This window comes from Kosakonia sp. YIM B13588 (genome assembly GCF_042788165.1).
In the GTDB taxonomy this organism is placed as follows: Bacteria; Pseudomonadota; Gammaproteobacteria; order Enterobacterales; family Enterobacteriaceae; genus Kosakonia; species Kosakonia sacchari.
Map to the genome: position 1 here is coordinate 115,343 of NZ_JBHZPO010000010.1, position 57,671 is coordinate 173,013.

Genomic DNA, 57,671 nt, shown 5'->3' on the forward strand with positions numbered 1-57,671 from the left:
TTCCCACTCACCACTTTTGAGGCTATCAACCGCCGCAAAGATCACATTGGTCATGCCCCTTGAGTTTTTAAACTTCAAAAACTCATCGTGTTGCGGAATGCTTTTATCGGCCTGAATGCTCAGCACACCAAATGCGAAAGCCTTTTTAAAACGTCCTTTCAAAGCACAGACGATCTGACACACGGCAAACCGACCATCGGCAGTTGGGATCAGAAAGATATCACCTTCCTGGTATTTTTGACTCATATGCTACCCCTTATGACAGACAGCGCGTCTTGTAAGATTTCTTTACCCCATGCTGAGCTATCGCCAGCGATTTTATAGGTGGGTGCGTTTTTATTTCCGGGGCGGTAAGACCGGATATCATTCAGTAAATTCGTTAATGGATTCATCGATTTAGCGCCACCATGCATACCAATAAGTTTTTCTTCCAGATATTTAGCTTCAGCTTTGGTTAAGTTGTTGTCAAAAATGATCAGCTGTTCCAGATGCGATTTACCCGGCGTTTTTGCATGGGCGTTTAAACGGGTTGGCGCATCACCGCGCCCAACGTAACGGATTTTGCCATTCTCGTGCAGAATATATAACCCTTGCCCTTTGGCGCGGTTGTATTTCTTCTTCGAGCCACCTGGCGCGCGCGTAGACGGCAGTCCCAGGCAGCGCTGCAAGCCGAGCGGATCGCTCCATGCCAGCGGATTTGGCGCATATTGATACACGCTAACCCCCGCCACCATACCCACGGGATCCTGGCTGATATAAGCCGCAATATTCGGGTCGTAATAGCGGTAGCGGTTGTAGTGCAGCCCGGTTTCCGCGTCGTAATACTGCCCCTGAAAACGCAGCGGGTTGTCAATGCAGCTGGCGTAAACCTCTCCTTTCTCGCCCCAGATGCCGCTTTTCTCCGACCAGACAATCTCCCCTTGTGGCGAGGTCAATCTGACCGGCGCACCGTTGGGATCGCAGTGATAATGCCAGCTCTGCTTTTCTCCCTCTTCTTGCGTCAGTAACGCCAGCGGCCAGAAGCTGTCCGGGTAGTAGACATATTCCCGCATCTCATTAAAGAGTTTGGCCTGCGCTTTTTGCCGTTTTAACCTGCCGCCGGTATCGAAAATACTCAGCGCGGCCAGCGGTTCCTGCAGCCTGGTGACCGTTTCACCCGCCAGCACATCATCCTGCCAGTAGAACCAGCGTGTTTCGCTCGCCGTCTGCTTGAATACCCGTCGGCCCAGGCCGTCATAGCCATAACGCACCAGGCTGTCGCCTTTACGCACGGCGATCAGCTGGCGGTTGTCATCCCAGACAAAATCCTCTTTTTCGCCTTCGCCCTGACTATCCCGGCGCTGGCGTAGCTCACCGGCGCGGTCAAACACATAGCGCACGCCGTGGTGAATGCCTTCGCGAAACCAACCACCCGCGCTGTCATTCACCTCACGCGTTTGCGTCTGCAACTGATTACCGGCGGCATCCTGCACAAATTGACGTAGCGCACCATCGGGTGCCGTGTGCGCCGTCAACCGTCCCACCGGATCGTAACTGTAGCGATCGCTGCCCCACAGGCTATCTTCCCGTAACGTCAGATTCCCGGCGCGATCGTAAGCGAACCCGCAGGCGAACAGCGGTAAATCCTGTTGCAGCACCTGCTGGTTACTGAGTCGCCCCAGTCTGTCGAAACTAAAGGTACGCAGGACATCGGCGGAGAGCTGTTCGCTCACACATCGCCCGGCCTCGTCGTAGGTGAACAGAATGGGTGCATCGTCGTTAAGCTGTATCTGGCTGAGCCGTTCATGCTCATCGAGGTGATAACGCACCTGGTGACCACTGTCGCTTTCGCGTTTGATCAACACACCGCGTTCGTTGTAACCGTAGCGCAGTTGAAAACCATCCTGATCTTCAAGCAAGACACGTCCGGCATCGTCATAGCGCCAGCTCAACCGCCGCCACGGGTTTTCACACAGCACCATCCGTCCGCAGGGATCGTAGTGGTATTTAACCTGTAATGTGTCGCCGCTGCGCCGCTCCGTCAGCCGTCCCCTTTTGTCATAGCCGTAGCGCACTTCGCGACCCAGCGGATCCTCGCGACTTATCAACCGGCTGGCCTTATCCCAGCCGTAACGCGTCACCTGCCCCCAATAATCATGCTCTTCCGTCACCCGTCCGAGCGCATCGCGCGTCAGTTGCCAGCGTTGGCCATTTTGATTGACCACCGTCACCAGACGATCTTCCGCATCATAGAGGAAGCTCAGCGTCGCGCCGTCCGGGGTTTCGCAGGCCGTCAGCATGCCGCTGCCGTTATAGCGAAGCTGCGTAGTTCGCCCCTGCTCATCGGTGTAACTTACCGGGTCATCTTCTCGATCGTAGACAACACGTATTTCCCCGCCAGCCGGATCGGTGGTCGCCACCAGCCGGTCTTTTCTGTCCCAGTGAAAACGGGTTACCCCCCCGCTTTCGTCAATACGTTCCAGCAGCGTTCCACGTACCGAGTGGCGAAGCTGGAGCGCACCCGCGCCAGCCTGTTCAATCCGCTGCGGAAAGCCATAACGATCATACTGGTAGCGCGTGGGCGAAACACCGGGCACATGCGCCGCGCAAAGCTGCCCAAACGCGTCGTACTCATAACTCGTGGCGACACCGGTGGGATCGATTTCGCGGGTAAGATTACCGGCCTCGCTGTATTCCGAGCGCCAGACCGCGCCTTTCTCATCAGTAAGCGCCAGTAATTGCCCTTCATCGTCATAAACCGCCTGAATCACGCAACCATCGGGCATCTGTTCGGCGGTCATGCGCCCTTGTTCGTCATACTCCCAGCGATGGGTCGCGCCATCCGGTTCTGTCACTTCAACCGTGCGGCCAAAATCGTCATAGCGGAACACGGTGTTACCGCCCAACGGATCGATTTCCGAGACGGGCAGGCCATTTTCGTCAAAGGAGATACGCGAAACAGCTCCCTGCGAGTCGGTGACTTCCACTTCGTTGAGCAGCGCGTGATACGCAAAGTGGTAATCCCAAACCCCGCCGTCGCCCCAGGCGTGGATAACCTGCCAGGCCTCGTTGTACTGGTAGTGAAACCCTTGTCCGTTGCGATCAACATGGCTGACCATACGGCGCTGTTGATACGCAAAACGACGCGGATGCGATAGCGCATCGATCTCCGCACTCAACTGGCCGTGGGTGTCATATTCGTAGCGGGTAAGCGGCGTGACCTCGCCGTCCAGCGCATTATGCAGACGCAGAGTATGCAGACGGTTTCGCTCCTGCGTGACGAGGATGTCGCGCCCGGTCATCCCGGCATGGGTGAACTCGCGAATTTTCCGTAACTCGCCCTCTTCCCGCTCAAATCGCCAACCGTTGCCGCTACGATCGACAATATCGCGAACCGGCAGCGCGCCTTGCTTACCGCTAAAGTGAAAGAGCGGGCCACTTTCCTGATCCACTACCCACAACACCTCGCCATCACGGATTTCTCGCCACAGACGGCTGCCCTCAGGCAAACCGTTAATGGCATGTTCGCGCCCGTCGTTCTGCGGTAGCGCGGCAAACAGCGTCATCCCTTCCGGCTGCGCCAGCATCGCGACGCCCTCTTCCGCCAGCACATCGAGGCGAATATCTGCCGGGGTTGACCAGCCAAAGCCGCACAGTCCTTCGACCTCAATATCCGCCGAAGAATAGCTCCGCGACCACGCCAGCGGCAGACGGCCCGCTAACAGGAAATCCTGTTGTTCCAGGCTGACGCTGCCGTCGCGAATGTCTACCGGTTCAGCGCGCAGCACCCGGCACTTGAGAAAGCCGGAGTCCATATTACGAAACAGCTTCTGGCGCAGCTTGCGAAAGCGGCGCATAAACAGCCGCCACTTTGGCGTTTTCTTCAGTTTTTTGAAGCCCTTGCCCAGCCCGCTTAACCCGGCGCGCATCAGCAGCGCCATCAGGTTGATGGTCGGCGGGCCGCCAACCACCACGTTATTGGGAATGGCGAGGTTAAAGGTTAGGGGGAGCGTGAGAGAGAGCGGTTTTGGCTTGGTGGCGCGCTTGAGGCGAAACGGCGGCACGAGGCCAATAATGTTGCAGCTCAACACCGGCATGCCAATGCGCGAGAACGGCTCGCCATCCACCGAGACGGTTTTGCTGCCCATAAACAGCTCGTCTTCAATCTGTGGACCGCCCGGCGCGCGCAGCGGCGGCACCCACACGCCACCGACCGGAATATGCACCGCGATGCCGCCCGTTCCTGCACTTGCGCGCTTGATGCTGTTGACATGCACCGTGGTGCCAATCAGCGGCAGGTAATCGAAGACGTCAAAAACAATGCCGATATGCGGCGTTGGCAACGGCCACGGGTAGGTATGAATATCCAGCCCGAGCTGCGGATCGAAGTGCGCGCCGGAGTGCATAAGTCTGGCCTCAGAACATGGCGCGCAGTAACGCGCGCAAGAACGTTCGAACCTCTGTCGCCAGCTCGCTATCAGAAAGACTTAAAAACAGCAGTGTGAGCAGCGTGACGACAACAATAATAATGATGCGATTTTTCATAGCGGGTTGCTTCCTGCAGTGTCAGATAACGATGCGTCATGGTTGCCCCAGGCGGGCAGGTTTTGCCACTCGCCAGGGGGCGCATCAAAGGGGTGAGCGATCTCCGGCAGGCCATTCCAGTGCGGGTGCAATTTTTCCCGCGCCAGCCGGATAACACGGCGAAAACTGTCATCACCGCGACGAATCAGATTTTCCCGCTCCTCGCGGATCACGGTAAACATGGCCTCAAGTTGTAACTGCAAGCGGCTTTCAGCCTGCTTAACCTGCGCAACAGTCGGTTCAGCGGGCAGACCCGCTTCCGCCTGCTGGATCAGCCGCTGTTTTTCACGTTGCCAGCGGGCGGCGCAGGCTTCGAGTGCCTCGGTGCGACGCTTATCGTGCATACGGAGTAAATCCTGAAACACCAGCGGCAGCGTGGTCTGGCTGCGTTCGGGCAGCGGCACGCTTTCCGCCGCCTGCACGGCACGCGCGTACTCCTCCATCGCTGTCGGTCGGTGCCCGGCGAGCCACAGGCAAAAACCGGACATGCGCCAGCCTTCCATCTCAAATACCGGATGGGGAATGGCCTGCGCTTCCAGCGCCGCCTGGCGATACCCTTTCGCCGCTTGCAGATGGTCTTTCTTCGCGAACCACGCGCCCGCTTCACCGAAGGTGCTTTGCGTGCGTAACTGCCCTTTCAGCGCGGGATCAGGGATATCACCAGAGAGGTTTTGCGCCTGCCGGTAGTGAGTGACGGCCTGCGCATGGTCGCCGCCTTTTAGCCAGCCACCGGCTATCAGGTTGTGCATCATCGCTTGTTGATCCGCCCAGCCGCGCCGCTGCGCAATGCCCAGCGCCAGTTCGCCGCGCGCGGCGACTTGTGCGCCACTGCCTTTTTCCAGCAGCAGCATCGCGTCAGCAAGGTAGCGGCGAAACAGCAGCCGGTCGGCATCGCTGTCCGTCTGCTGCTGCGCGGTTTGGTGCATCACCCGCATGCCATCCACTTCGTCAACAATGAGCTGCACCTCGCGCGGATGCGCCTCATATAACGGCTGCCAGATCGGTTGTTCCAGCGTATCAATCAGCAGCAAACGCGGGGCTTCCGCGCCCTGCTCCAGCCAGCCTTGTAACCAGCGCGTCAGCGCGCTTTCATCGCTGACGCCGGAGGGTTTAAGCACCAGCACCAGGTAACGGAGATCCTCGGCGAAAGCCTGCGCGAAACTCTGCAATAACCTGTTCAGTTGCGCCGGGGAGTAACAGGGCAGCCAGGGTTCCGCATTCCATGCTGCGGCATTTTCGGTGGCTTCGTACTGTTCAACAAACTCGCGTCCCAGCGCGTCGCTGTAGCCATAACCGGTTTCGAAAGGAGTATTCAGCCCAAGAAACAGATCCGGCAATGTGCGGCCTTCCGCGTGCTGTTGCAGGGCGATAAAGGCATCCAGCAGCGATTCGCCGCCCGCCGGCACGCGCCAGATAAACAGGCGGGTGCGTGCCGCGTTCTCGCTGGCATCCAGCCAGCTTAGCTCCAGCTCGCTCATCACTTTTTCTGTGGGATTCTTTGCCGCGCTCATTCCGTGTCCTTATCAGGCGTTAAGCTCGATTTTCTTGCCATTGACCATCACGCCTGCCGCGTTAATGGTAATGGTCGAGCCGCCCGCCGTGATCTCCACGCTGCCGTTGCCAATCAGAATGCCGCTTTCGCCGACGTTGATCTGGAAAGTATCCGTTGCGCTGTCCGCCACGCTGCCCTGGGTAAAACGGGTGTCGCCGCCGGTAATGCTCAGCGTGCGTCCGGCACCAATATTCACCTCTTGCTTTTGCACCACCGTGCGCACTTCACTGCTGCTGACGGTGACATTGCGGTTTCCGGTCACTTCCAGCGTCTGGTCGCCGGTGACCTGCACAGTGCGGTTTTGCTGCACGCTCACTTTTTCGTTGCCCTGCACGGTGCGGGTTCTGTCCTGCACCACGGTCAGCGTCTGGTTGCCTTGCACGGTGCCGGTGTTGTTGCTTTTCACCATGGTAGTGTGGTTGCCGGTAATGGTCTCATCACGGTTTTGATCGACACTGAGAGTTTCATTGCCTTTCACGCTTTCCGTGCGGTTCTGCTGCACGGTGGTGGTTTCGTTACCGTTGATGGTTTTGCTGCGATCCTGGCCGATGGTGACGGTTTCATTGCCGTCCACCGTGCGGGTGCGGTTCTGTTTGATATGGCTGGTTTCGTCTTTGCCCACGGTTTTGGTGCGGTTGCTGCCAACATCATGGGTTTCGTCGTTTTCAACTTCGGTATCCATGTTGCGCTCGGCGTGCAGCCAAAGTTGTTCTTCCCCGGCTTTATCTTCAAAGCGCAGGGCGTTGGCGTTATCCGGCGAGCCATCTTTCGAACGGCTCATAAAGCCCATCTGCGTGGCCGCCGCCGGCAGTGCCCACGGCGGCATGCTGGCTTCGTTATAAACGCGGCCAATGATTATCGGCCTGTCCGGTTCACCGTTAATAAAATCGACCACCACTTCGTCGCCCACGCGCGGGATCTGCACACCGCCATAGCCCTGGCCAGCCCACGCGCTGGAGACACGCACCCAGCAAGAGCTGTTCTCATCGCCCTGGCTTTGTCGATCCCAGTGGAACTTCACCTTCACGCGGCCATATTTATCCGTCCAGATCGACTCACCTTGCGGCCCGACCACGCGCGCCGTTTGTGGGCCATACGTGCGCGGCCAGTCGGTGACCGATGCCGGGCTAAAAGGCGTTGACGCCGGAATAACGGTAAAGCCGATATTGTGCTGTGAGCTGAATGGCCCACCGGAGGCGTACTGATTCTCTTCAAACGCATACTGAGCGCCAATCACCAGCCACTGGGCGTTATCGGCAAAGTTGGGTGCATTGGTAAGCCGAAAAAGATAGCCGGGCGCGATACCGGTCGCGGTGCCGGAACCTTGCATTTGCTGCTGCTCCGCTTGCCATGCCTGCTGGCGAATACGTGCGTATGATTCACCATCGCCATGCTCAACAAAGCGGCCTGGCCAGTCATAGACATCAATTTTCCCCGGGCTTGGCGAAACGGGATTTTGCAGGGTTTGCAGCATCCAGGCATGCGGCTTACGGAAATCGTAGTCATCGGTGCTGTACAGACCCGGCGTAACGACATGGCGCGCCAGTAACTGGCTGATGCCCTCTTCGTTGACCGCGCCGCCACCGGCTTGTGCGTGCCAGGGGATAGTGTCGTAACCGGGAAAAGCTTCGGCCTGCGAGTAGTCGTCCATCAGCACCAGCGTGTGGCCCTCTTTGCTGTGGCGAAACAGGTAGCTGATGCCTTCAAGCTCCAGCAAACGGCTGATGAAGTGGAAGCTGCTTTCACCATACTGCACGCAGTAATCCCACTGGCGATAACTGCGCGTCAGTTTGTCTTCAACCCTGACGTTGTATTCGGAAAACAGCGTCTTAGCGATATCCGGCACGCGCTGCTGCTGGAAAATGCGGAAGTTGCGATCGCGCATCATCGGCCAGAAATCAGGTTCAAGTGTTGCCTGATACGCCGCATAATGCGTGCCGTCCAGTTCTTCGGTACGCACCGAAACGGCGGTCACTTTCCCGGAAAGATAGCGTTCGCTGCCCGGCATCTGGCACGGGATCACCACTGTCATCTCCTGCCCGAGCAGTTTTTGCCGATCAAGGGTGAAGTCTTTGCTCAGCAGGTCAACCTGAAAACGAAAAGGGGTGGAAAGGTGTTCTTCCCCTTTCAATTTCCAGAACAGGAGTGAATCACTGCCAACGGATGACAGGACGGTTATCCGGTTAACCATACGTATTCCTTGGTAGCGGCGGCGGATATTTCGGGAGAAAACGATTTGCGGGAAATCATTCAAAAGAAACTTATACGCGCGCGTATTATTTACTAAAGACCAATGATTACTGTTAATATTATCTGCAGTTCATAAAAACGACAATTAAATACATCTCAGAATCATCTTATTTTATTATTAAAATAATAACTTATTTAAAATCAATTGAGTGAACATCACCATAATAAAAGAGTGGGTTTCAGGTTATTCGATTCAGCTAACAATTAATAATAACGCATCATATATTCTTTTATTTCTTACGATATCCCCTAAACGAAACTGACGTATTGTAAATTTAAAATAGATATCAGTTTACCTGCCTTTTTATCGCCGATGCATACTATGAGGCCCACGATGACTAATTTGCCGGAATTCCCTCAATTCGGTGAATTAATCTTTGGTGGAAAAGAAATGCTATTTACGCCAGGAGCCCATATTGAAGGCCTGGATATTCACCGTGTTGTTCCCAAAGGCAACCCGCAACTGAAAGCACAATGGATAAAACCGAGGTTGCGCTCAAGGCCGACGGAATGAATCAACGCATATTGCACGAATGCTTCGGCGCGGATGTGTCAATGTAACCCGCAGCCGTGGAATAAAAAAACCCCGCCTGGCGGGGTTTTTAAATTTGCGGCGTAACGCAAATCAGAACGGAATGTCGTCGTCAAAATCCATCGGCGGTTCGTTAGACGGTGCCGGTGCGGACTGCTGCTGTGGGCGAGACTGCGCGCCACCGCTAAACTGATTGCCACCCTGCGGCTGCTGAGGCTGACCCCAACCGCCCTGCTGCTGGCCGCCACCTGCCGGTGCGCCGCCACCCTGACGGCCGCCCAGCATCTGCATGGTGCCGCCAACGTTAACCACTACTTCAGTGGTGTATTTTTCCTGACCGGATTGATCGGTCCATTTGCGGGTGCGCAACTGGCCTTCGATATAAACCTGAGAGCCCTTACGCAGGTACTCGCCGGCCACTTCCGCCAGCTTGCCAAACAGCACAACGCGGTGCCATTCGGTCTGCTCTTTGGTTTCGCCGGTCTGCTTGTCACGCCAGGATTCGGAAGTAGCCAGCGTAATGTTGGCAACTGCGCCACCACTCGGCATATAGCGTACTTCCGGGTCCTGGCCCAGATTACCGACGAGAATCACCTTGTTTACGCCTCTGCTGGCCATATTGTGTCTCCTGAAAACGTTGCTTGATTCTTAGTAGTGTAAACGCGCGATTGTAGCATTACAAAGCCACACTTAGATAGCTGCGAGGAGGATTCCAGATTATCGCCGCGCACCATAGTTTGACATACCCGAAGCGAAGATGCATGCGAATACTGTATATTCATTCAGGTTAAATTGTGTCATAATTAGCCGTTTCTGACCGCTGGTTGTCCTTCAAACACACCAGGCAAAAAAGTGTTCCTCCGGGTAAAAGGTGAATGGATTGGATAAGATAGAAGTACGGGGCGCCCGCACCCATAATCTCAAAAACATCAACCTCGTCATCCCTCGCGACAAACTGATTGTCGTTACCGGGCTGTCGGGTTCTGGTAAGTCCTCCCTGGCTTTCGACACACTCTATGCCGAAGGGCAGCGTCGTTACGTTGAATCGCTCTCAGCGTATGCGCGTCAGTTTCTGTCGCTGATGGAAAAACCGGACGTTGACCACATTGAAGGTTTATCGCCCGCCATTTCTATTGAACAAAAATCGACATCCCACAACCCGCGTTCCACCGTCGGCACGATCACGGAAATTCACGATTACCTGCGTCTGCTGTTCGCTCGCGTTGGCGAGCCGCGTTGCCCGGATCACGACGTTCCGCTGGCGGCGCAAACCGTGAGCCAGATGGTGGATAACGTGTTGTCGCAGCCAGAAGGCAAGCGCCTGATGCTGCTGGCGCCGGTTATCAAAGAGCGTAAAGGCGAGCACACCAAAACGCTGGAAAACCTTGCAAGCCAGGGTTACATCCGTGCGCGTATCGACGGCGAAGTGTGCGATCTCTCCGATCCACCAAGCCTCGAGCTACAAAAGAAACACACCATTGAAGTGGTGATTGACCGTTTTAAAGTGCGTGAAGACCTCGCCCAGCGCCTGGCGGAATCGTTTGAAACCGCACTGGAGCTTTCCGGCGGCACGGCCGTGGTGGCCGATATGGACGAGCCGACCGCTGAAGAGTTGCTGTTTTCCGCTAACTTCGCCTGTCCGATTTGTGGCTACAGCATGCGCGAGCTGGAACCGCGTCTGTTCTCGTTCAACAACCCGGCGGGCGCATGCCCGACCTGCGACGGTCTGGGCGTACAGCAATATTTCGATCCGGATCGCGTGATCCAGAACCCGGAGCTGTCGCTGGCCGGCGGCGCCATCCGCGGCTGGGATCGCCGCAACTTCTACTATTTCCAGATGCTGAAATCGCTGGCGGAACACTACAAATTCGACGTGGAAGCGCCGTGGGAAAGCCTGAGCGCCAACGTGCAGAAAGTGGTGCTGTTTGGTTCCGGTAAAGAGTCGATTGAGTTCAAATACATGAACGATCGTGGCGACACTTCCGTGCGTCGTCACCCGTTTGAAGGCGTGCTGCATAACATGGAGCGTCGTTACAAAGAGACGGAATCCAGCGCGGTACGTGAAGAGCTGGCGAAGTTTATCAGCAATCGCCCGTGCGCCTCCTGTGAAGGGACGCGTCTGCGTCGCGAAGCGCGCCACGTCTTTGTTGAAAACACCCCGCTGCCGACCATTTCCGATATGAGCATCGGCCATGCGATGGACTTCTTCAACAACCTGAAACTTTCCGGCCAGCGGGCAAAAATCGCCGAAAAAGTGCTGAAAGAGATTGGCGATCGCCTGAAGTTCCTGGTCAACGTCGGCCTGAACTACCTGACGCTTTCACGCTCGGCGGAAACGCTCTCAGGCGGTGAAGCGCAGCGCATTCGTCTGGCAAGCCAGATTGGCGCGGGTTTGGTAGGCGTCATGTATGTGCTGGATGAGCCGTCAATTGGCCTGCACCAGCGCGATAACGAACGTCTGCTCGGCACGCTTATTCATCTGCGTAACCTCGGTAACACGGTGATTGTCGTCGAACACGACGAAGACGCCATTCGCGCCGCCGACCATGTGATCGACATTGGCCCTGGCGCGGGCGTACACGGCGGCCAGGTGGTAGCCGAAGGGACGCTGGATGCCATCATGGCGGTGCCGGAATCCCTGACCGGGCAGTACATGAGCGGCAAACGTAAAATTGAGCTACCGAAACAGCGCGTGAAAGCCGATCCGGAAAAAGTGCTGAAGCTGACCGGTGCGCGCGGTAACAACCTGAAAGATGTGACGCTGACGCTGCCGGTAGGCCTGTTCACCTGTATCACCGGCGTTTCCGGCTCCGGTAAATCGACGCTCATCAACGATACGCTGTTCCCGATCGCCCAGCGTCAGTTGAACGGTGCGACCATCGCCGAACCTGCGCCGTATCGCGATGTGCAGGGACTGGAGCATTTCGACAAAGTCATTGATATTGACCAGAGCCCGATTGGGCGTACGCCGCGCTCCAACCCGGCAACCTATACCGGTGTCTTTACGCCGGTGCGCGAGCTGTTTGCTGGTGTGCCGGAGTCCCGCTCGCGCGGTTACACGCCGGGGCGCTTCAGCTTTAACGTGCGCGGCGGTCGCTGCGAAGCGTGCCAGGGTGATGGCGTAATCAAAGTTGAGATGCACTTTCTGCCGGATATTTACGTGCCGTGCGACCAGTGCAAAGGCAAGCGCTACAACCGCGAAACGCTGGAGATCAAATACAAAGGCAAAACCATCCATGAAGTGCTGGATATGACTATTGAAGAAGCACGTGAATTCTTCGATGCGGTTCCGGCGCTGGCGCGTAAGCTGCAAACGCTGATGGATGTTGGTCTGACCTATATTCGTCTTGGACAGTCGGCGACGACGCTTTCCGGCGGTGAAGCCCAGCGCGTGAAGCTGGCGCGCGAACTGTCGAAACGCGGCACCGGGCAGACGCTCTACATCCTCGACGAACCGACCACCGGCCTGCACTTTGCTGATATCCAGCAGTTGCTGGACGTGCTGCATCAGTTACGGGATCAGGGCAACACCATTGTGGTGATTGAGCACAACCTGGACGTGATTAAAACGGCGGACTGGATTGTCGACCTCGGTCCGGAAGGCGGCAGCGGCGGCGGCGAGATTCTGGTCTCCGGCACGCCGGAAACGGTCGCCGAATGCGAAGCCTCTCACACGGCGCGTTTCCTCAAACCGATGCTGAAATAATTACACGGAGAGTTGCTGCCGGACCTGTTCCGGCACCAACTCAATCGCCTGCTGATACGACGCATCCACCAGGTAGTAAATCTGCGAATCCGGTAACGAACCATCAAGGTAAACGGTGCTCCAGTGCGCTTTATTCAAATGGCGGCTGGGGCGCACATCTTCATGCCGCTGGCGCAGCAAATCTGCCAGTTCCGGGCTCGTTTTCAGCGACGCCGCTGGCCGGCCTTCCACCTCTTTCACCATCACAAACAGCACATCCGCAACTTTGATTTGTGTTGCTTTCCAGTCGCTGTGCACGCTCTGTTCAGCGCCAGGCTTCGCCATGCAATATTGCAGTAACTCGGAAATTGTCACTTTTGCTTCTCCTTGTCATGTCGTGGTGGGGTATCGCGATCGGCATAAATACGTCATTTAAGCGTAGTGTATGGATAAAAAAATCGTGGGCCGTTACAAAACCTGACGATCAACACAGCCTAAACAGAATCGAGAACGCCGGAACCTTTTGTGATTTTGAGTGACAAATAGTTACAAGTAGAAAGTAATAGTTATTTTTTCATTTTTTTCAATAAGATAAGAAAGGCACATTATTGTGCTGTTGATTGCGGATAAAAGAGAAAACTCCCGGAGATGCCTGATGAGCATATTACATGGCGAGAAGAAAACCGTCCTTGTCGCTGAAGATGATAGTGATATTGCCGGTGTTATGATTGCTTACCTTGAGCGCGACAAGTTCGCGGTGCTTCATGCCCCTGATGGTGAAAAAGCGGTCATGATGGCCGAAAAATATCAGCCTGATTTTATTATTCTGGATATCAAAATGCCGAAAAAGGACGGCTGGCAAGTATTGATGGAGCTGCGCCAGACCACCGATATCCCCATTATGATGCTGACTGCGATAGACACCGATACGGATAAGATCCAGGCATTAAAAACGGGCGCTGATGATTTTCTGGTGAAACCGTTCAACCCGGAGGAATTAGTCGCCAGGGTGCATGTTATTTTAAAAAGAAGCCAGCAATATCATGCACGAGAAAATTTGAAAATTTATAAAACCAGAAACATTGAAATTAATAAAATAACGCATCAGGTTTATGTTGGTCCGAAGAAAACGGATTTATCTACAGACTTAACCTCAACAGAATTTAAGATCTTGATGCATTTAATTCGCTATCCGCAGCGCGTCTTTACGCGCGAAGAAATCATGAATGCTTGCATGCCAGAGGGTAATGCCTGCGATCGCACCGTGGATAGCCATGTCAGCAAATTAAGAAAGAAGATCCAGCAGGCGGGCATTGTCAATGTGCCCGAGTGCGTACGCGGCTTTGGCTATCGGCTGGGAGATTAAGGTAGCCAAAAACTCCCGGCGGGGGATATACCGCCGGGAGCCTCCGTTAGAACAGCGTCCTGCCCAACGGCAGAATGTCGCACCACTGTTTTTTATAGCTCCAGTAATCTTTATAGACCCCGAGAGAGAACTTAAATTTTTTATCTTTCGCGGTACATAATTCTTTCGCTTTACAGATATTCACCCACAACAAAATACTGCCCAAATTAAATTCAGGATAATTTTGCGAATAGCCACCATTAATATCATCAAAATAAAAATAACCATCACATTCGGCCATAAAAATGATATCAAATGCGCAAGGTTGACCATGAATAAACAATACCGCGCCAAAGAGTAAATGCCGCAATGCAGCAAATGTTCTGATTAAGTCATCACGCGCAAAACAGTAAATTTTACCCTGCCAGCGCTGTTTGAACACGTCGATATAAATATCGGCCAGTTCGCTATCTGAAAAGTCATCAACCCACCGAACTTCACCGCCACAGGCAAGAAACTTTTTCATTTCGCCGTTGCGTTTTTTCTGTGACGCTTTCGAGAGGCTCTCTTTGACGTAGCAGAGCTTGTTTTTTAAATAACGGCTGAATAAAACATTGAGAAAATCTGTGCGATGGCGCGGCGACAGCCGCTTGGTAACCGCAGGTAAATACCCTACCTTTTTCGTTTGCAGCGGCAGCATGATGTCATCAAAAACAAAGGGATAACGCCGGTCCTGTAGCGATAGCGAACCCTTCACCGCGTAACACGCGCCAACGTATACCTGCTTGCGACGAATGACGTAAAAATCCAGCTTCGCCCCCGTTTCAGCACTTAAAAATTGCAGCACATCCGGATGTGTACAGACAGAACCGCCAAATTGTTGCCAGACCATTTTATAGGTGGCGAAATCGCACGGTTCCCAACCGTACAGCCACGCGAAAACATTCCGTAAAACCATAACTACCCCGTGTTATCAGACGCACCCACACGTCTTTATGCAGGCTTATAACCGGGGTATATGGAGGTTTGATGGAGCGACTACTCTCCTTGCAGCGTGGCGATGATTTTGCGCGAGGCGCCGTGAATGCGGTGCTCGCCAAGCCAAATTCCCTGCCATGTGCCCATCACCACGCGCCCGTTTTGCACAGGTAACAGCAGCGAAACGCCTAACAGCGAGGATTTAATGTGCGACGGCATATCATCCGGCCCTTCGTAATCATGCTCATACGGCGCGTTGTCCGGCACGGCTTTAAGAAAATGCTGCTCCATATCGTGGCGCACGGTGGGATCGCAATTTTCGTTCAGGGTGAGCGAAGCAGAGGTATGTTGCAGCAACAAGTGCAGCAAACCAACGTTAATGCGGGAGATATCGCGAAGTTGCCCAAGCACTTCGTCCGTCACCAGATGAAACCCGCGCGACTTCGCGCCAAGCGTAAGGGTTTGTTGATACCACATGCCTATCTCCTGTCAGCAAGATGAACTCTTGTCAGTGTGGCAGCATGTTGCCAGAACAGGAAAGCCAGGGCTAATACTCGGAGTTCACAATCACTTCCTCGCCCAGCGCACCTGCCTGCGGTAAAGGGCGATAGGTCGAGTTTGAAGCGCGTAGCACGCGAATTGGCCGGGCTTCGCTTTCTCGTGCCGCGGTGATATCGCTGTCTGAATCGCCATAGAAAATGCGGATTTTATTGGCTTTCAGCCACTGGGTTTTGCTGTTCTGGCCGGGCTTATCGCCGGCGAAAATCACCGGGTTCATATTGGCCGCAGGAATAAGAAAATCGTCCTGTAGCGTTTTACTCACCGTTTCCGTTTTTGTCGGGCTACGGCCGGTGATGAAAAAGATGCTGTCACCGCGCTTTACATGCATCGCGATCAGATGGCGGGCCACTTCTTTCGGAATACTGAACTCGTCCCAGCCGTTGTTCATCTTTTCCCAAAACGCCGGGTTTTGGAGATAGGCTTCGCTCTCCGGTGACCAGGTTTTTTTACCGCGCCAGAAACCGGGACTGGAAAACAGCACCGTGTCGTCAATATCAAACCCGACGGCCATTGGCGGGCGTTCGATAAGAGAATTTTCAATTTGCGCCACAGAAACCCAGTGAACAGGTGCCTGTTCGGCGAGCCTGGCAACATTGGTGCCTTCAGATACCGGCGTGGGTGCCGATGCGTAAACCGCGCTGCCAAACGTCATCCACAGGCAGACCGCGCCGAGCGCGCGTATGAACTTTCGCATATTTATCCCTAAATTATCAGTTCGTTATATTTTATAAATGGTGCGAATGGTCAAAATGTTACCAGACCATACCCTGTGAAGCCGATGAAAAAAAGGATTTTTTGCAGATTATTCAGAGAATAAGCGAATGTTGAGGCATAAATAATCCCCTGCCAGACCGCAGGGGATGAAGAAAAGTAAGTGGGTGCTTACATTACTGCGGCGAATGCTTGCGCCACGCGGTGGACATTGCGGCTGTTAAGACCGGCAACGCACATCCGCCCGCTGGCGATGAGATAAACGCCAAACTCTTCACGCAGACGATCAACCTGCGCTGCGCTCAGGCCGGTATAACTGAACATGCCGCGCTGTTTAAGCAGGTAATCGAAATTCCCGCCCGGTACTGCCTCTTTCAGCACGGTGACCAGCTCCTGGCGCATCGCCAGAATACGCGTACGCATGGCTTCCACTTCCGCCAGCCAGGAGGCTTTCAGGCCGGCGTCGCCAAGCACTGTCGCGACCAGCTGTGCGCCAAAATTCGGCGGGCTGGAGTAGTTACGGCGCACGGTGGCTTTGAGCTGCCCCAGCACGCGGCTGGCGGCGTCCGCATCGTCACACACCACGGAGAGCCCGCCAACGCGCTCGCCATAGAGTGAGAAAATTTTCGAAAATGAGTTGCTGACCAGCGCAGGCAGCCCGGCGCGGGCAACAGCGCGGATGGCATAAGCATCATCTTCCATTCCGGCACCAAAGCCCTGATAGGCGATGTCGAGGAACGGGATCAGATTGCGCGCTTTCAACACCTCAACCACCTGGTCCCATTGCGCGTGAGTGAGATCCGCACCGGTTGGGTTATGGCAGCAGGGGTGCAGCAGCACAATGCTCTGTGCGGCCAGGGTGTTCAGTTTTTCCAGAAATGCTTCAAAACGCACACCGTTAGTAGCACTGTCGTACCAGGGGTAAGTACTCACTACAAACCCGGCACCTTCAAATATCGCAACATGGTTTTCCCAGGTCGGGTCACTGACCCACACGCCGGAATCTGGAAAGTAACGTTTCAGAAAATCTGCGCCGACTTTCAGCGCACCGGAGCCGCCTAATGTCTGGATGGTAGCAACACGTTTTTGCGCCAGTACCGGATGTTCTGCACCGAACAGTAGCGGAGCGATCGCGTCGCGATAGCTGTTTAGCCCTTCCATCGGCAGATAGACCGACGCACCGTGCGGCTGTGCGTTCAGGCGCGCTTCGGCCTCGGCAACCGCCTGCAAACGCGGGATGATTCCGTCTTCGTTGTAATACAGCCCGATGCTGAGATTAACCTTGTCGCTGCGGGGATCTTCTTTAAAGCGCTCCATTAACGACAGAATCGGGTCGCCGGCGTAGGCGTCAACTTTCTGAAACACGCGTGTACTCTCCAGGTTTACAGTAGGCAAGAACCACCACAATAAACCGGAAGCAGAGGAAGATCGAGAGCAGTAACAGCGGTGTTAAAAAATAAGCGCTTTAGCCGCGTAGCACGGCGAGAATTTGCGCCACGCGCTCGCTTACCGAACCGCGTACACGCAGAAAGGGAATACCGCGTTGCGTCAGCTGTTCGTTGTACCAGGCCTGCTGGCGCTGGCGGAAGGTTTCATCCTGGCGGGTGCCGTCCTGCACAAACGGGAAATCGTCGTCGCACAGCACCACGAGGTGGTAGTGCCGCTGCGCCAGTGCATAGAGCGCATCCGGCGCGTGGCCAAACATCGCCAGCGTATAAAACAGCGTTGTTAGCGGCGAGGTGTCGCACACCAGCCACTGCCGGGCGTCGGCAGCATCTTCGCGTTGCACCTGCGTTTGTGCAATCGGCAGCATATCGTCATAAACCAGTTCACCGCCCTTTTCGTCCCAGCGCTCGCGGCCATATTCCGCCACATACGCCGTCTCAAGCTCCTGCGTCAGCGCGATGCTCAGGGTGCTTTTGCCGGTCGATTCACCGCCCAGCAGACAAATGCGCTGCACGAAATCCCGGTAAACAACGGGCGCTAACATCTGCCGCCAGCTATGAACATCATTGCGGATCAGCGTGCCGGAAGGCGCTTGCTCCCCCTGCTCACGCTGCAAACGCACATGCGCGACAGGGCGTGCAAAACGTTCACTGAGTACGCGGGCAAAGCCGTCGCCGTAATCCTCGGCGGTAAACACCGCCTGCGGCTGGCAGTGCAGAATCCGCAAACAGATATCGGCCATATAGTGACGGTGCAGATCGCCGTCGGCATCGTTATGCGGTGGTGCGTTCAAACCATAATCAGCGAGACGCTGGGGGGTGAGAACCAGAATGTCGCATTGTGGGAAACGCGCACGCAGCCAGCGTTCGCGTTTTTCAGGCTCGCAGCCGGGTAATTCCGGCAGGGAATAACTGACGATCCAGACACGCTCGCACTGTTCCAGCGCGGCATTGATCAATCGCTCGTGGCCGCAGTGTAACGGCGCGAATTTACCGACGACTAACCCGCTGGCAAAATGCTTCATCGCGTGGCCATCGCTTTGCGCCACTGATACAGGCCGTGCCAGGCGTTACACCAGAAGACAAGGTACAACCCGGCGGTGAGCCAGAGATCGCGCGCGGCATACAGCGGCACAGCAATGGTGTTGACCAGCAGCCAGAAATACCAGCTTTCGAGCCTGCGCCCCATCAGCATAAATTGCGCGAGCACGCTGAATACCATGATGGCGGAATCCAGCCACGGCGACCACGCGTTGGTAAAGCGGTGCAACAACCAGGCGTAACACCCGGCGACAACCAGCGCGCCCGCTAACATCAGCAACAAATGGTTAAGCGGCGTTTTGCGCACCGCCAACTCGCTGCCGTGGTTGCCTTTCAGCCAGTTGATCCACCCGGCAATACTGCTGGCAATAAAGAACAGTTGCAGCGTGACATCGGCGTAGAGCTGTACGGAGTAGAACACCCAACCATACAGCACACAGCCGATAATCCCCGTCCACCAGGTGTGCATATTATTGCGCGCGGCAAGCCATACAGAGAGGGCGTAAGCCAGGCAGGCGGCGATTTCCATTGGCGACAAGGCGCAATCCTTTTAGTCGATGTATTTTAAAGTCGCCCGCGAAGTCAGGCGCGTGATAAGTTCGTAAGCACTCACTTTTGTTGCTTCAGCAATGCGTTCAACGGGCAAACCTTCTCCCCACAGCACCACTTCATCACCGGCTTTGTCTTGCGCATCCGGGCCGAGATCAACGCAAATCATATCCATTGCCACACGCCCGACAATCGGCACTTCGCGACCGTTGATCAGCACTGGCGTACCCGAAGGTGCAGCGCGCGGATAGCCATCGCCGTAACCCATTGCGACCACGCCTAAACGCGTGTTACGCGTACTTTCCCAGGTGCCGCCATAGCCCACCGCATCGCCCGCATTATGTTCGCGCACCGCAATCAGTTGCGAAGTCAGCGTCATGGCAGGCTGAAAACCAAAATCGGCACCCCACGGTTTACTCTCGAGTGGCGAAACGCCGTACAGAATAATGCCTGGGCGAACCCAGTCGAAGTGCGATTGCGGCCACAGCAGCGTACCGCCGGAAGCGGCTATGGAACGCAGACCAGGTTTGCCATCAGTAAAGGTGGTGAAGATATCAAGCTGGCGCTCTGTTGCGCCGCATTCCGGCTCGTCGGCGCGGGCAAAATGGCTGGCAACGTTAACTGGCTGGCGCACATTTTTGCACTGTGACAAGCGCGTATAAAACGCCTCAGCTTCATGCGGATGTACGCCAAGGCGATGCATGCCGGTATCGAGCTTCATCCACACGGTAACCGGCGCTTTCAGCGTCGCGGTTTCCAGCGCTTCCAGCTGTTCAAGGCTGTGAATCACCGTATGAAGCTGATGTTCAGCCACCAATGGCAGGTCGCTGGCGGCGAAGAAACCTTCCAGCAGCAAAATCGGTTGTGTGATGCCGCCCGCGCGTAATTGCAGGGCTTCTTCAAGACGGGAGACACCGAAAGCATCGGCATCGGGGAGCGTTCGCGCGGTCTCGAGAAGACCGTGTCCATAGGCGTTCGCTTTCACGACTGCAACCACGCGGCTGGCGGGAGCCAGTTCACGCAGGCGTTGCAGATTGTGTCGCAGAGCGCGGCGGTTAACTACTACGGTTGCCGCTTGCATTTACCTTACCCTATCAAGCAATCGTCAATATCATTCGTGTGCAGGAGACGACAAGTCCGTCGATCCCGACGGTTTGGTAAACCAGACGACCAGGATCAGCGGAGGCAGTCAACGCCCCTGTAATGCGAAGGATGAAGAGGATTTATTCGTCGTCGTATTGTGGCCCAGCATAATTGTCAAAGCGCGACCACTGCCCGTTAAATGTCAGACGCACGGTACCGATCGGCCCGTTACGCTGCTTACCAATAATGATTTCTGCAATGCCTTTTAAGTCACTGTTTTCGTGATAAACCTCGTCACGATAAATAAACATGATCAAGTCGGCGTCCTGCTCGATGGAGCCGGACTCACGCAAGTCGGAGTTTACCGGGCGTTTATCGGCGCGCTGCTCCAGTGAGCGGTTAAGCTGCGACAGCGCTACCACCGGCACTTGCAACTCTTTCGCCAGCGCTTTTAGCGAGCGGGAGATTTCGGCGATTTCCAGCGTACGGTTATCCGACAACGACGGCACACGCATCAGTTGCAGGTAGTCGATCATAATAAGCCCAATGCCGCCATGCTCGCGGGCGATACGCCGCGCACGGGATCGGACTTCCGTCGGCGTCAGGCCGGAAGAGTCATCAATATAGATATTGCGTTTTTCCAGCAGGATGCCCATGGTGCCGGAGATGCGCGCCCAGTCTTCATCGTCCAGTTGGCCGGTACGAATGCGCGTTTGATCGACACGCGAAAGGGAGGCCAGCGAACGCATCATGATCTGTTCGGAGGGCATCTCAAGACTGAAGATTAATACCGGTTTATCCTGCAACATCGCCGCGTTTTCAACGAGGTTCATCGCAAATGTCGTTTTACCCATCGACGGACGCGCAGCAACAATGATCAAATCCGACGGCTGTAAGCCCGCCGTTTTCTTATTAAGATCGTCATAGCCCGTATTCACACCGGTGACACCGTCGTGCGGCTGCTGGAAAAGCTGTTCGATACGCGAAACGGTCGCTTCAAGCACATCGGCGATGTTTTTCGGGCCTTCGTCTTTATTTGCGCGGCTTTCAGCAATTTTGAAAACGCGCGATTCGGCAAGATCGAGCAGATCTTCACTGCTGCGCCCCTGCGGATCAAAACCGGCGTTGGCGATTTCATTCGCCACCGAAATCATTTCGCGCACTACTGCACGTTCACGAACGATATCGGCATAAGCACTGATGTTTGCCGCACTTGGCGTATTTTTGGAAAGCTCCGCCAGGTAAGCAAAGCCGCCAACTATGTCCAGTTGCCCCTGAAGCTCCAGCGATTCTGCAAGCGTTATCAGATCGATGGGTTTGCCCATCTCCTGCAAGCGGTGCATCTCGGTAAAAATATGGCGGTGTGGGCGTGTATAAAAATCATCCGCCACGACGCGTTCGGCAACATCATCCCAACGCTCGTTATCCAGCATTAAACCGCCCAACACCGACTGCTCCGCTTCAATAGAATGCGGAGGCACTTTCATCCCCTCGAGCTGTACGTCGCGGGTTTCAGTCTGTTTGTTGAAGGGTTTATTTCCTGCCATAGTGAATGGAGCTATCCGGGTTATGAATGGGTTGAGAGATTATCACATCAGGAGGAAGCATGGCGACGAGAATAGAATTTCAAAAGCATGGTGGGCCTGAGGTGCTTAAAGCGGTTGAGTTCACCCCCGCAGCGCCAGCGGAAAACGAAGTGCAGGTAGAAAATAAAGCCATCGGCATCAACTATATCGATACCTATATCCGTAGCGGGTTATATCCACCGCCAGCGTTACCCAGTGGACTGGGCACCGAAGCGGCAGGCGTGGTAAGCAAAGTGGGCAGCGGCGTCACGCAGGTGAAAGTGGGCGATCGCGTGGTGTATGCGCAATCGGGGCTGGGCGCGTACAGCTCGGTGCATAACGTTTTGGCGGATAAAGTCGCGGTGCTGCCGAACGCTATCTCCTTTGAACAAGCGGCGGCGTCATTCCTGAAGGGGCTGACGGTGTTTTATCTGCTGCGCAAAACCTACGAAATCAAGCCCGATGAAATGTTCCTGTTCCACGCTGCCGCCGGTGGCGTCGGGCTGATTGCCTGCCAGTGGGCAAAAGCACTCGGCGCGAAACTGATTGGCACCGTGGGTTCCGCACAAAAAGCGCAACGCGCATTACAGGCGGGCGCCTGGCAGGTGATCAACTACAGCGAAGAGAATGTGGTGGAACGTGTCAAAGAACTTACCGGCGGTAAAAAGGTGGCGGTGGTGTACGACTCGGTGGGGAAAGACACCTGGGAAACGTCGCTTGATTGTCTGCGACGTCGCGGATTGATGGTGAGCTTTGGCAACTCCTCCGGCCCGGTTACCGGCGTGAATCTGGGTATTCTTAATCAGAAAGGCTCGCTCTACGCCACGCGCCCTTCCCTCAAGGGCTATGTCACTAACCGGGAAGAGTTGCAGGAAGCCAGTAATGAGCTGTTTTCGCTGATTGCCAGTGGGGTTATCAAAGTGGATGTGGCCGACAGCCAGAAGTTCGCGCTGCAAGATGCACAGCGGGCGCATGAAGTGCTGGAGAGCCGGGCGACGCAGGGCTCCAGTCTGTTGATCCCTTAAGCTAATCGCCTGAAAGAATTAGGGCTTCCCGTGGGAAGCCCTTTCTTTTTTAGTTCGGCTGCATTGTAGGGTACAGCGCGATGAATTCGTTAACGTCGCGATAGTGACAGATTTAATAAGTAAATCCTATTCGGTTCTAAGCAATGTACCGGGAAAAGTCTTCGGTATGTGACGAACCACGCAATACTTTAGTAACGCCAACGGTTATTGCGTTGATAACGTGGGACCTTCGGTTCTTTCACGGCACGGATAATCCAGACAACGGCGACGGCCAGCAGCAGCCATGGCAATAGCTTGATCATCAACGCGAAAAGCCCGCCGAGAAACATAATAGCCGTTGCCACCAGCAGCGCTGCGATGATGCCCAACAGCGAAACGCCGGTCACCAGCAACATGATAAAAAAGCCCACGATAAACAGTAATTCCAGCATGATGGATCTCCCAAAGAGGTAACTCCCGCTGTTATTACAAGAAACATGCCAGAAAAAAATTATTTTATTTATCAATAAAAAAGCTCCGCAGCAGAAAGCGGAGCTTAGTGAATTTGACTACCTTTTGGTGAAATTTTAACGCTTTGACGCCACCAGGTTGAGCGCGTGTTCCACCACCGCGATATCCGCACCGGCTTTATGCGCATTTTCACTCAGATAACGACGCCACTGGCGCGCGCCGGGAACGCCCTGAAACAGCCCCAGCATATGGCGCGTGATATGCCCGAGATACGCGCCCTGGCTCAGTTCGCGCTCAATGTAGGGGTACATGGCGCGCACCACGGCGACCGGATCGGCATCCGCCACGTCTGCACCAAAGATCTCGCGGTCAACTGACGCCAGCATGCCAGGGTTCTGATACGCTTCGCGACCGACCATCACGCCATCCATATGTTCCAGATGCGCTTTGGCTTCTTCCAGCGATTTGATACCGCCGTTAATCGCCATTGTCAGGTGCGGAAAATCACGCTTCAACTGATAAACGCGAGGGTAATCCAGCGGCGGGATTTCCCGGTTCTCTTTCGGGCTTAACCCTGAAAGCCACGCTTTGCGCGCATGGATGATAAAGCTTTCACACTCGCCTTTTCCGGCCACGGTGCCAATAAAGTCGCAGAGAAATTCGTAGCTGTCCTGATCGTCAATGCCAATACGCGTTTTGACAGTGACCGGAATTGACACCACATCACGCATCGCTTTGATGCAATCCGCCACCAGTTGCGCTTCGCCCATCAGGCATGCGCCGAAACGGCCATTCTGCACGCGATCGGACGGACACCCGACGTTGAGGTTAATTTCATCATATCCGCGCGCTTCGGCCAGCTTCGCACAATGGGCAAGCTGCGCCGGATCGCTACCGCCAAGCTGCAACGCCACCGGATGTTCTTCTTCGCTATACGCCAGGTAATCGCCCTTGCCATGAATGATGGCACCGGTGGTGACCATTTCGGTGTAGAGCAACGTCTGGCGCGACAGCAGGCGCAAGAAGTAGCGGCAATGTCTGTCCGTCCAGTCGAGCATCGGCGCAATGGAGAAACGATGGGCAGGAAAAGTAGCGGACTGATTGTGTGGCAGCATGGCGAATATTTAAACATCGAATGAAAAAGGGGCGCTACTATAGCACAGGCAAAACCGGAGGCGCAGCGCCTCCGGCTAAACCTTAGAATGTGACGCTCAGCTGCGCGCCTGCACCCCAGGTTTCATCTTCGCCAACCAGCCCCATCAAATCGACATGGACACGGTTAAACGGTGCAAAACCGACACCGCCAGTGAAGACGTTTTTATCATCGCCTTTCACATCCGCACGGTAACCGGCACGCACCGCCAGCCAGCTAAGCGGGCGAACTTCCGCACCAACGCCCACGTACTGGGAGTTTTTCTCGCTCTTAAAGCCTTTGGTCTCGGTTAAATCCCCGTCGGCGCTTAATGTCACCAGATCGTTGTGCCAGGCCGCGCCAGCCGTCACCACCGGGCTAATCTGATAGGTGTCTTTGTAATTGGTGACATCACCGGTTCTGCCATTGCGAATACGAATGTCCTGAGTATCGATATCGCGAGAGATCAGGTTGGTGCCGGTTAAGCCAACAGTAATGTTTTCACCAAAGTCTGCGGCGGCACCGACATCGATGTTAAAGCCAGTGTCATCGGTACGATAACGGCTGTCTTTCAGGTCGCTGCTCTTATAGTCATAAATAGACGCGGTGTAGTTGTAGACCCACGTTTTTTGCAGCTTCGGCGTCACGCCAAGGGACAACGGCACGCCAGCGACTTCAAACTGGCGCGCCATGGCGATACCAAAATCGGAGACAATTGCCGCACGGCCCGCTGCGGTAGAGTTAAGGTTTTTGGTGATCTCTTCGCTACCGTTTGGCGAAACCACCGCGCCTAACGCTTCGCCTACTGCAAAACCGGTGTTGTTCTGAATATTGCGCAGGTAATCAATATCCTGTTGATCGATATTCGAGCTAACGCGAGCGTGCGCATACGCTTTGGTGACAAAAGCCAGCGAGAGCACATCATTTGGAATGCTGACCGCAATGCCTGCGGCAGCTTTGGCCTGCGCGGTTTTGCCTTTCAGGAACACCAGTTCGTCAGCCAGATCTTTCGCCGCGCTCTGGAACTGATTGACCGTGCCAATCGGGTTGGCAATGATCTGCGCAGCGGTCAGGTTATCGACCACATCCTTGTAACCATCAATTTTGTCATTGATGTTATCGATTTCATCGCGAAGGTTATCTTTGTCGGTAATTTGCGCCTGAACACTCGGCAGGATAATCGTGACGTCATCTTCCGGCTTGGCTTTCGCCAGCAACGCCGGGTTGATGAGTGCTCCACTACCATAATTTGCCGATGCAACCCCCGTTCCTCCCATTGCATCGTTACGTGCTTCTGCCCAGGTATTGGCTGCTCCTGCTTGATTTGCCGCAAAGAAGGAGACAGCGATAGCGACCACTGAAAGTTTACGTTTTTTATTCACAATATGTGTCTCGTAGCCAGATGAGTTTTTTTAAGCCTGTTTATTTTAAAAGAAACAGGAATTCACTATTGCTGCGAACAACGACCAAAAAAGAAGCTAAATCAAGTGAACGTACAGGATATGTATGAACGTTATAATTATTGAGGAAACTCTCAATATTTATAGAAGAGGAAATTCGTTTCGGGAAGGAAAGTGAGAAAAGGAGTTTACGGGCGGCGATCTCGGTGTTTTGGGCAGGACATGGTAGAGTGTGCGTTTCTATTTCCCCGACCAGAGAGCGCAAATGGATAAGACCACTTCGCAAGAGATGTTAGTGCAGGCTGAAAAGCTGTGCGCGCAGCGCAACGTGCGCCTGACTCCCCAGCGCCTTGAAGTGTTGCGATTACTGAGCCTGCAACAAGGGGCAATTAGCGCCTATGATTTGCTTGATCTGCTGCGCGTAAGCGAACCGCAAGCAAAACCGCCAACAGTATATCGCGCGCTTGATTTTCTGCTGGAGCAAGGGTTTGTCCACAAAGTTGAGTCCACGAACAGCTATGTGCTGTGCCACCTTTTTGATCAGCCGACGCATACTTCTGCGATGTTCATTTGCGACCGCTGTGGTTCGGTGAAAGAAGAACAGGCCGAAGGCGTGGAAGATATTATGCATGCGCTGGCAGCGAAAATGGGTTTTGCCCTGCGCCATAATGTCATTGAAGCACATGGTCTGTGTGCGGCTTGTGTGGAAGTGGAAGCCTGCCGCCATCACGATCACTGCCAGCATGACCATAGCGTCCCGCTAAAGAAAAAACCGCGATAATAGTCTCTCGTCTTTTATCGGCTATGTATTACCTACGCCACAACCTGCCAGGTTTCGCTTTTTAACGGCGGCGAGCAAGTGCATACTGCGGCAGCCCTAAGTCAGGCAAACTGTTGGTAAAACGAGATAGATAGAGGGATGCAATAAGAACGCAAAATCTGGAAGCTTGTAAGCCAAATCAATGCGCTTCGAGTTCATAGATGTGGAATCTGGAGGGGTGGTACATCCTTGTACCTTCGGGCAGGGTAGCCTTTCAGAGGGTTAACACATTTGAGGGGATGTGTTGGCTACCAACGGTAATCATTACGCGTTTCCCAGTCCGTCACTTCTTTTTCCGCCTGATCTTTCGCGTAACCGTAACGTTCCTGGATTTTACCCACCAACTGATCACGTTTACCTTCAATGATCGTCATATCGTCATCGGTGAGCTTGCCCCATTTCTCTTTCACAGTACCTTTAAACTGTTTCCAGTTACCGCCGACTTCGTCTTTATTCATCATGGACTCCTTATCGTTCGGTTTAAAATGACGTTCTCGCCGTGCTGAACGTACTGATTATTGTAGTCAGGGATTCGGCGTTATGAATTTTATTCGGAATCTTTAACCATTTAGTAAGATAAAAGCAGAGAAAACGAGACGAGAAAAATCGTACACAACGACGAGGAATAAAGCGGGATCAACAATCTGTAGCAGCAAACCAACTGTTGTTGCGCCAGTGACGACGCCATATCAGCGCCAGCGTCAGCCCACGCAGAGCAAGGAACACAGCGAGCGACAACCACAAACCGTGATTGCCCAAAACAGGCACGGTGAGTAGCGTAGCGGCAAACCCCGCCGCCGCCACCGCCATGCTGTTACGCATTTCGGCCGCGCGCGTGGCACCCACAAACATTCCGTCCAGCAGATAACACCACACTCCCACTAACGGTAAGATGACCTGCCAAATCAGATAATGCCCGGCAAGCTGTTGCAGGGCGGGTAGCGACGTTAACAACGCGATAATTTGCTGACCCGCCAGTGCATACACAACGGCAAAGAACAGCGCCACCAGCCCGGCCTGCCGGCAAGCAGCCCGCCAAATATGCATCAATTGACTGCCGTCTCTGGCGCCGTAAGCCTGCCCGGAGTGCGCCTCAACCGCGTAGGCGAAACCATCGAGCGCATAGGCGGTGAATGTCAAAAACATCATCAGCACCGCGTTTGCCGCCACCGTCTCATCTCCGAGTCGGGCACCAAACACCGTTATCGAACCAAAGCAGAGTTGCAGCAGCAACGAACGCAACATGATATCGCGGTTCAACGCCAGCAAACGCCGCACGCCGCCGCGCCATGCATTTTTCAATGTCAGTAATGGAATGCCGCGCATCACCAGTACGTGTCGCACCATCCATAAACCAATGGCGAAAGTGGCATATTCCGCGATGACTGTGGCAAGCGCCGCACCTTGCACATTCATATGCAGCCCCATGACCAACCACAGATCGAGCACGATATTGAGCAGATTCCCCACCACCAGCAATATCACCGGTGCACGCGCATACTGCACGCCGAGTAACCAACCGAGCAACACCAGATTGCCCAGCGAAGCAGGTGCGCTCAACCAGCGGATATCCAGGAACCGTCGCGCCTGTTCCAGCACCGCCTCGCTACCGCCGGTGATATGCAGCGCCAGATCGATAAGTGGCGGCCGCAGCAGGGCAATCAACACACCGGCTCCAAGCGCCAGCAGCAAAGGCTGGACTAACGCACGCGCCAGCGCGGGCGCATTCTTCGCGCCGAACGCCTGAGCTGTTAGCCCGGTGGTGCTCATGCGCAAAAAAAGCAGCAGCATAAAGAGGAAACTGGTCGCCGTTGTGCCAATCGCTACGCCGCCCAGGTAAACCGGGCTGTCCAGATGCCCCACTACCGCCGTATCCACCAGCCCCAGCAACGGGACGGTGATATTCGAGAAGATCATCGGCAGCGCAAGCCGCCAGAGCACTTTGTCGGATGCGGTTAGCAGTGGCATGGTATGAATGTGAACGTTAGTGAGGGGAAAGTAGAGATCGCTGCGGAACCTGACTCAGCCCCGCAGCAGAGCGAATGTGCGTTACAGCCACGCGCCATTACGAATGACACCGACCGCTAACCCTTCGATGGTGAAGTTTTGATCGCGCAGATCGACGACGATCGGCGAAAACTCGCTGTTTTCCGGCAACAGCTCGACGGTATTACCTTGTTTTTTCAGACGTTTGACCGTCACTTCGTCTTCAATACGCGCAACAACAACCTGGCCGTTACGCACATCCTGCGTTTTGTGCACCGCCAGCAGATCGCCATCCATAATGCCAATGTCACGCATCGACATGCCGCTAACGCGCAGCAGGAAATCTGCATGAGGTTTAAAGAGGCTCGGATCGACCTGGTAATGGCCTTCGATATGCTGCTGCGCCAGCAGCGGCTCACCCGCAGCGACGCGACCAATCAGCGGCAAGCCGATATCGTCCTCTTCTTCTTCAAGCAGCAGGCGAAGACCGCGTGATGCGCCAGATACGATTTCGATAACCCCTTTGCGCGCCAGCGCCTTGAGGTGTTCTTCCGCCGCATTTGGGGAACGGAACCCCAATTGCTGTGCGATTTCCGCACGCGTTGGTGGCATACCGGTTTGAGTGATGCGATCGCGAATAAGATCGAACACCTCTTGCTGCCTGGCCGTTAATGCTTTCATCCCGCCCCCTGGGTGTATATACAGTTATGCTGTGAGTATATACAGCTAAAGGCGATTTTGGAACCAAATTTAAGCAAAAAACCAGGGCGTTATCGAATTCTGGAAGCGTTATCGAAAATGTGACCAGAGTAATGCGATCCAGGTAAACATCGCCAGCAGGATGGACATCAGCACCGCCGCCGACCCCATATCCTTCGCCCGCCCGGAAAGTTCATGGAATTCTGCACCAATACGGTCTACTACGGCTTCGATGGCGCTGTTCAGAATTTCGACAATCATTACCAGCGTCACAGAACCAATCAGCATTACGCGCGTCATGGTGTCAATATCGAGCCAGCAAGCGATTATAATTGCCAGGATAACCGCAACGGATTCCTGACGAAATGCCGCTTCATTAATCCAGGCGGCGCGAACGCCTTTCCAGGAATATCCAGCGGCTTTAATGATCCGGGTGAAACCGGTGGTATTATTAGCCATTTAAAAGAACCTTTTTATTAAATTGGCGTCAATGTCTCAGCAAGCGCGCAGCGGTACAACAGAAATTATGTGCGCTTTCTGATATTCTTGCGGCGCAATGGCACTATTAACCAGAGGCTTTACATCCTTTATGTCCGGCTGGCCACGAATTTACTACAAATTACTGAATTTACCATTAAGCGTGCTGGTAAAAAGTAAATCGATCCCCGCAGAACCTGCACAGGAACTGGGTCTCGATACATCACGCCCCATCATGTACGTGCTGCCTTATAACTCAAAGGCAGACTTACTGACTTTACGCGCACAGTGTCTGGCGCATGAGCTGCCTGATCCCCTTGAACCGCTGGAAATCGACGGCGCGTTGCTGCCGCGTTTCGTGTTTATCCACGGCGGCCCGCGCGTGTTCACCTATTACGCGCCGAAAGAAGAGTCGATCAAGCTGTTCCACGACTACCTGGATTTACACCGCAGCCATCCCGATTTGGATGTGCAAATGGTGCCAGTATCGGTGATGTTTGGCCGTTCTCCCGGGCGAGAAAAAGGCGAAATTAACCCGCCGCTGCGCATGCTGAACGGCATCCAGAAATTCTTTGCGGTTTCCTGGCTTGGCCGCGACAGCTTTGTGCGCTTCTCACCGCCGGTTTCGCTGCGCCGTATGGCGACCGAGCACGGCACCGATAAAATTATCGCGCAAAAACTGGCTCGGGTGGCGCGTATGCACTTTGCCCGCCAGCGTCTGGCCGCTGTAGGCCCGCGCCTGCCGGCACGTCAGGATTTGTTTAACAAATTGCTCTCTTCTAAAGCGATTGCCCGCGCCGTTGAAGATGAAGCGCGCAGCAAAAAAATTTCGCATGATAAGGCGCAGCAAAACGCCATCGCGCTGATGGAAGAGATTGCCGCGAACTTCTCCTACGAGATGATCCGCCTGACCGACCGCATTCTTGGTTTTACCTGGAACCGTCTCTATCAGGGCATCAACGTGCATAATGCCGAGCGCGTACGTCAGTTGGCGCACGACGGCCACGAAATTGTCTATGTGCCCTGCCATCGCAGCCATATGGACTACCTGTTGCTCTCCTATGTGCTCTATCACCAGGGGCTGGTGCCGCCGCATATCGCCGCCGGTATCAACTTGAATTTCTGGCCTGCCGGGCCGATTTTCCGCCGCCTGGGCGCTTTCTTTATTCGCCGGACATTTAAAGGCAACAAGCTTTATTCCACCGTGTTCCGTGAATATTTGGGTGAGCTGTTTAGCCGTGGTTATTCGGTGGAGTACTTCGTTGAGGGTGGACGTTCGCGCACCGGGCGTTTGCTGGATCCGAAAACCGGTACGCTGTCGATGACTATCCAGGCGATGCTGCGCGGCGGTACTCGTCCCATCACGCTGGTACCGATTTACATCGGTTATGAACACGTGATGGAAGTGGGTACTTATGCCAAAGAGCTGCGTGGCGCGACGAAAGAGAAAGAGAGCTTGTTGCAGATGGTGCGTGGCTTAAGCAAGCTGCGTAACCTCGGTCAGGGTTATGTGAACTTCGGCGAACCGATCCCGCTGATGAACTACCTGAATCACCATGTTCCGGAGTGGCGCGAAGCTATCGATCCGATTGAATCCATCCGCCCGGCCTGGTTAACACCAACGGTGAACACCATTGCCGCTGACCTGATGGTGCGCATCAACAACGCCGGTGCGGCTAACGCCATGAACCTGTGTTGTACCGCGCTGCTGGCCTCGCGTCAGCGTTCATTAACCCGCGAGCAACTGACCGAGCAGTTAAGCTGTTATCTCGAGCTGATGCGCAACGTGCCTTATTCCCCGGATTCGACCACGCCGTCGGCCAGCGCCAGCGAGCTTATCGATCACGCGCTGCAGATGAACAAGTTCGAAGTCGAGAAAGACACCATCGGCGATATCATCATTCTGCCGCGTGAGCAGGCAGTATTGATGACGTATTACCGCAACAACATTGCGCATATGCTGATGCTGCCGTCGCTGCTGGCGGCGATTGTCACCCAGCACCGCGCGATCTCCCGTAGCGAGATCCTGCGCCACGTCGAGTTACTCTACCCGATGCTGAAAGCCGAGCTGTTCCTGCGCTGGGAAAAATCGGAGCTGGCACAAGTGCTGGAGAACCTGACGCAAGAACTGCTGCGCCAGGGCTTGTTGACGGTAAAAGACGATCGTCTGAGCATCAATCCGGCGCACTCCCGCACCTTGCAACTGCTGGCGGCAGGTGCACGCGAAACCTTACAGCGTTACGCCATTACTTTCTGGCTGCTGAGCGCCAATCCGGCGATGAACCGCAGCACGCTGGAAAAAGAGAGCCGCACGCTGGCGCAGCGCCTGTCGGTGCTGCACGGCATCAACGCGCCGGAGTTCTTTGATAAAGCGGTATTCAGTACGCTGGTGCTGACGCTGCGCGATGAAGGTTATATCAGCGATACCGGCGATGCGGATCCGGCACGTACCTTAAACGTGTACCAGATGCTGGCGGACTTGATAACGTCGGATGTGCGTCTGACGATTGAGAGCGCGACGCAAGCGGAAGCGTGACAGGAAATTTTCCCCTCTCTTCACGGAGAGGGGAAAACTCAAGGCAAATGCAGATAACTCAACGCTAGCCCTAAAAACAGCACCAGCCCCACATAGTTATTGTTCATAAACGCTTTAAAACAGGCATCCCGGTCGCGACCGGCAATCAATTTTTGCTGGTAAACAAACAGCACACCGGCAATCAGCACCGTCCCGTAGTACGTCCAGCCCAACCCATTCAGCCAGCCAATAGACGCCATCAGCACCAGCACAGCCATCTGCAAGATCCCGATAATCAGCTTGTCGAAACGACCGAACAGAATTGCCGTCGACTTGATGCCAATCTTCACATCATCGTCACGGTCAACCATCGCATACTGCGTGTCATACGCGACCGCCCACAGGATATTGGCGAGAAACATAATCCAGCAGCTCAGCGGCACAGATTCACTCACGGCGGCAAACGCCATTGGAATCGACCAGCCGAACGCTGCGCCGAGCACCACCTGCGGCAGGTGCGTATAGCGCTTCATAAACGGGTAAACCCACGCCAGCGCCAGCGCCGCGACGGAGAGCAAAATGGTCATCACATTCAGCGTCAGCACCAGCGCGAAGGCCAGCAGCACCAGCACCACAAACAGCACCCGCGCTTCATTTTCCGTTACCGCGCCGCTTGGCAACGGGCGATTCGCCGTGCGTTTAACATGACCATCAAATTTACGATCCGCATAGTCATTGACGACACAACCGGCGGCGCGCATCAGCCAGACGCCCGCGACAAAAACCAGCAAAATCCACAGCGGTGGCACGCCCGGCGTCGCCACCCACAGCGCCCACAGCGTTGGCCACAGCAGCAGCAAAGCGCCAATTGGTTTGTCCGTACGCATAAGCCTGTGAAAGGCCAACAGCTTAGTCTGCGTGAGACTCCACTCCATTTTCTTTTTCCTCTTAGTACAGCGGCGATGCAGGCAAAAACAGTTCGGTCAGCATCAGCGGTTTTCCGCCCAGGCGCAGACGGGAACGGCGTCCCCAGAGCTGCTCATGACGACCAATTTCAATAAAGTCACGCGTAAGCGTAGATGAGGTAAAGAGATATCGCCCAAGCGGCGTTTTACCCAGGGTTTGCAGCGCCAGTTCCGGGCCGCTCAGCGTAGATTCGGGCACCACGGTGCGTCCGGCGAGCCAGGGTTCCCCGTCGGCGCAGAGAATAATTTCCCGCAACCAGTAACGATCCTCCTTCGGCAGACTGTCGCGCTCTTCGGCGATCTCATCCACCGTCACAAAGCCTTCCCGAATCAGCGTAACGCTGACCGTCTTGCCTTGTTGCTCAAAACGTTTGGTCATTGAATCTTCCAGCAACAGCCACTCGAGCAGTTGCGGTTCAAGCGCGGGAATTGCGTCTACGTAGCGCAGCGCACGCAGTTGCGTAAGCGCAGGGTGTGACATGCCTTACTCTCCGGTACATAACGTAGCGTTATTGTATCGCAGAACCGGCGCACGGGGCGGGGAAACTTCATTCAGTTTTCATCAGCGCAACAGATGCGCAACAGCGCACATCTGCGCCGGAAAAAAAGGTGCGTCAGGCGACGCACCAGTTGCTGCAAATATCAGCATTGTGGGGAGAGATTACCCCTTGCCTTTTACACTGCTGATAAAAGTGGCACGGGCGGATTTCGACCCGAGGCGTTCTGCTTCATTCAATAATTTCAGCGCCTTATCAATATCACCTTTAGCAGCGGCTTGTTTGATGGCCTGGTTAAAGTAGCTCTCTGTATCGTTGAGCATCGGCTCGCTCTTCGCCACTGGCGCAGGCGCCGCAGCGGTCGCGGCAGCCGGAGCCGGTTGCGTGTTGTAAGCCGGTGCGGCGGTGTTGCCCACGGTAACGGAAGCCGGGCCAGAAGAGCCAAACAGCGGGCCGACTAAAATACTGGAAGAGGAGGAAGTGCTGGCTTTCAGCGCCAGTGAACCGGCCACGCCATGGCGGGCAATCGGATCGGGAATATCCGGTACGGCGTTGCCGTTACCTTTGGCATAAGCTTTAGCCGGATCCACCATCTGCGTGGTTTTTTGCAGATCTTTTTGCGTGGTAAATACCAGCAAATAAAGTTTCTGCTGACCCAACGCCGGGGTCAGTTTCATCGTGCCTTCTAAACGGTTATCCGACATCACGCCCGGCTCCTGGTACGCAAAGAAGCTGGACGGGAAAAATGCTGCAGGTGTGAAGTTCTGATCAAGTACCAGCACGTTGGGCGCATAAACGCTCTCGTTGTTCACTTTGCTGGTCAATGTAATGTTCAATTCGCCGATATTCGCCGGAACGCTATACGCCATCACCGGGCCCGTAATATCACCGGCATTCAGCGTCTGCCCGGCAGCAGAGACGTCGCTGGTCAGCGTTTGCGAAGGTGAAACCGGTGTCCAGTGCAGTTGTTGAAGCGTTGAAGCAGGAATAGACGGTGCTGCAGAGACATCCTGCGGCACGATATTAATTGCCGCCAGGCTCATAGTGGGAGCCGCAGCCAGCAGCCCTGCGGATAAGCAGAGTGCGACGAGACTTTTTTTCATTTTCATTATGATCACCTTGATTGCGCGGTGAGCGTTGGCCAGGCAATAGCGCGCGTCACCTAAGATTGAGGGGCTTGCGCCCCTCATTTGGTCATTACAGCGGGTGTTTAAGCATTACCACCAGATTTCCATCTGGGCGCCGAAGGTCCACTCGTCGTCGTTACCACGACTATTGGTGCCAAAGCCAAACGGTGTAGTCGCGCCATTGCTCGCAGCCAGGGAAGAGGTGTTGCCATCGGCGTCCGTTTTAACGTAACCCCATTTCTCATCCCACTTGGCGTAGGTAGCGAAAACGCGGATTGCCGGACGAGACCAGATGCTGTCGCCCGCCTGCCACTGTTGCGCCAGGGTGATTTTGTACTGACTGTTGCGATCGCCCGTTTGCTGGGATTTGACGTTGTCGTAGCCTACTTCCATCAACGTGCTCATGATCGGCGTCCATTTGTACATCGGACGTACGCCCACGGTGTACCAGGTGTTGCCGCGTTTGTTATCGCGATCGGTATCCTGGTACATACCGACATACATCAGGTCCCACTTCTCAGCGAGGTTGATAGCACCGTGATCCAGTACGCGGATCAGGTGACCGTCGTTATCCACAGCGCCGCCGCGAGCCTGGCCTTTACCCTGCGAGATCATCGCGTCGGTGGCGTACTGCACCACGAACTTGTTGTAACCCTTCATCATGCTCTGGGTATGTTCAGCGGTGAACATCCAGCCATCTTTCGATGCGCCCGGCTCCAGGTAATAGTCGTCAGGAATGTTGGTGTGACCGTAGTCAACGCCCAGTTCCAGCACACCGTTCGGGTTGGTAGCCAACTGTGCTAAACGCACATCGAAGACATCATTCGGCACGGCATGGTTGTAAGTGCGCAGACCGGTGGTCGAGTCGCGATCGCCAAAGGCAGAAGAACCACCCAGCTCAGAAGAACGGGTTGCGGCCAGAGAGAGTTTACCGATGCCAACGTCAATATTTTCAATACCTGCACCCGGGCCGGAAATATCCCAGTAGTAGAAGTCGATCATATGTACGTCATGGCGCTGATAGAAACGCTTACCGGCCCAGATGTTGGCGCCTGGCAGGGAGTCGATCAGGTTTTTACCCACTACGTTAAATTCGCGAACCGCTGGTACGTTGTCGTTTTCCCAGTCGTTCAGCTGTGCGGTTTTATAGGCGATGTTAGAGTCAAAATAGAAGCTTTTATCCGCATCTTTCCAGACCTCCTGGCCTAATTTAATTTCCGCATAGGTTTCGCACTCGTTACCAAGACGGTATTTGGCATCCGCACCGGTGGCCTGGAAGCATTGCTGCTCGCCGCCGCTGCCGGTCCAGCCAATCCCCGAACGGGCGTAACCTTTGAAATCAACAGCACCCGCCTGTGCAGACAGTACGCCTGCCGCGATGGCGAGAGCCAGTGGAAGTTTGCGCAGAGTAATCATCGTTCTATCTCCTGAGCTTGCTTTGCTTTTCTTTTTTTTACACATCCCCCTTCGCGCTATCTCTTTATTGGCTGCCGTCATGAATCCCGGTCAGGTACTTTTGTACGCTGCCGGAGAGTCATTACGTTGCCGCCTCGACATAATGCGAATGGCTTTGTGTAAACGCTTTGTGGGGTACGCTTAAACGCCCGGCTCTTTATGTAACCGGCGGCAGGCGGTGCCATCTTCACGGAACAGATGGCAACGCTCCGGCGGTAAGCCGATGGCGAATGTGGCACCCTCTTCTACCAGCACCACGTCAGTCTGGCGGTAGACCAGGTTCTGGCGTATTGCAGGGATCTGGATATGAATTTGTGTTTCGTGACCAAGCTGTTCGACGACCTGAACTTCGCCCTCCAGCGTGACATCGGCGATGTCGCTGGGCAGCAGATGCTCCGGGCGGATGCCCAAAGACATATTCGCGCCGACTTGTACATTGGCACTGTCCACCGGCAGCCACACGCGCTGGCGGTTAGGTAGCTCAACCTGCACCTGTTCAATGGCGGTGGCGGTCACTTTTACCGGCAGGAAGTTCATCTTCGGCGAGCCGATAAAACCGGCGACAAAACGGTCTGCCGGGTAGTGATACAGCTCCAGCGGTTTGCCCACCTGCGCCACGCGCCCGGCATCAAGCACCACGATTTTGTCGGCCAGCGTCATCGCTTCCACCTGATCGTGAGTGACGTAAATCATCGTGCGACCAAGGCGTTTGTGCAGACGGGAGATCTCAATACGCATTTGCACACGCAGGGCGGCATCAAGGTTGGAGAGAGGTTCATCAAGCAAGAAAACGCGGGGTTCAGCCACCAGGGTACGACCAATTGCCACGCGCTGGCGCTGACCGCCAGAGAGCGCTTTCGGTTTGCGATCCAGTAAATGCGCCAGTTGCAGCACTTCCGCGACTTGCGTGACGCGCGATTTGATCATCTCTTTTTTCGCGCCCGCTAACTTCAGGCCGAAAGACATATTTTCCGCAACCGACAAATGCGGATAGAGCGCGTAGGACTGAAACACCATGCCAACGCCGCGTTCTGCGGGAGGAACCTCATTCATGCGGGTATCGCCAATCAGCAAATCCCCGCTGGTGATGGTTTCCAGCCCGGCAATCATGCGCAGCAGCGTCGATTTACCACAGCCTGACGGGCCGACAAACACCACGAATTCTCCTTCGTGGATGTCGAGACTGATGTCTTTCGACACCACCACATCGCCCCAGGCTTTCGTTACATTACGCAGCTGTACGCTCGCCATGCCCTTCTCCCTTCGTTACAACCTGTCACCAACAGAAACATTCAACGTGGGCTGACTATGGAGCATCGATTCAGCGGGCGAATCCTCCACCCCCCTGGTTTTTTGTGGGGGAGGAGGCGGGAGGATGAGAACAACGGCTCTGCCCCCTGGATGGGCGGGCGGCGGGCATTTTCGTGATGGACTCTGCAAAAATCGGCGCTTTTTTATGTGCGCTCACACACATAATGCAAATCTCTGTAACAGAGATCACACAAATCACCGCAGGGGCGTAGGGTCAAGGAGGATGAGAAGCGCTTGTCAAAAAAGGAGACTAATCCCGTCGAACTACCTTGAGCGTATCCACGAGCACATCACCTAAAGGACGGGATATATGAAAATCAAAACAGGCGCACGCATCCTCGCTTTGTCCGCAGTGGCGACGATGATGTTTTCCGCCTCTGCCCTCGCCAAAATCGAAGAAGGTAAGCTGGTCATTTGGATCAACGGCGACAAAGGCTATAACGGCCTTGCCGAAGTGGGTAAGAAATTTGAGAAAGACACCGGCATTAAAGTTACCGTAGAACACCCGGATAAACTGGAAGAGAAATTCCCGCAGGTTGCGGCAACCGGCGACGGCCCGGACATTATTTTCTGGGCGCACGACCGCTTTGGCGGCTATGCGCAATCCGGTCTTCTGGCGGAAGTCACCCCGGATAAAGCCTTCCAGGACAAGCTGTTCCCCTTCACCTGGGACGCGGTGCGTTACAACGGCAAGCTGATTGCCTACCCGATTGCCGTCGAATCTTTATCACTGATTTACAACAAAGACCTCGTGCCGAACCCGCCGAAAACCTGGGAAGAGATCCCGGCGCTGGATAAACAGCTGAAAGCGAAAGGTAAGAGCGCGTTGATGTTCAACCTGCAAGAACCGTACTTCACCTGGCCACTGATTGCCGCCGACGGCGGTTACGCCTTCAAGTTTGAAAACGGCAAATATGACGTGAAAGATGTCGGCGTTGATAACGCAGGCGCGAAAGCCGGTCTCGGTTTCCTTGTGAAGCTGATTAAAGACAAACACATGAATGCCGACACGGATTACTCAATTGCGGAAGCGGCGTTCAACAAAGGTGAAACCGCGATGACCATCAATGGTCCGTGGGCGTGGGCCAACATTGATAAGAGCAAAATCAACTACGGCGTCGCGCTGCTGCCAACCTTTAAAGGTAAGCCTTCTAAACCGTTCGTTGGCGTGCTGAGCGCAGGCATCAACGCTGCCAGCCCGAACAAAGAGCTGGCGAAAGAGTTCCTCGAAAACTACCTGCTGACCGATCAAGGTCTGGCAGACGTTAACAAGGACAAACCGCTGGGTGCGGTCGCGCTGAAATCCTATCAGGATCAGTTAGCGAAAGACCCGCGCATCGCCGCGACCATGGATAACGCGAAAACCGGTGAAATTATGCCGAACATCCCGCAAATGGCTGCCTTCTGGTACGCCACACGCACCGCGGTTATCAACGCTGTTAGCGATCGCCAGACCGTCGACGCCGCGCTGAAAGACGCCCAGGGTCGTATTACCAAGTAAAAATGTGAATGCCTTATCCCCGGATGGGGATAAGGCGAATTGGACATGTTGTATACGCGGCATCTTTCACGCACCTCACGGCGGCAACGGTGTGTACCCCGGAGCGCTTACAAAAGTAAGCGACCAGCGTGCGCAACCGCAGCCAACAAAGCGGCAGCGTGAAGGGTGTCGAGTAGAGAGGAAATCCCCATGGATGTAAGAAGAAAACGCCACTGGTGGCAAAGCCCGCAACTCGCATGGGCGGCCATCACCGTTGTTGGCCTGTTGGTGGCTTACCTTGTCGTTATGATGTATGCCCAGGGGGAATACCTTTTCGCCATTACTACGCTCGTCCTCAGCTCGGCGGGCCTCTATATTTTCGCCAATCGCAAGGCATACGCCTGGCGCTATGTTTACCCCGGCGTGGCCGGTATGGGGCTGTTTGTCCTGTTCCCGCTGATTTGTACCATCGCCATCGCATTTACCAACTACAGCAGCACCAACCAGCTCACACAGGAGCGCGCGCAGCAGGTGCTGCTCGATCGTTCCTACCAGGCAGGCAAAGCGTATAACTTTGGGCTTTACCCGGAAGGTGACGCGTGGCGACTGGCGCTGACCGACGGCGACGGCGGCAAAAATTACGTTTCCGATGCGTTCAAACCCGGCGGTGAGCAACAACTGACATTAAAAGAGGCTGACGCCCTGCCCGCTGGCGAGCGCGCCAATCTGCGCATCATCACGCAAAACCGCCAGGCGCTGAACCAACTGACCGCCCTCCTGCCGGATGGCAGCAAAGTGGCAATGAGTTCGCTGCGTCAGTTCTCCGGTACGCGCCCGCTGTATCAGCTTGAACAGGACGGCACGCTGCTCAACAACCAGAGCGGCGTGAAATACCGCCCGAACAATGATATCGGCTACTTCCAGGCGATTAACGCCGATGGCAGTTGGGGTAACGAAAAGCTCAGCCCCGGCTATACCGTGACTATCGGCTGGGGTAACTTCACTCGCGTCTTTACTGATGAAGGCATTCAAAAACCGTTCATTGAGATCTTTATCTGGACGGTGGTGTTCTCGGTGCTGACCGTGGTTCTGACCGTTGCCGTAGGCATGGTGCTGGCCTGCGTCGTACAGTGGGAATCCCTCAAAGGCAAAGCGATTTATCGCGTGCTGTTAATTCTGCCGTATGCCGTACCGTCGTTTATCTCCATTTTGATCTTCAAAGGGCTGTTTAATCAGAGCTTTGGCGAGATCAACATGATGCTGAGCGCACTGTTTGGCATTAAACCGGCGTGGTTTAGCGATCCCGCAACCGCTCGCTCGATGATCGTGATCGTCAACACCTGGCTCGGTTATCCGTACATGATGATCCTGTGCATGGGGCTGTTGAAAGCGATCCCCGACGATCTGTATGAAGCATCGGCCATGGACGGTGCCGGGCCGCTGCAAAACTTTTTCCGCATCACCTTCCCGCTGCTGATCAAGCCGCTGACGCCGCTGATGATTGCCAGCTTCGCCTTTAACTTTAACAACTTCGTGCTGATCCAACTGCTGACCAACGGCGGCCCGGATCGCATCGGCACCACCACGCCGGCCGGTTATACCGACTTGCTGGTGAGCTACACCTATCGCATCGCCTTCGAAGGCGGCGGTGGTCAGGACTTTGGGCTCGCTGCCGCTATCGCCACGCTGATTTTCCTGCTGGTAGGTGCGTTGGCTATCGTCAACCTGAAAGCTACGCGCATGAAATTCGATTAAGGAGGACGAAAATTATGGCTATGGTGCAGGCGAAATCGCAAAAGCTGCGGCTGTTTATCACCCATTTGTTACTGCTGGTGTTTATTGCCGCGATTATGTTCCCGCTGCTGATGGTGGTCGCCATTTCGCTGCGTGAAGGTAACTTCGCCACCGGCAGTTTGATTCCGGAAAATATTTCGTGGGAACACTGGCGCCTCGCGCTGGGCTTTAGCGTCGAACACGCCGATGGCCGCGTCACGCCGCCGCCGTTCCCGGTGCTGCTGTGGCTGTGGAACTCGGTGAAAATCGCCGTGATCACCGCAGTCGGCATTGTGGCGCTCTCCACCACTTCTGCGTACGCCTTTGCCCGCATGCGCTTTCGCGGCAAAGCGACATTGCTGAAAGGGATGCTGATTTTCCAGATGTTCCCGGCGGTGCTGTCGCTGGTGGCGCTGTACGCATTGTTTGACCGGCTCGGCCAGTACGTGCCGTTTATCGGCCTGAATACGCACGGCGGGGTGATCTTCGCTTATATGGGCGGGATCGCGCTGCATGTGTGGACGATCAAAGGTTATTTCGAAACGATCGACGGTTCGCTGGAAGAGGCCGCCTCGCTGGATGGCGCAACACCATGGCAGGCGTTCCGTTTAGTGCTGCTGCCGCTTTCGGTGCCGATTCTGGCGGTGGTGTTTATTCTGTCGTTTATCGCCGCCATTACCGAAGTACCGGTTGCCTCGCTGCTGCTACGCGATGTCAACAGTTACACGCTGGCGGTCGGGATGCAGCAATATCTCAACCCGCAAAACTACCTGTGGGGCGATTTTGCCGCCGCGGCGGTGCTGTCCGCGATCCCCATTACGGTTGTCTTCCTGCTTGCGCAGCGTTGGCTGGTTAACGGCCTGACCGCAGGCGGTGTGAAAGGTTAAATTTCATTGTTGTTATTACGCCCTACATATTTCGGATGAGAGCACGGCGGCAACTATATGAATCCCCGGAAGCTGACTGAAGTCAGTGACCGGGGTGAGTAAAGGAAGCCAACGCAGCGATCACCTGAAAGATGACCGGCGTTGCCACTGCACCCTCAACTTGTATCACCCAACTTGTGAAGTCATTGGCGATCCTCGGATCGCCCTTTTTTTATGCCCATTTGAACACCACCTCTTGTGGAGGCATTCAGCAACAGGCTTTGGCTTTTACCTTGTTCAGAACGGGCAGAGATTTTTATTAAAGCTTTTAGTACGCCCCATCCGGGGCGCAAACAATGCCACCTGTTATGCAGTTTTTTATTCGCGCCTCAGCCGTTGCGAGTTACACAACCACAGTGTGATCACCAGCAACAGGATCGCCGCCGAGTAGATCAGAACATCCATTGGTGACTGGTGATCGACAATGATCAACCGCACAATCGCGGTAATGCCGATGTAGATAAAGTAGCGCAGCGGGAAGTGAAACCCGGACTGAAAGTACTTCACAATCAGGGCGATAAATTCGAAATAGAGAAAGTAAACCACCAGCCCTTCCACCAGCTCATATTTGCTGGTTTGCACCGGCGCGAACAGCACATCCGCCAGATGCAGTGTCTCTTTGCCCAGAAAGACAATCAAAATCAGACCGAGGCTCAACAGACCAAGATTCAGCACGGTCTGCAATATGGTCGAAATAAACTCAACCCGAGGACGAGTTAGCGATGTCATAGCGGCACCTCATTGCTGGTGAACAACACTTTGTATATCCCAAAAATGTGATCTGGATCTACATTATTTGCTTATATTTTGTGACACCGCGTGATGACATGTTGCACAGACATGTCCACGCAGGAGACGAAAAAGAGCATGCTTATCGTACGTAAGGCTGAAATCGCGGACGCCGCGTTATTGAGTGAAATGGGCTACGCCAGTTATCGCCATCATTTTGCCCCTCTGTGGCGCGAACCGGCCGAACTGGAGGCATTTCTCCGCCAGGAGTATTCCCCGGCAGTAATCGAACAGAGCCTGCAAAGCGAAGCGGGCGGCTGGTTTATCGCGCAGAATGCCGCGCCTGTCGGTTTCGCCAAAGTCTCCTGGCACAGCGCGGCCGACGAACATGGCCCGGCGGGTACGCTGCTGCATAAACTCTATCTGCTACCGGGCGAAACGGGGAAAGGCTACGGCGAGCGACTGCTGGCAGAAATAGAACGCCTGGCGCAACAGCGCGGAGAGAGGTTTATCTGGCTGGAAGTGCTGGACGCCAACCCGAACGCGCAGCGTTTTTATCTTCGCCAGGGGTTCACGCATCTCAAAGACACAACATTCAGTACCGCGTCGCAGCAAAGTACGCTGCATATTCTGGGCAAATCGCTTTAAGGAGGGATGATGACAAGCGCTTCTTTGCGCCAAACCGCCGTACGCAATGTGACCTACGGCGACAACGTGGTGATTTATGAACCCGCCAATTTATACGACTGCACGCTGGCGGACGATGTATTTGTCGGCCCGTTTGTCGAAATCCAGGGGCACACCCAGGTCGGGAAAGGTTCGAAAATCCAGTCGCACAGCTTTATTTGCGAATATGTCACCATTGGTGAGCGCTGCTTTATCGGTCACGGCGTGATGTTTGCCAACGATATGTTTCGCGATGGCAAACCGGACCCGGACAGCAACCACTGGGGGCGCATCGTGATTGGTAATGACGTGTCGATTGGTAGCGGCGCAACGATTCTGGCAGTGACTATTGCCGATGGCTGCGTGATAGGCGCGGGCAGCGTGGTGACCAAATCGATCAGCGAGAAAGGGGTGTATGCGGGAAATCCTGCGCGGCTGTTGCGCCGGTTATAAATGCAACTCTCCCTCCCCGGATGGGGAGAGAAATGTGCCGGGCGATGAAGAAAGACAGACCTTGCGGCTACTCTCTCCCCACACGGGGAGAGAAACAGGGTTGAAGATGGAGAAAGACAGACCTTGCGGCCACTCTCTCCCCACACGGGGAGAGAGATAGGGTTGAAGATGGAGAAAGACGGGCCTTACGGCCATTCTCTCCCCAGACGGGGAGAGAAAAGGTTTACTGGAAGTTGACCGTCTTATCGTTGGTCATGTTGTAAAGCTCGAACTTACGGCCCAGCATCTGACCACCGTCACGCGTCAGCGGCGTCCAGCCAACGCCAGCGCGGCTGCGGGTCGGACCGGTGCTGAACAGATCCAGCGGAACCGAAATGTAGACCCCTTTGGTGAAGTCCCCTTCCCCGTACTGCGCGGCTGAAACGTTGGTTTTGGTGGCATACGCGCCCACCACAATCCCGCTGTCGAAGTGCTTCGACACATCCAGCGTGACGCCTTTATCGCCCGCCAGATATTGACCAACACTCGCTTTCACCAGCACATTTTCGGCGAACCACGGCGTCCAGTAAGCGGTGAAGTGGCCGGTTTTCACGCTGTAATCGGTGAATTTCATCATGTCCTGCGCACTGCGCCAGTCACGCTGTTTCACATAGTTGCCATCAATGCCAAACGCCCAGTGGCTATCAACCGGACGCCACAACAGCTCGGCACCGGCACCGCCGTACATGGTTTCCAGATACCCGGCATACACCTGGCCATAGAAGTTATTGCCCAGATACTGGAAGTAGTTCGCCTGCATGTTGTTGACGTAAATATCGTTCTGCACATATTCACGCACGCGGGTACGCACACGCGGCAGGGCGGTGTCTTTCGGCGGGTTGGTGTAGTTAAACTTGTCGTAGTTATTGGTCAGATTGCCAAACAGGCTACCGGTGGTCAGCAGGTGATCCGTTAGCCACCAGTCGGCAGTCGCCATCACGCCAAGCTGGTACATGTAGAAAGCTTCCGGCCCGCCGAATGACTGGTTAAGCACCGGATCGATGTGGAAATCGAACGAGGATTTATCGATATACCAACCCTGTTCCGGTTTGTCCGGCACGATAGGCGTTTCGCGTTTTTGCACCAGTTCCGTATCCTGCCCCAGCGGTTCGCCTTCAAGATGGCGCTTCAGGCTGGCAACATCCGTCTCGGTGGTGACGACCGGCATGTTGAGACGGTTTTCCGTCACGCGGATAGTGCGAATGCCGTCCGGCAAGTCATTCATCACAATGCGATTCGCGCGCTCAACCCCTTCCTGGGTATTACGGTATTTCACCTGCTCGCCGGTGACATACAGCGTGTCACCTTTCACCTGAATTTGCGGATCGGTAAGCCCGGCGTTGTATTTCAGTAAGGTCAGCTGATTCGCCACCACCGAATGCTGGAGGATCGCATCTTGCGGCTGTGGCTGATATTTTGGCCGCGCGTTGTCGTTATACGACGGGCGCAGATCGTTGAAGTTGTTACGCAGGGTAAAGCCGAACATCCAGGTATTCCCGCGCTCATAGCTCAGGTTGATGTCCGCCCAGTCGGTGACGCGGTAAATCGCGCCAACGTTGACCTTGCTGCGCTGCGGCAGCTTACCGGCGAAGTCCTGCTGGTAGTTGTTCCCTTCATACTCAAGTTTCAGGCGCAGCGGGTTCCACGGCGTCTGGTATTCCACCCCGCCAAACAACGCGGTCGGGCCACGGAACATCTGGCTGGTATCCGTAGAGCCTGCGGCTTTGTAACTGGTATCGCGCGTACAATATTTCTCGTCATAGGAGCAGAGCGGGTTTTTGATATTGCCGCTGGTGCCAAGGTAGCCCCAACCGATACCCAGCGAGAAATCGAACGGCCCCCAGGCTTTGCTCGCCACCAGATATTCGCCGTCAAACAGCCCGGTGCCGCCAATATCGCGCGCACCCACGGAAACTTCCGGCAGCCAGTAGCCTTCTTGCCACAGGCGCAGTTTTAAATCGAAGGCTTTATCTTTGTAGGACTGATTGCCAGAGAAGGCTTCTACCGAACTGTACTTCCGCGTCCGCACATCGGTGTAGCGCAGCGTTGTTTCCAGCCACGGGAAGAGCTGCACCGAACCGGAGTAGTAGCGGTACTGATTGTTATCGCGGTAGTTAAAGCTCAGTTCACCCTCGCGCGACATCCGCGCAGTGGGCGTTTGCAGCAGGCCGACGCCGCCGAAATCCGACTGCGATGGGCCAATCGGTTCCGGGTATGATTCTGCGTGACAGGCGGCGCTAATTCCCAGCGCCAACAGGCTAATGACAAACGATTTTTTCATTATTATTCCGGTATCCGATGCGTCAGGGACTGAAGAATGTCGGCATTCAGCTCGTCATACTCGTTGCTCCACAAACCCGGTGCGAAACCGACAAAAATCACGCTGCCGGGCATCGGCTCCACGTGGCGTCGGTTCCAGTAGCCAACCGGTACCTTTTGCGTTTTGCCGTTGGGGTAAATCACCCAGGCATAGCTGCGTTCCGCGCCGCTCAGCAGGCTCATCTCATCCAGGTAGCTCACCACATCGCGTCCCGGCGTGAACACTTTTTTGCCCGGGCTGCTGATAAGCCCAATCACGGTGATGGTGGTCGGCTGCGAGCCAACCCATAAAGTGTATTGCCCTTCTAAAGGCCGGTTGGCGAGGCGGTGGGTACGCAAGTAATCCGGGTCCAGCTCAACGATTTGTCGGCCGGTGACCTTCATCGCCTGCAACTGCTGACGCAGCGCGTTGATCGCCGCAGCGCTATTCCCACTCTCATCGGCGGCAAGCGCGGCAAGCCGCGCAAGAAGTGCCTGATGGCGTGCCTGCTCGGCAACCGTCGCCTGACGTTCGCTGACCACAGCACCAGGCCACCAGCTATTCGCCAGACGGGGCTGCCCGACCAAATCCACCAGGTGTGCGGCATTGGTTAAGGTTTTCGGTTTGCTATCGCCCTCGGTGTAGACATCAACCGTGCCGACGGCGAACGCCAGCGGGGAAGCGAGGCTGGCTAACAGCGGAAGAAGAGCGCGTTTTTTCATTATTTCGCCGCCTTAATCAGGGTGGTTTTCACCGGGAACCAGTCCGCGCCAAGATACTGCTCGGATTGCCGGATAACCCCTTGTTCATCCACCCAATAGCGGTTGCGCCAGCGTTTCTGATCGGTAGTGACCTCTTCATCGAGAATACGTACTGCGGTGACGTCGCTCGCCAGTTTCACCGTGTCGGTGCCATTCCAGCGGAAGACAGAACGGGCAGTGGCGTAGCGCACCTGTTTGTGTTCCGTCCAGCCCATTAAGCGTGTCCAGCTCGCGCCATCGACAATCTGGTTCGGTTTCGCCAGCGGATCTGCCGCCAGGTTATTAACATCCAGCAGGTTGTCGCCAGGCAGATGCGTTTTCACGATGCGATAGTTTTGCGTGACGATCGTGGACTGATCCTGCGTCACCCATTTTTGCTGCCCGTTTTCGGCGAAAGCGAGCACCACAAACAGTTGTGGGCCGTTGTTGAGCTGCATGTACTGGCTGGCATACGGCATATTGAGGATTTCTTCATCCGTGAGCTGCACGCCCGGCGTGCCAAATACGCTGTTCCAGAGTGAATTCCCGAGGCCTTTGATGGGGCCTGAACATGCCTGAAGGAGCAGGCAAATCAAGATGATACCAGGTCGCTTCACGACTCTTCTCCGAAAGGGGCGAAATAACCACACCGAAGTGTGGTTATAGTTAATGTACCCGCTATTACTGGGTACTTGTGGTCGTGGTGGTCGTGGTTCCCGTGTTGGAGCCATCACCGCCACCGGTTGCCGCCAGCGCGACACCCACCGCGGACCCTACGGTGCTAACGCTCGTTGCTGCGGAGCTACCCGCAGAAACAGAGGTCGCTGCCGACCCTGCCGCTTCACCAATTTGCACCGGTGCAGCAAAAGCAGAAGTCGCCGCAAGCGCGGATATGGCAAAAATGCCATACAGGACTTTTTTCATATCAATTTCCCTTCATTGAATGAATGGAGATTTACCTGAAAGAATTCAGGCGATATCGAGTATACACAACTAAAGCAGAGGGTTTACGCATCGGGAAATAGCGGGGAACGTTTTCGGAAAATTGGTATCAGGCATTTAAAAAGAGAAGGCAAAACTAAAAAATTAGATATATTTCAAACAATTAAATAATGACAAAATATTGACACAATAAGGCTAGTCCTAAAATTTATAGCAACCACTTATCCGCCTGTCGCGTTTTTCAGATAAACCTGATGATAGATATAGAAACAGCGAACCAGGAATAATCCCCGTAATTTAGCTTTAAAATATCGATATCGGAATTGCTTATATATATCGGGCGAACCCCTCGCGCAATATATGCATACTGGAATAAATATAATCGGTAAAAAAAAGCGCCGCCGAAGCGACGCTTATGTGGCTTAACCGCGCCAGGATTTGTAGCGGTTGATCAGACCATTGGTTGAGCTGTCGTGGCTGGAGATGGATTTGTCATCGCCCAGTTCCGGCAGAATGCGGTTCGCCAGCTGTTTACCCAGCTCCACGCCCCACTGATCGAAAGTGAAGATGTTAAGGATTGCGCCCTGAGTGAAGATTTTGTGCTCGTACAGCGCAATCAGCGCGCCCAGGCTAAACGGGGTGATTTCGCGCAGCAGAATAGAGTTAGTCGGGCGGTTGCCTTCAAACACTTTGAACGGCACAACGTGATTAAGCGTTGCCGGGTCTTTACCCTGATCGCGATATTCCTGCTCGACCACGTCGCGGGATTTACCGAACGCCAGTGCTTCAGTTTGGGCAAAGAAGTTCGACAGCAGTTTCTGGTGATGATCGGAAAGCGCGTTATGGGTGATAGCCGGCGCGATGAAATCACACGGAACCATTTTGGTACCCTGGTGAATCAGCTGATAGAACGCGTGCTGACCGTTGGTGCCCGGCTCACCCCAGATGATCGGGCCAGTCTGGTAATCCACCGCGTTGCCGTTACGGTCAACATATTTACCGTTGGACTCCATGTTGCCCTGCTGGAAGTAAGCGGCAAAACGGTGCATGTACTGGTCATACGGCAGAATCGCTTCGGTTTCAGCGCCGAAGAAGTTGTTGTACCAGATACCGATCAGCGCCAGCAGCACCGGCAGGTTTTTATCAAGCTCGGTAGTGGAGAAGTGCTTGTCCATCGCGTGCGCGCCGGAGAGCAGCTCAACAAAGTTGTCGTAACCCACGGAGAGGATGATAGACAGGCCAATCGCCGACCACAGAGAGTAGCGGCCGCCAACCCAATCCCAGAACTCAAACATGTTAGCGGTGTCGATGCCGAACTCGCCCACCGCTTTCGCATTGGTAGAGAGCGCTGCGAAGTGTTTCGCCACGTGTTTGTTGTCACCCGCAGTTTTCAGGAACCAGTCGCGCGCACTGTGGGCGTTGGTCATGGTTTCCTGGGTGGTGAAGGTTTTAGACGCTACGAGGAACAGCGTGGTTTCCGGGTTCACTTTTTTCAGTACTTCGGCGATGTGCGTACCATCGACGTTAGAGACGAAATGCATGTTCAGATGGTTTTTGTACGGACGCAGCGCTTCGGTCACCATAAACGGGCCGAGGTCGGAACCGCCGATACCGATGTTCACCACGTCGGTAATCGGTTTTCCGGTGTACCCTTTCCAGCTACCTGAGATGATCGCTTCAGAGAAGGCTTTCATCTTCTCCAGCACCGCGTTGACTTCCGGCATCACATCTTTGCCATCCACCACAATCGGCGTATTGCTACGGTTACGCAGCGCGACATGCAGCACGGCGCGATCTTCGGTACGGTTGATTTTTTCGCCAGAGAACATGGATTTGATCGCACCTGCCAGATCGGTCTCTTTGGCCAGCGCCAGCAGTTTGTCCAGCGTCTCTTGCGTGATGCGGTTTTTGGAGAAATCCACCAGCATCAGGTCGTCGAAGGTTGCGGAGAATTTGCTAAAGCGGTCGCCCTCTTTCGCGAACAGATCCGCGATAGTGACGTCCTTCATGTCAGCGTAGTGTTTCTGTAATGCCTGCCAGGCAGATGTCTGCGTTGGATTGATGTTTTTCATAGCAATACTCTTCTGATTTGAGAATTGTGACTGCCGTCGATTGTAGCGCCTGCCGGCGAAAATTGTGATGGTTTTTGTGCCGGCTCACCGTACACGCGGGCGAATAACGACCAAAAATCGCCGAATTTGAGCACAACATAAGTCATTTTACTGACGACCAATGCAGCATGAAAAATCCGCATAATCCCGGCGTTGACAGCATGCCCGCTAACCCTTTATTTATAAACGCACTACCCGCGCATGCGCGGGTTTGTATTACCAGAGCTTTTCGCGTTGCAGCAAGGCGGCAACTGAGCGCATCCCCGGGAACTTACACAAGTCAGTGACCGGGGTAAGTGAAGGCAGTCAGCACCGCTGCGGCGTGAAGGCGAAGGTAATCCTTACCAAAGCATTTCGCGTTGCAGCAAGGCGGCAACTGAGCGCATCCCCGGGAGCTTACACAAGTAAGTGACCGGGGTAAGTGAAGGCAGCCAGCACCGCTGCGGCGTGAAGGCGAAGGTAATCCTTACCAAAGCATTTCGCGTTGCAGCAAGGCGGCAACTGAGCGCATCCCCGGGAGCTTACACAAGTAAGTGACCGGGGTAAGTGAAGGCAGCCANGTAATCCTTACCAAAGCATTTCGCGTTGCAGCAAGGCGGCAACTGAGCGCATCCCCGGGAGCTTACACAAGTAAGTGACCGGGGTAAGTGAAGGCAGCCAACGCCGTTGCGGCGTGAAAGGCGAAGGTAAACATTGCCAGAAGAGGCGCGTTACCCAGGCACACGGTGTTCGAAGCGCCAGGCTGATGAAAACACCTGAGGGGGAGTAACGCCGAGATAACAAAACGCCTGGCAGCGTGCGTTATCGGCTACAGGGGCTGAATCCCCTGGGTTGTCACCAGAAGCGTTCGCAGTCGAACGTTTCATGTCCGCAGACGTTACGCAAAGCGGGCAGACAAGGTGGAGCACTTCTGGGGAAATCGTAGCTGTTTATCGCTCTGCGCCCACCCCGTTTTTCGCTCTTTCCTTGTGCCATGGCTGAATAGAGAATCCCCTGACACGAGGTTGTTATGACTAGTTTCGTTGTCGCCAAATTTGGCGGCACCAGCGTTGCCGATTTTGATGCCATGAACCGCAGTGCGGACGTGGTGCTTTCCGATACCAGCGTCCGTCTGGTGGTGCTTTCCGCTTCCGCAGGGGTAACCAATTTGCTGGTTGCGCTGGCCGAAGGGCTGGAAGCCAGCGAGCGTTTCGTCAAGCTCGACGCTATCCGCAAAATTCAGTTCGATATTCTGGAACGCCTGGCGAACCCGGCGGTGATCCGCGAAGAAATTGAACGCCTGCTGGAAAATATCACCACGCTTGCCGAAGCCGCATCGCTGGCGACATCCACCGCGCTGACTGACGAACTGGTCAGCCACGGCGAGCTGATGTCGACGCTGCTGTTTGTGGAAGTGCTGCGCGAACGCAGCGTACAGGCGCAGTGGTTTGATGTGCGCAAAGTGATGCGCACCAGCGACCGTTTTGGCCGCGCTGAGCCGGATGTCGCCGCACTGGCGGAACTTGCCGGACAGCAACTCGCGCCGCGCCTGAATGAAGGGTTAGTGATAACCCAGGGTTTTATCGGTAGCGAAGCCAAAGGCCGCACCACCACGCTTGGCCGCGGCGGCAGCGATTATACCGCCGCGCTACTGGGCGAAGCGCTGCATGCCTCACGCGTGGATATCTGGACCGATGTCCCGGGCATTTACACCACCGACCCGCGCGTGGTGCCCGCCGCGAAACGCATTGATGAGATAGCCTTTGAAGAAGCGGCAGAGATGGCGACATTCGGCGCGAAAGTGCTGCACCCCGCCACGCTGTTGCCCGCAGTACGCAGCGACATTCCGGTTTTTGTCGGCTCCAGCAAAGATCCGAAAGCCGGTGGCACGCTGGTGTGCAATAACACCAGCAATCCGCCACTGTTCCGCGCACTGGCGCTGCGCCGCAAGCAGACCCTGCTCACGCTGCACAGCCTGAACATGCTGCACTCACGCGGTTTTCTTGCGGAAGTGTTTGGCATCCTGGCGCGTCACAGTATCTCGGTTGATTTGATAACCACCTCAGAAGTGAGCGTGGCGCTGACGCTGGACACCACCGGTTCAACATCAACCGGCGACACCTTATTAACCCAGGCGCTACTGACCGAGCTTTCTTCTCTGTGCCGGGTGGAAGTGGAAGAAGATTTAGCGCTGGTGGCGATTATCGGCAACGATTTGTCAAAAGCCTGCGGCGTGGGTAAAGAGGTGTTTGGCGTGTTGGATCCGTTTAATATCCGCATGATTTGCTACGGCGCATCCAGCCATAACCTCTGCTTCCTTGTACCCGGAAAAGAGGCCGAACAGGTGGTGCAAAAACTGCATCACAACTTGTTTGAGTAATTCCTGACCGTTTACGGATGAGAGCAAAAAGCCCGGTGAATTACCGGGCTTTTTTTTATGACATCACCGTCTGGTACAGCAACGCATCGAGATCGCTGACCTTGCCGCTGCGGCTTTCCGGCAGCGCATCCGCGATTTCGCCGCGCGCCAGTTCATCGCCGATAAACGCGTGCAGCAGCGGACGTTGCGCACCATACTGAGCCTCACCGGCCCGCTGTTTTAACGCCAGCAGTTCATCGATTTCTGCCCGTAATGGCGCGTCGAGATCGCTGCCCGCCAGCAACGTAGCGAAACGCATTGGCGGCATCCCTTTGCCCGCTTCTATCCAGCGTACCGCCAGCAGCGGACGCAGCACATAAAAGTACTTTTTCAGCCGTACCTGTTCGCCCTGCAAATAGCCGCGAAAGTTCTTTTTCGCCATCGAATAGTAGTGCCAGCGCGCTCTGACCGGCGAAAACCAGTGCGGCACCTGCACACGCAACGCGGCGAGCGTGGCGTCATCCTGCTGGTAGACGATCGGGGAATCTAACCATTCGATTAAGGCCGGGTTAGCGCTTTTCAGCAACCCCAACGCTTTGCGCCACTCCCACCCGCAAACGTCCAGCTCATCGTCTATCGGCAATTCGATGACATCACGCTGCGGCTCGACGCGCAGATACCAGTCCGGTTGATGCACATACAAAAAGCGCACATCGTAATCGCTGTCCGGCGAAGCGAAACCCCAGCCGCGACTGCCGGACTCGCAGGCGTAAAGCACTTTCACGCCGTAGGTTTTTTCCACATCGTGTAACACCTGCCGCACACGCCCGCGCATGGCGACATCCACACCTAAAGGTTCCATTATGACTATCCTTCTTATCCTTTCACACACACCACCTGGCGCAGGGGATGCACCACTTCTACCAGCGACTCCTGCGCGACCATCACCGCGTCGATATCTTTGTAAGCCATCGGGATCTCATCGATCACCTCGCTGTCTTTACGGCACTCCACATGCGCAGTAGCGCGAATTTGATCTTCCACGGTAAAGCGTTTTTTCGCCGCCGTACGGCTCATGGTGCGCCCTGCCCCGTGGCTGCATGAGCAGAAGCTCTCTTCATTTCCCAGCCCACGCACGATAAAACTTTTCGCGCCCATCGAGCCGGGAATAATCCCCATCTGCCCTTTTTGCGCGGAAACCGCACCTTTACGCGTCACCAGCACCTCTTCACCAAAGTGCGTCTCTTTTTGCACATAGTTATGATGGCAATTCACCGCTTCCTGCTGGGTGATAAACGGTTTGGTCACGATGCGCGACAGTGCCGCCAGCACGCGCGACATCATCACTTCACGGTTATGGCGGGCGAAATCCTGCGCCCATTCGACCGCTTCCAGATAGTCGTCGTAGTGCTTGCTGCCTTCCCGGAAATAGGCCAGGTTTCGGTCCGGTAAATTGGCAATATGCTGCTGCATATCCTGCTGCGCCAGGGTGATAAACACGTTACCGATGGCGTTACCCACGCCGCGCGAACCGCTGTGCAACATCACCCACACGCGCTGCTGCTCATCCAGACACACTTCAATAAAGTGGTTGCCGGTTCCCAACGTCCCCAAATGTTGATGGTTGTTGGTCTGCCGCAAGCGCGGGTATTCATCCGTCAGGCGCTTAAAGCGCGGCGCAAGCAACGCCCAGTGGCTATCCACCTCTTGCGGCGGGTTTTCCCACGCGCCTTTATCACGTTTCGACCGGTTCACCGAACGTCCGTGCGGCACTGCCTGCTCAATGGCACTGCGCAGCCCGCCGAGATTATCCGGCAGATCCGCCGCCAGCAGTGAAGTGCGCACGGCAATCATGCCGCAGCCGATATCCACGCCAACCGCCGCCGGGATAATCGCCCCTTTAGTCGGGATAACGCTGCCGATGGTTGAGCCTTTCCCCAGATGCACATCCGGCATCACAGCCAGGTGCCTGAAGATAAACGGCATTTTTGCTGTGTTCAGCAACTGCTCACGCGCTTCGGGTTCCACCGGCACGCCGTGCGTCCACATTTTCACCGGCGCGCTGTTCTCCTGCGCCAGCAGTTGATAGTCGTTATGCTGCATCATGACTTCCTTTGATGTTAACAAGGCCGTGCAATACCTGGTCGAGGCCACCAAAGACCGAGATCTTATCGATGCGCTCCGCCACACGCTCCAGCGTTTCTAACTCTTTAAGCCGCAACGCCACCGGGTTGCTCTCCATTACTTTTGCCGTGTTAAGCAACGAACGGGTCGCTGCGGTCTCTTCACGACGGCGGATAACATTGGCCTGCGCCGATTTTTCCGCTTCGACTAAGCGCGACAGAATGGTTTTCATCTCACCCGGCAAAATGATGTCTTTCACCCCCAGCGACGCCACTTCAATACCAAACGCCGCCATGCGATTCGCCACCTGAACGCTCACTAACTCATCGATTACCTGCTTATCTTCCAGCAGCTCATCCAGCGTGCGCGTACCCACCGCTTCGCGCAGGGCAAACTGCAATTCGCGGTAGAGGTGATCCAGCGGTTTGCTCAGTTGGGCAAAGGCACTTAACACATCTGTGTAACGCCAGTTTGCCGCAAGGTTCAGCCGCAACGTGACTTTATCTTTGGTCAGGATCTCCTGGCCGCTCACTTCCAGCACTTGCAGGCGTAAGTCCACCACTTCGGCTTCCACCAGATGGTTTACTTTCCAGTAGCCGCTCAATCCTGCCGGTAACAGCGCCTGCGTCACGCCATCCACTTTTAAAACACCCGCGTGCCAGGCCGGAACCTGCACCGCCAGAATCGCGTCGCGACCTTTTACCGCCACGCCGCGTTTGGGTTGCGCCACGGCGTTCAGGATCTCCGTGGGAATCCGCACATCGCGAGTGTCCATGCGTACCAGTTTCAGTGCGTCATCCGCTTGCCAGTACAGGCGGCGAGTTGAAGGCGGCAGGATCTCCAGCAGCATGCCGTTGAGATAAAGCGCACCGGCCTCGTTATCTGACATATCGGCAACCAGGCAGTAACGCTCCACCCACTCTGGCTGGAAGCGGCGCAAATACTCCGCCAGACCGGCAGCCACTTCGCTGCCATCAGTATTCACCACCAGCACGTCGGGTTTGTTGAACCACGGCAGGCGATGCTCACCAGTTTCCAGAACCTGGATGTAATCACCCTCTTTTGCCAGTAAACCTAATTGACCTTTACGTATTGTGATTTTGTTGGTCATGACTTTCTCCTTAAATTGTTAGCCTTAACGACCGCGGATGCAGGGGCGAAACTGCAGGGGAAACACCGTTTTGCCTGCCGCCCGGCGCCGTTACCGGCGGTCGTTGGGAGGTAATCGTCAACAGCCCGACTACCGGGGTACTACCTGTTTATCTCCATAGATAAGGTGGCGAATCCGGGATTCGAACCCGAAAAAGAACCGACTTTTCGCAAATGTCTTTCCACTGACGGAACGCCCCCCCGGAAAACGTCTCGTGCCGTTCCTGGTGCGCCGGCGGGGTGCGTAACCCCTGCTAACTCAGCGTGCTGACGTAACAGTTATTGCCAGAAGCGTGCCAAAACCCAAAACAAGCGAATGAAATTTTTATTTAATTGAAAAATAATGATTTTATTTTTCAGATGGTTTGATGGCATTGCGGCGAGGATGATTATTTTTTATCTTTTAATATCGATCTTTATCTTATGGGATAAACATGAAGCGTCGGGTGGTGATTGGTGTACTGGGAACGGTGCTGGATAAACGTGGTAAACGGCAAAACCGCTTTCGCAAATGGCGGCCCACCGTAGGGTTGTGCCAGCAGCCGGATTTCGCTGTCGACAGGCTTGAACTGCTGCACCAGCCACGCGATGAAGGGCTGGCGCAACAGACAGCGGAAGACATTGCCCTCGTCTCACCGCATACCGAAGTGCGCAAACATGCGGTGATGATTAAAGACCCGTGGGATTTTGAAGAGGTGTATGCCGCGTTTCTCGATTTCGCCAACCGTTATCCGTTCGATACGGAAAATGAAGAGTACCTGGTGCATATCACCACCGGGACGCACGTCGCGCAGATCTGCTGGTTCCTGCTGACCGAAGCCCGTTATCTGCCCGCTAGCTTGTTGCAGACCAGTCCGGCGGCGAAAGGTGCGGCTGACGAGGCGATAGCTGCCGGCGTCTGTTCGGTTATCGATCTGGATTTAAGCCGTTACGCCACGCTGACCAGCCGTTTTCAGCGTGAGCAGCAGCAATCTGTGGCGTTTCTGAAATCCGGTATTGATACGCGTAATACCACCTTCAACCGCTTAATCGAGCAAATCGAACGCGTAGCGCTGCGCTCGACTGCGCCCATTCTGCTGACCGGACCAACCGGCGCCGGGAAATCGTTTCTGGCAAAACGCATCTTTCAGTTACGCCAGTCCCGCCACCTGGTGCAGGGGCGGCTGGTGGCGGTGAATTGCGCCACGCTGCGCGGCGATAACGCCATGTCGACGCTATTCGGCCATGTGAAAGGTGCATTCACCGGCGCACAACAGGCGCGCACCGGGCTGCTGCGCGAAGCCGATGGCGGCGTGCTATTCCTCGATGAGATTGCCGAGCTGGGGCTGGATGAGCAGGCGATGCTGCTGAAAGCGATTGAAGAGAAGACTTTTTTCCCCTTTGGCTCCGATAAAGAAGTGCACAGTGATTTTCAACTGATTGCGGGCACACACCGGAATATGCAGCAATGGGTGGAGGAAGGTCGTTTCAGGGAGGATCTCTTTGCACGTATCAATATGTGGACATTCGCGCTGCCGGGTCTGGCGGAACGGCGGGAAGATATCGCTCCGAATATTGAGTATGAACTTCAGCGTTTTTCACAACAGCAGCAGACGCAAATCCGCTTTGATAAGGGCGCGCGCGAGCGCTATCTGGCCTTCGCCTGTTCTCCCCACGCGGCGTGGCGCGGCAACTTTCGCGAACTGAGCACGTCAATCGCGCGAATGGCGACGCTGGCAGAACAGGGGCGGATTAACGACGCGTTAGTCGAGGAAGAGGTGCAGCGTTTAGCGCATCACTGGCGCGGAGAATCAGCACTGCCTGACCTCCCCATGGATATCAGCACGCTTGATCTGTTCGATCAACGCCAGTTGGAAACGGTGATTGCTGTCTGTCGGCGCAGCCAGACACTTTCGGAAGCGGGACGTGAATTGTTCGCCATTTCCCGGCAGAAAAAGGCCAACCCGAATGATGCGGATCGCCTGCGCAAATACCTGGCCCGCTTCGGGCTGAGCTGGGAAAGCGTACGCGGCGCAACATAAAACATCTTCATCATAATTTGTTTGAATAATATTCCTTAGCACGATAAACAATACCAATGGTCGGGCTCGATCCCCTCCTTAAATACCCTCATTCATTCGGGTTGCAGAACCGTTGCGAACAGCGCTCATACGTGAGACTGCCGGGTTACCGGCGCAGAAATG

At 54.9% G+C, this 57,671-nt stretch carries 49 protein-coding genes and 1 riboswitch (1 of these 50 cut by a window edge); of the genes, 13 read left to right on the forward strand and 36 right to left on the reverse strand.

The annotated features are described in order from the left end of the window. The 5 genes in view from ACFX4U_RS17220 to ACFX4U_RS17240 are tightly spaced (at most 12 nt apart) and all read right to left on the reverse strand, a layout consistent with a single transcriptional unit that may run on beyond the window. Positions 1 to 246, reverse strand: the 5' portion of a protein-coding gene (locus ACFX4U_RS17220) for an immunity 26/phosphotriesterase HocA family protein (RefSeq protein ID WP_131407051.1). It extends 180 nt beyond the left edge of the window; the window shows 246 of its 426 coding nt (coding positions 1-246); its start codon is at positions 244 to 246; its stop codon lies beyond the left edge, outside the window. Beyond that, positions 243 to 4,385, reverse strand: a complete 4,143-nt coding sequence (locus tag ACFX4U_RS17225) for an RHS repeat-associated core domain-containing protein (RefSeq protein WP_313507940.1) — start codon at positions 4,383 to 4,385, stop codon at positions 243 to 245. The genes ACFX4U_RS17220 and ACFX4U_RS17225 overlap by 4 nt, the downstream gene beginning before the upstream one ends. A 10-nt stretch (positions 4,386 to 4,395) precedes the next feature. Beyond that, positions 4,396 to 4,524 carry a hypothetical protein gene (locus ACFX4U_RS17230; RefSeq protein ID WP_313507941.1) on the reverse strand — a complete coding sequence of 43 codons (129 nt, stop codon included), beginning with the start codon at positions 4,522 to 4,524 and terminating at the stop codon, positions 4,396 to 4,398. Then, positions 4,521 to 6,074: a hypothetical protein gene (locus ACFX4U_RS17235; protein ID WP_313507942.1), complete on the reverse strand. Its 1,554-nt coding sequence runs from the start codon at positions 6,072 to 6,074 to the stop codon at positions 4,521 to 4,523. Before ACFX4U_RS17235 ends, ACFX4U_RS17230 begins: the two co-directional genes overlap by 4 nt. Before the next feature lie 12 nt (positions 6,075 to 6,086). Further along, the gene (locus ACFX4U_RS17240; RefSeq protein ID WP_313507943.1) at positions 6,087 to 8,306 is read right to left on the reverse strand and encodes a type VI secretion system tip protein TssI/VgrG; all 2,220 of its coding nucleotides are present in this window, start codon (positions 8,304 to 8,306) and stop codon (positions 6,087 to 6,089) included. A 393-nt stretch (positions 8,307 to 8,699) separates the two neighbouring features. Here ACFX4U_RS17240 and ACFX4U_RS17245 point away from each other — a divergent pair, with 393 nt between their 5' ends. After that, positions 8,700 to 8,879: a hypothetical protein gene (locus tag ACFX4U_RS17245; RefSeq protein ID WP_313507944.1), complete on the forward strand. Its 180-nt coding sequence runs from the start codon at positions 8,700 to 8,702 to the stop codon at positions 8,877 to 8,879. Positions 8,880 to 8,990: 111 nt separating this feature from the next. On the opposite strand, the gene ssb1 is transcribed toward ACFX4U_RS17245, so the two are convergent. Further along, positions 8,991 to 9,515: a single-stranded DNA-binding protein SSB1 gene (ssb1, locus tag ACFX4U_RS17250; protein ID WP_017459456.1), complete on the reverse strand. Its 525-nt coding sequence runs from the start codon at positions 9,513 to 9,515 to the stop codon at positions 8,991 to 8,993. 262 nt (positions 9,516 to 9,777) lie between these two features. On the opposite strand from ssb1, the gene uvrA reads away from it, so the two are divergent. Next, the gene (gene uvrA, locus ACFX4U_RS17255; protein WP_017459455.1) at positions 9,778 to 12,603 is read left to right on the forward strand and encodes an excinuclease ABC subunit UvrA; all 2,826 of its coding nucleotides are present in this window, start codon (positions 9,778 to 9,780) and stop codon (positions 12,601 to 12,603) included. On the opposite strand, the gene ACFX4U_RS17260 is transcribed toward uvrA, so the two are convergent. Next, positions 12,604 to 12,957, reverse strand: a complete 354-nt coding sequence (locus ACFX4U_RS17260; protein ID WP_313508489.1) for an MmcQ/YjbR family DNA-binding protein — start codon at positions 12,955 to 12,957, stop codon at positions 12,604 to 12,606. Between the two features lie 280 nt (positions 12,958 to 13,237). Between ACFX4U_RS17260 and ACFX4U_RS17265 the strand changes: the two genes are divergently transcribed. Beyond that, positions 13,238 to 13,948, forward strand: a complete 711-nt coding sequence (locus tag ACFX4U_RS17265; protein WP_313508488.1) for a response regulator — start codon at positions 13,238 to 13,240, stop codon at positions 13,946 to 13,948. Between the two features lie 46 nt (positions 13,949 to 13,994). Here ACFX4U_RS17265 and ACFX4U_RS17270 read toward each other — a convergent pair whose 3' ends face one another. From ACFX4U_RS17270 to dnaB, 8 genes are all read right to left on the reverse strand, one after another. Then, complete coding sequence (locus ACFX4U_RS17270; RefSeq protein ID WP_313508495.1) at positions 13,995 to 14,684, reverse strand: transcriptional regulator; 690 nt, start codon at positions 14,682 to 14,684, stop codon at positions 13,995 to 13,997. A 281-nt stretch (positions 14,685 to 14,965) separates the two neighbouring features. Further along, complete coding sequence (locus ACFX4U_RS17275) at positions 14,966 to 15,382, reverse strand: secondary thiamine-phosphate synthase enzyme YjbQ (RefSeq protein ID WP_313508487.1); 417 nt, start codon at positions 15,380 to 15,382, stop codon at positions 14,966 to 14,968. 70 nt (positions 15,383 to 15,452) lie between these two features. Next, the gene (aphA, locus tag ACFX4U_RS17280) at positions 15,453 to 16,160 is read right to left on the reverse strand and encodes an acid phosphatase AphA (protein ID WP_200552031.1); all 708 of its coding nucleotides are present in this window, start codon (positions 16,158 to 16,160) and stop codon (positions 15,453 to 15,455) included. A 188-nt stretch (positions 16,161 to 16,348) separates the two neighbouring features. Continuing rightward, positions 16,349 to 17,542 carry an aromatic amino acid transaminase gene (gene tyrB / locus ACFX4U_RS17285; RefSeq protein WP_313508485.1) on the reverse strand — a complete coding sequence of 398 codons (1,194 nt, stop codon included), beginning with the start codon at positions 17,540 to 17,542 and terminating at the stop codon, positions 16,349 to 16,351. Between the two features lie 100 nt (positions 17,543 to 17,642). Next, positions 17,643 to 18,647, reverse strand: a complete 1,005-nt coding sequence (locus tag ACFX4U_RS17290) for an AAA family ATPase (RefSeq protein ID WP_313508493.1) — start codon at positions 18,645 to 18,647, stop codon at positions 17,643 to 17,645. After that, complete coding sequence (gene pnuC, locus ACFX4U_RS17295; RefSeq protein WP_313508484.1) at positions 18,644 to 19,201, reverse strand: nicotinamide riboside transporter PnuC; 558 nt, start codon at positions 19,199 to 19,201, stop codon at positions 18,644 to 18,646. The genes ACFX4U_RS17290 and pnuC overlap by 4 nt, the downstream gene beginning before the upstream one ends. A 12-nt stretch (positions 19,202 to 19,213) precedes the next feature. Continuing rightward, complete coding sequence (gene alr, locus ACFX4U_RS17300) at positions 19,214 to 20,293, reverse strand: alanine racemase (protein WP_313508483.1); 1,080 nt, start codon at positions 20,291 to 20,293, stop codon at positions 19,214 to 19,216. A 142-nt stretch (positions 20,294 to 20,435) separates the two neighbouring features. Beyond that, positions 20,436 to 21,842: a replicative DNA helicase gene (gene dnaB / locus ACFX4U_RS17305; protein ID WP_017459445.1), complete on the reverse strand. Its 1,407-nt coding sequence runs from the start codon at positions 21,840 to 21,842 to the stop codon at positions 20,436 to 20,438. Between the two features lie 59 nt (positions 21,843 to 21,901). Here dnaB and ACFX4U_RS17310 point away from each other — a divergent pair, with 59 nt between their 5' ends. Beyond that, the gene (locus ACFX4U_RS17310) at positions 21,902 to 22,885 is read left to right on the forward strand and encodes a quinone oxidoreductase (RefSeq protein WP_313508482.1); all 984 of its coding nucleotides are present in this window, start codon (positions 21,902 to 21,904) and stop codon (positions 22,883 to 22,885) included. A 188-nt stretch (positions 22,886 to 23,073) separates the two neighbouring features. Here the strand turns inward: ACFX4U_RS17310 and pspG are convergent, their stop codons facing one another. The 3 genes from pspG to traF all read right to left on the reverse strand — a co-directional run bounded on the left by pspG (position 23,074) and on the right by traF (position 25,849). Further along, the gene (gene pspG, locus ACFX4U_RS17315; protein WP_305737374.1) at positions 23,074 to 23,316 is read right to left on the reverse strand and encodes an envelope stress response protein PspG; all 243 of its coding nucleotides are present in this window, start codon (positions 23,314 to 23,316) and stop codon (positions 23,074 to 23,076) included. A 135-nt stretch (positions 23,317 to 23,451) separates the two neighbouring features. Beyond that, positions 23,452 to 24,450 (reverse strand): tRNA dihydrouridine(20/20a) synthase DusA, encoded by a 999-nt coding sequence (gene dusA, locus ACFX4U_RS17320; RefSeq protein WP_249880480.1) that lies wholly within the window; start codon positions 24,448 to 24,450, stop codon positions 23,452 to 23,454. A gap of 82 nt (positions 24,451 to 24,532) precedes the next feature. After that, positions 24,533 to 25,849, reverse strand: coding sequence for a conjugal transfer protein TraF (gene traF, locus ACFX4U_RS17325; protein WP_305737376.1), 1,317 nt, complete (start codon positions 25,847 to 25,849; stop codon positions 24,533 to 24,535). Positions 25,850 to 26,132: 283 nt separating this feature from the next. On the opposite strand from traF, the gene zur reads away from it, so the two are divergent. Further along, entirely contained in the window at positions 26,133 to 26,648 is a 516-nt protein-coding gene (gene zur, locus ACFX4U_RS17330) for a zinc uptake transcriptional repressor Zur (protein WP_065369851.1), read from the forward strand. 287 nt (positions 26,649 to 26,935) lie between these two features. Here the strand turns inward: zur and ACFX4U_RS17335 are convergent, their stop codons facing one another. The 4 genes from ACFX4U_RS17335 to ACFX4U_RS17350 form a co-directional block, all read right to left on the reverse strand. Further along, complete coding sequence (locus ACFX4U_RS17335; RefSeq protein ID WP_007372427.1) at positions 26,936 to 27,145, reverse strand: CsbD family protein; 210 nt, start codon at positions 27,143 to 27,145, stop codon at positions 26,936 to 26,938. Positions 27,146 to 27,323: 178 nt separating this feature from the next. Next, a complete protein-coding gene (gene dinF, locus ACFX4U_RS17340; RefSeq protein WP_313508481.1) occupies positions 27,324 to 28,655 on the reverse strand; it encodes an MATE family efflux transporter DinF in 1,332 nt (443 codons plus the stop codon). Between the two features lie 81 nt (positions 28,656 to 28,736). Next, positions 28,737 to 29,354 (reverse strand): transcriptional repressor LexA, encoded by a 618-nt coding sequence (lexA, locus tag ACFX4U_RS17345; protein WP_017459437.1) that lies wholly within the window; start codon positions 29,352 to 29,354, stop codon positions 28,737 to 28,739. Between the two features lie 108 nt (positions 29,355 to 29,462). Then, complete coding sequence (locus tag ACFX4U_RS17350; RefSeq protein WP_305737378.1) at positions 29,463 to 29,831, reverse strand: diacylglycerol kinase; 369 nt, start codon at positions 29,829 to 29,831, stop codon at positions 29,463 to 29,465. Positions 29,832 to 29,961: 130 nt separating this feature from the next. Here ACFX4U_RS17350 and plsB point away from each other — a divergent pair, with 130 nt between their 5' ends. Then, complete coding sequence (gene plsB, locus ACFX4U_RS17355; RefSeq protein ID WP_313508479.1) at positions 29,962 to 32,385, forward strand: glycerol-3-phosphate 1-O-acyltransferase PlsB; 2,424 nt, start codon at positions 29,962 to 29,964, stop codon at positions 32,383 to 32,385. Positions 32,386 to 32,423: 38 nt separating this feature from the next. Here plsB and ubiA read toward each other — a convergent pair whose 3' ends face one another. The 5 genes from ubiA to malK form a co-directional block, all read right to left on the reverse strand. Beyond that, positions 32,424 to 33,299 (reverse strand): 4-hydroxybenzoate octaprenyltransferase, encoded by an 876-nt coding sequence (gene ubiA / locus ACFX4U_RS17360; protein ID WP_305737380.1) that lies wholly within the window; start codon positions 33,297 to 33,299, stop codon positions 32,424 to 32,426. 13 nt (positions 33,300 to 33,312) lie between these two features. Continuing rightward, positions 33,313 to 33,810: a chorismate lyase gene (gene ubiC, locus ACFX4U_RS17365; RefSeq protein ID WP_017459433.1), complete on the reverse strand. Its 498-nt coding sequence runs from the start codon at positions 33,808 to 33,810 to the stop codon at positions 33,313 to 33,315. A 180-nt stretch (positions 33,811 to 33,990) separates the two neighbouring features. Beyond that, positions 33,991 to 34,935: a maltose operon protein MalM gene (malM, locus tag ACFX4U_RS17370; protein ID WP_313508474.1), complete on the reverse strand. Its 945-nt coding sequence runs from the start codon at positions 34,933 to 34,935 to the stop codon at positions 33,991 to 33,993. A gap of 108 nt (positions 34,936 to 35,043) precedes the next feature. Beyond that, positions 35,044 to 36,369, reverse strand: a complete 1,326-nt coding sequence (locus ACFX4U_RS17375) for a maltoporin (protein WP_313508472.1) — start codon at positions 36,367 to 36,369, stop codon at positions 35,044 to 35,046. Positions 36,370 to 36,549: 180 nt separating this feature from the next. Next, entirely contained in the window at positions 36,550 to 37,659 is a 1,110-nt protein-coding gene (gene malK, locus ACFX4U_RS17380; RefSeq protein ID WP_017459430.1) for a maltose/maltodextrin ABC transporter ATP-binding protein MalK, read from the reverse strand. Between the two features lie 370 nt (positions 37,660 to 38,029). Between malK and malE the strand changes: the two genes are divergently transcribed. The 3 genes from malE (at position 38,030) to malG (ending at position 41,859) form a co-directional block, all read left to right on the forward strand. Beyond that, positions 38,030 to 39,220: a maltose/maltodextrin ABC transporter substrate-binding protein MalE gene (gene malE, locus ACFX4U_RS17385; protein ID WP_017459429.1), complete on the forward strand. Its 1,191-nt coding sequence runs from the start codon at positions 38,030 to 38,032 to the stop codon at positions 39,218 to 39,220. Between the two features lie 189 nt (positions 39,221 to 39,409). After that, complete coding sequence (gene malF, locus ACFX4U_RS17390) at positions 39,410 to 40,954, forward strand: maltose ABC transporter permease MalF (protein ID WP_313508471.1); 1,545 nt, start codon at positions 39,410 to 39,412, stop codon at positions 40,952 to 40,954. Between the two features lie 14 nt (positions 40,955 to 40,968). After that, positions 40,969 to 41,859: a maltose ABC transporter permease MalG gene (malG, locus tag ACFX4U_RS17395; protein ID WP_017459427.1), complete on the forward strand. Its 891-nt coding sequence runs from the start codon at positions 40,969 to 40,971 to the stop codon at positions 41,857 to 41,859. Between the two features lie 357 nt (positions 41,860 to 42,216). Here malG and psiE read toward each other — a convergent pair whose 3' ends face one another. Beyond that, the gene (gene psiE / locus ACFX4U_RS17400) at positions 42,217 to 42,627 is read right to left on the reverse strand and encodes a phosphate-starvation-inducible protein PsiE (protein WP_017459426.1); all 411 of its coding nucleotides are present in this window, start codon (positions 42,625 to 42,627) and stop codon (positions 42,217 to 42,219) included. Positions 42,628 to 42,765: 138 nt separating this feature from the next. Here psiE and ACFX4U_RS17405 point away from each other — a divergent pair, with 138 nt between their 5' ends. Beyond that, the gene (locus ACFX4U_RS17405) at positions 42,766 to 43,275 is read left to right on the forward strand and encodes a GNAT family N-acetyltransferase (RefSeq protein WP_313508469.1); all 510 of its coding nucleotides are present in this window, start codon (positions 42,766 to 42,768) and stop codon (positions 43,273 to 43,275) included. 9 nt (positions 43,276 to 43,284) lie between these two features. Then, complete coding sequence (locus ACFX4U_RS17410; protein ID WP_313508467.1) at positions 43,285 to 43,746, forward strand: acyltransferase; 462 nt, start codon at positions 43,285 to 43,287, stop codon at positions 43,744 to 43,746. Positions 43,747 to 43,969: 223 nt separating this feature from the next. On the opposite strand, the gene ACFX4U_RS17415 is transcribed toward ACFX4U_RS17410, so the two are convergent. From ACFX4U_RS17415 to pgi, 5 genes are all read right to left on the reverse strand, one after another. Further along, entirely contained in the window at positions 43,970 to 46,066 is a 2,097-nt protein-coding gene (locus ACFX4U_RS17415) for a YjbH domain-containing protein (protein WP_305737385.1), read from the reverse strand. 2 nt (positions 46,067 to 46,068) lie between these two features. After that, entirely contained in the window at positions 46,069 to 46,806 is a 738-nt protein-coding gene (locus tag ACFX4U_RS17420) for a capsule biosynthesis GfcC D2 domain-containing protein (RefSeq protein ID WP_313508466.1), read from the reverse strand. Continuing rightward, positions 46,806 to 47,441, reverse strand: a complete 636-nt coding sequence (locus ACFX4U_RS17425) for a YjbF family lipoprotein (RefSeq protein ID WP_249880464.1) — start codon at positions 47,439 to 47,441, stop codon at positions 46,806 to 46,808. Before ACFX4U_RS17425 ends, ACFX4U_RS17420 begins: the two co-directional genes overlap by 1 nt. Positions 47,442 to 47,505: 64 nt before the next feature. Then, positions 47,506 to 47,748 (reverse strand): exopolysaccharide production protein YjbE, encoded by a 243-nt coding sequence (gene yjbE, locus ACFX4U_RS17430; RefSeq protein WP_007372406.1) that lies wholly within the window; start codon positions 47,746 to 47,748, stop codon positions 47,506 to 47,508. Between the two features lie 440 nt (positions 47,749 to 48,188). Further along, complete coding sequence (pgi, locus tag ACFX4U_RS17435) at positions 48,189 to 49,838, reverse strand: glucose-6-phosphate isomerase (protein WP_131406981.1); 1,650 nt, start codon at positions 49,836 to 49,838, stop codon at positions 48,189 to 48,191. Between the two features lie 731 nt (positions 49,839 to 50,569). Beyond that, positions 50,570 to 50,795, forward strand: a riboswitch (Lysine riboswitch). Between the two features lie 91 nt (positions 50,796 to 50,886). Between pgi and lysC the strand changes: the two genes are divergently transcribed. Next, positions 50,887 to 52,236, forward strand: coding sequence for a lysine-sensitive aspartokinase 3 (gene lysC / locus ACFX4U_RS17440; protein ID WP_200552009.1), 1,350 nt, complete (start codon positions 50,887 to 50,889; stop codon positions 52,234 to 52,236). A 55-nt stretch (positions 52,237 to 52,291) separates the two neighbouring features. Here the strand turns inward: lysC and ACFX4U_RS17445 are convergent, their stop codons facing one another. The 3 genes from ACFX4U_RS17445 to ACFX4U_RS17455 are packed head-to-tail and all read right to left on the reverse strand — an operon-like array spanning position 52,292 to position 55,450. After that, on the reverse strand, positions 52,292 to 53,077 hold the full coding sequence (locus ACFX4U_RS17445; RefSeq protein WP_313508461.1) for a nucleotidyltransferase domain-containing protein: 786 nt from the start codon (positions 53,075 to 53,077) through the stop codon (positions 52,292 to 52,294). A gap of 14 nt (positions 53,078 to 53,091) precedes the next feature. Then, on the reverse strand, positions 53,092 to 54,318 hold the full coding sequence (locus ACFX4U_RS17450) for an RtcB family protein (protein ID WP_313508491.1): 1,227 nt from the start codon (positions 54,316 to 54,318) through the stop codon (positions 53,092 to 53,094). Next, positions 54,308 to 55,450, reverse strand: a complete 1,143-nt coding sequence (locus tag ACFX4U_RS17455) for a slipin family protein (protein WP_313508459.1) — start codon at positions 55,448 to 55,450, stop codon at positions 54,308 to 54,310. The genes ACFX4U_RS17450 and ACFX4U_RS17455 overlap by 11 nt, the downstream gene beginning before the upstream one ends. 472 nt (positions 55,451 to 55,922) lie before the next feature. On the opposite strand from ACFX4U_RS17455, the gene rtcR reads away from it, so the two are divergent. Beyond that, positions 55,923 to 57,509: an RNA repair transcriptional activator RtcR gene (rtcR, locus tag ACFX4U_RS17460; protein ID WP_313508458.1), complete on the forward strand. Its 1,587-nt coding sequence runs from the start codon at positions 55,923 to 55,925 to the stop codon at positions 57,507 to 57,509. Positions 57,510 to 57,671 lie beyond the last annotated feature (162 nt).

Coding starts and splice junctions, on each gene's coding strand:
- dinF (WP_313508481.1), bottom strand. CDS start 28,655: ATGCCACTGCTAACCGCATCCGACAAAGTGCTCTGGCGGCTTGCGCTG.
- ACFX4U_RS17420 (WP_313508466.1), bottom strand. CDS start 46,806: ATGAAAAAACGCGCTCTTCTTCCGCTGTTAGCCAGCCTCGCTTCCCCG.
- ACFX4U_RS17410 (WP_313508467.1), top strand. CDS start 43,285: ATGACAAGCGCTTCTTTGCGCCAAACCGCCGTACGCAATGTGACCTAC.
- ACFX4U_RS17290 (WP_313508493.1), bottom strand. CDS start 18,647: ATGAAGCATTTTGCCAGCGGGTTAGTCGTCGGTAAATTCGCGCCGTTA.
- dusA (WP_249880480.1), bottom strand. CDS start 24,450: ATGCTGCCACACAATCAGTCCGCTACTTTTCCTGCCCATCGTTTCTCC.
- ubiC (WP_017459433.1), bottom strand. CDS start 33,810: ATGTCACACCCTGCGCTTACGCAACTGCGTGCGCTGCGCTACGTAGAC.
- dnaB (WP_017459445.1), bottom strand. CDS start 21,842: ATGGCAGGAAATAAACCCTTCAACAAACAGACTGAAACCCGCGACGTA.
- pgi (WP_131406981.1), bottom strand. CDS start 49,838: ATGAAAAACATCAATCCAACGCAGACATCTGCCTGGCAGGCATTACAG.
- yjbE (WP_007372406.1), bottom strand. CDS start 47,748: ATGAAAAAAGTCCTGTATGGCATTTTTGCCATATCCGCGCTTGCGGCG.
- ACFX4U_RS17235 (WP_313507942.1), bottom strand. CDS start 6,074: ATGAGCGCGGCAAAGAATCCCACAGAAAAAGTGATGAGCGAGCTGGAG.
- ACFX4U_RS17245 (WP_313507944.1), top strand. CDS start 8,700: ATGACTAATTTGCCGGAATTCCCTCAATTCGGTGAATTAATCTTTGGT.
- ACFX4U_RS17450 (WP_313508491.1), bottom strand. CDS start 54,318: ATGCAGCATAACGACTATCAACTGCTGGCGCAGGAGAACAGCGCGCCG.
- aphA (WP_200552031.1), bottom strand. CDS start 16,160: ATGCGAAAGTTCATACGCGCGCTCGGCGCGGTCTGCCTGTGGATGACG.
- plsB (WP_313508479.1), top strand. CDS start 29,962: ATGTCCGGCTGGCCACGAATTTACTACAAATTACTGAATTTACCATTA.
- alr (WP_313508483.1), bottom strand. CDS start 20,293: ATGCAAGCGGCAACCGTAGTAGTTAACCGCCGCGCTCTGCGACACAAT.
- ACFX4U_RS17350 (WP_305737378.1), bottom strand. CDS start 29,831: ATGGCTAATAATACCACCGGTTTCACCCGGATCATTAAAGCCGCTGGA.
- ACFX4U_RS17275 (WP_313508487.1), bottom strand. CDS start 15,382: ATGTGGTATCAACAAACCCTTACGCTTGGCGCGAAGTCGCGCGGGTTT.
- ACFX4U_RS17405 (WP_313508469.1), top strand. CDS start 42,766: ATGCTTATCGTACGTAAGGCTGAAATCGCGGACGCCGCGTTATTGAGT.
- zur (WP_065369851.1), top strand. CDS start 26,133: ATGGATAAGACCACTTCGCAAGAGATGTTAGTGCAGGCTGAAAAGCTG.
- ACFX4U_RS17240 (WP_313507943.1), bottom strand. CDS start 8,306: ATGGTTAACCGGATAACCGTCCTGTCATCCGTTGGCAGTGATTCACTC.
- lexA (WP_017459437.1), bottom strand. CDS start 29,354: ATGAAAGCATTAACGGCCAGGCAGCAAGAGGTGTTCGATCTTATTCGC.
- psiE (WP_017459426.1), bottom strand. CDS start 42,627: ATGACATCGCTAACTCGTCCTCGGGTTGAGTTTATTTCGACCATATTG.
- ACFX4U_RS17415 (WP_305737385.1), bottom strand. CDS start 46,066: ATGAAAAAATCGTTTGTCATTAGCCTGTTGGCGCTGGGAATTAGCGCC.
- ACFX4U_RS17375 (WP_313508472.1), bottom strand. CDS start 36,369: ATGATTACTCTGCGCAAACTTCCACTGGCTCTCGCCATCGCGGCAGGC.
- malK (WP_017459430.1), bottom strand. CDS start 37,659: ATGGCGAGCGTACAGCTGCGTAATGTAACGAAAGCCTGGGGCGATGTG.
- ACFX4U_RS17225 (WP_313507940.1), bottom strand. CDS start 4,385: ATGCACTCCGGCGCGCACTTCGATCCGCAGCTCGGGCTGGATATTCAT.
- ACFX4U_RS17230 (WP_313507941.1), bottom strand. CDS start 4,524: ATGAAAAATCGCATCATTATTATTGTTGTCGTCACGCTGCTCACACTG.
- rtcR (WP_313508458.1), top strand. CDS start 55,923: ATGAAGCGTCGGGTGGTGATTGGTGTACTGGGAACGGTGCTGGATAAA.
- malM (WP_313508474.1), bottom strand. CDS start 34,935: ATGAAAATGAAAAAAAGTCTCGTCGCACTCTGCTTATCCGCAGGGCTG.
- ACFX4U_RS17445 (WP_313508461.1), bottom strand. CDS start 53,077: ATGGAACCTTTAGGTGTGGATGTCGCCATGCGCGGGCGTGTGCGGCAG.
- ACFX4U_RS17455 (WP_313508459.1), bottom strand. CDS start 55,450: ATGACCAACAAAATCACAATACGTAAAGGTCAATTAGGTTTACTGGCA.
- ssb1 (WP_017459456.1), bottom strand. CDS start 9,515: ATGGCCAGCAGAGGCGTAAACAAGGTGATTCTCGTCGGTAATCTGGGC.
- ACFX4U_RS17335 (WP_007372427.1), bottom strand. CDS start 27,145: ATGAATAAAGACGAAGTCGGCGGTAACTGGAAACAGTTTAAAGGTACT.
- malG (WP_017459427.1), top strand. CDS start 40,969: ATGGCTATGGTGCAGGCGAAATCGCAAAAGCTGCGGCTGTTTATCACC.
- malF (WP_313508471.1), top strand. CDS start 39,410: ATGGATGTAAGAAGAAAACGCCACTGGTGGCAAAGCCCGCAACTCGCA.
- lysC (WP_200552009.1), top strand. CDS start 50,887: ATGACTAGTTTCGTTGTCGCCAAATTTGGCGGCACCAGCGTTGCCGAT.
- ubiA (WP_305737380.1), bottom strand. CDS start 33,299: ATGGAGTGGAGTCTCACGCAGACTAAGCTGTTGGCCTTTCACAGGCTT.
- ACFX4U_RS17310 (WP_313508482.1), top strand. CDS start 21,902: ATGGCGACGAGAATAGAATTTCAAAAGCATGGTGGGCCTGAGGTGCTT.
- pspG (WP_305737374.1), bottom strand. CDS start 23,316: ATGCTGGAATTACTGTTTATCGTGGGCTTTTTTATCATGTTGCTGGTG.
- ACFX4U_RS17265 (WP_313508488.1), top strand. CDS start 13,238: ATGAGCATATTACATGGCGAGAAGAAAACCGTCCTTGTCGCTGAAGAT.
- malE (WP_017459429.1), top strand. CDS start 38,030: ATGAAAATCAAAACAGGCGCACGCATCCTCGCTTTGTCCGCAGTGGCG.